Source organism: Marinobacterium sedimentorum (assembly GCF_024267675.1).
GTDB classification, from domain to species: Bacteria; Pseudomonadota; Gammaproteobacteria; order Pseudomonadales; family Balneatricaceae; genus Marinobacterium_A; species Marinobacterium_A sedimentorum.
This window is the reverse complement of the sequence record NZ_JALDYX010000002.1, coordinates 1-57,671: the sequence shown is the minus strand read 5'-3', so window position 1 is coordinate 57,671 and position 57,671 is coordinate 1. Positions and strand designations below refer to the sequence as shown.

Genomic DNA, 57,671 nt, shown 5'->3' with positions numbered 1-57,671 from the left:
CTCGCCAATACCTGACCCAGCTCAAAGGCCGCATCCTTGTACCGGCTGCCGGTACGCCCGTCCGCCGAGCCACAAAATACCGCTATTCGCATCCTTCACCTCGGTGATCAATTTCCCGCTGTCTGCTCACAATCCTGGCAGCACGCTGTTAAATTTTTGCCAGCGCCAATCGCACGCCCAGCGCCACCATCACCAGACCCGTCACGCCATGACAGAGCCTGCGCAATACTGGCAAGCGCACCCAGCCCCGTACTCGGCAGGTAAGCACGGCCAGCAGCGACTGCCAGCTCATGGCGATAACAAAGTGTATCGCCGCCAGCAGCAGCGCCTGCGGCAGCACAGCGCCGGCGGGATCAATGAACTGGGGCAGAAACGCCATATAAAAGATGATGGTTTTGGGGTTAAGCAGATTCGACAACAGGCCCTCGCGCCCGCAGCGCCAGAAAGAGACCTTCTGTTGCATTACCGCCTGCACCGAGTCCGCTGCGGCCTGCTGCCCGCGGCCACGCACTGCCTGGCGCAGACTGCCCCACCCCAGCCAGACCAGGTATGCGGCACCCGCCATCTTGAGCGCGCCAAACAGCACGGACGACTGCATCAGCAATACCGATATGCCCAAGGCTGACAGCACCGCATGCACAAAAAGTCCACTGCAGATACCAAAGCTGGTCACCACGCCATCGGCCACCCCGCCGCGCGCCGCATTGCGCACCGTAAGCAGCGTGTCCAGCCCAGGGGATACCGACAGCAGAGTCAATGCCACAATGGCAGGTAACAGCTCGACCAGATCAGACACGCGCAGGACTCCCATTCAAGGATAATGACACAAGGCACAATGGATTCTTCAGCCTGCCGAACGCAATCATAACCCGGGCCCAGGCAGCGCCATAGTACACCAGCGCAGCAGGCATCGGCACCGTGGTACGGCTCCTAATCAGTGCAGAGATTATGCTATAGTGCGGCAGATTTTCAGTCACGGGTAGTTACGATAATGGCGCGCACACTGCAGGATCAGCTGCTGAACATGGGCATGGCGAACAAGGGCCAGGCGAAGAAAGCCAAGGACACCAAGCGCAAGCAAACCAAGCTGCGCAAGTCCGGCATCAAGACAGAGGACCCGGACGCCAATATCCAGTCCGATATAGAACGCCAGCGCCAGGAAAAGCAGGAACGCGACCGCCTGCTGAACCAGCAGCGCGAGGAAGACAAGGCCCGCAAGGCAGGCCTGGCCGAAGCCCTGCAACTGATACAGCAGCACAGCAGCAAGGCACCTAGAGATGGCAGCATGGCATACAACTTTGTGCATGACCGGGTCATCAAGACACTGCATCTGGATCCTGCGCTGCACAACCAGCTCAGCCGCGGCCAGCTCGCCATCGTCATCCTGCAGCCGGGCTACGGCCTAATGCCGGATGATATCGCCGCCCGGGTGGAAGAAAAGGCGCCGCAGCGCGTGATTCGCATCAAGCCTGAAGCCAAGCCTGATGAAGATGATCCCTACGCCGACTACCAGATACCCGACGATCTGATGTGGTAAACACCCGGCCGGGCTAGTGCAGCTCGGCCTGTCTGCGCACCTCAACAACCGCCCCGGCATCCGCTATTTCCACTTCAGGCCTGGCACTCGCGTCAAGATTAGCGCCAGCTGCAACCTCAGCCGCATAGCTGTGTTCAACGACAAGGTTGTCGACGGCGCGCAGGCCGCGCGCCATATCCCTGGACAGATTCATCAGCAGGGTCGCGAATTCCTGGGTATTGGATTCATAGAGGTCGTTAAACAGGCGGGTGGATATTTTCACCACTATAACGTCTTCCACCGCCCGTGCACGGCCGATACGCCGGTGCAGCGCAATCATGCCGACAAAGCCGATATTCTCGCCAAAATGGTAGTTGCGGATAAAGCCGTAATGGCCCTGGTGATATTTGTGAAAGGCCATCTGGCCTTTGAGAATGACATAGAAGCCATCGGAGGCTTCGCCGGCTTCGAACAGTACCTCGCCGGGATCCAGCGCCAGCACTTCGCCGCTGCGGATCAGATGCACCACTGTAGTATCCGTGAGTGCACCAAAGGTCGAAATCGTCCTGAAATAGGGCAATCCGAGGTCCTCCATTAACCCCTGCCCAGACAACTTACGCATGCTCCAGCCCATTCCGGGGCGACAAGACCAAACCCTCTGGCCCAAACCGCTCAAGTGTAACAGCAGCCTTACAGCTGAACCTGCCCAAAGTATAGGCGCTGAAATCGAGACCCTGCGTCTGTAACGAAAAAAATACTTCGGACGTTCCAGACCGCGCACTTTAGTAGCGTACGACAAAAGTGCGATGTACCTGGAAACCACGCATGCGCGCTTTTATGCGGGGACGCCGTTTGGCCGCGTGTTTGTCCGTTTAGTCCCGCGGCGGTTCCCGGTTGATCAGGTTGCAGACTCGCACAAAGCCGAAGATCATCACCGACGCTATTGCCAGAACGCCCACGACGCTTGGCACCAGTACCTCTACGCTGTACACATCAAGACCGAACATTTGCGCCACCTCTGTGCTGCATTGGAATTAACACAGAGGTTATCGGTATCTGCAGGCGCAGGTATTGACGTAGCTCAAAGTTCCCGGGGGCCGGCAGGCCTGGAACCCGGCCAACGCAGCAGGACTTGATCTGCGTCAAAGATTTCCGCCTCCCTACAAAAACGAACGCTTACAGCAGTGCCAGCAGTGTGTCGGCATCGCTGACTTCAAACTCTTTCGGCGCTTCAACGTTAAGTGCCGTTACCACGCCATCCTCGATGATCATGGCATAACGACGCGAACGCAGCCCGCCAAAGTCCCCCGTATCAGCCCCCAGACCCAGCGCCTGCGTGAGCGCGCCTCCGCCGTCGGCCAGCAACGTCAGGGCTTCGGCATTCTGGCTTTGACCCCAGGCCCGCATCACAAAGGAGTCGTTGACCGACAGGCAGGCGATCATGTCCACGCCCTTGGCAAGAAACTCATCGGCCTTGACCACATAGCCCGGCAAATGAGAGTTTGAGCAGGTAGGCGTGAAAGCCCCCGGCACCGCAAAGAGCACAACTTTCTTGCCGGCAAACAACTCGCTGGCCGGCAGCGTTTCCTGCTCGCCCGCCGTCAGCGCTGTAATGTTCACGGCCGGAATACTGTCACCTGTGCTGATCATCTGCATTCTCCTGTTGCTTAAACCTGGATAGACGCGCGAATACGCCGGGATCAAACCCAAGCTGCAGTGTAGCCATTCATCGCCTTAAGGCATATTGCACAGCGTCCATTCCGGCGCCGGGAGAGCCAAGCGACCTGCTTGCCAGACCCCATGCAGACATGGTCTAGTCTTAAGGAGTTACAGGTTGCCAGCAGGGCAACATCTGTCGGAGGTGAAGTGTGTTTAAACTCTTCTCGTCGACGGGGCCTGTATTCGAAGGGAACTCGGACCAGCTCAGGCAACACCTGGGCGCGCCCCGTTCCAAAACACAACCCAGCATGTCTGCACAAACCGTGCGGACCACTGCCCGGCTTGACCCAACCCGCTTCTACCGCAACCCGGCACTCGGCGCTCAGCCGCAGCACGATACGGAGGATCAGGCGTCCAGCACTGTCGCCAGCCTGATGTCGCGCCCGCCTGTCAGCATTACCACCCTGCAGAATTTGGGTGATGCCTGGCAGCTGATGCAGCAGCATGATATCGCTCAACTAGTCGTCATAGCCCCGCCCCTGCAACTGGTGGGCATGCTCACACGCACCGAAGTACTCAAGTGCCTGATGGTGCGCAACGGCCAGGTCAGCTTTGTCAGTGGCAGCGCCATCAGCGCGCTGATGCAGCAGCCCATGGTCGCTGTCAGTGAATCCGAGGACATTCGCCAGACGGCACTGCTGATGCTGGAGCGGGATATCAATGCGCTGGCCGTATTCGACAGCCGGGACCAGCTCAGCGGCGTGATAAGTCGACGTGATATTCTGGGATTTCTCGCCCGCGCACGCCCCCTGACTTTGCGCGCCTGACACCTGGCCGCAGCGGCTGTGGGCAGACTCCCCGCCAGCCAAGATCGTATTATTGCAGCTGAGCAACAATGTTATGTAGGAAGAAGGCTTAACCTTGGCCGTAGCAGTCGATAAACTGGGCTCATCGCAATGCTGTTACCGCTGTCCGGGGCACACCCGGCGCCACCTGCTACTCAGGTGCTACATAACTTTGGCAAAGTCTCACGCCCAGGTTCAGGTACAGAACCCCAGACCCTCTAATCAAACATCAAGGATACTCCCATGAAGTCCCGCGCAGCTGTTGCCTGGGAGGCAGGCAAGCCTCTCCAAATCGAAGAAGTTGATGTCGCAGGCCCGAAGCAGGGTGAAGTCCTGTTGCGCATGGTTGCCACCGGCGTATGCCACACCGATGCATTCACCCTGTCCGGCGACGACCCTGAAGGCATCTTCCCGTCCATCCTGGGCCACGAAGGCGGCGCCGTGGTGGAAGAAATCGGCCCGGGCGTCACCACGCTCAAGCCGGGTGATCACGTCATTCCCCTCTACACGCCGGAATGCGGCCAGTGCAAGTTCTGCAAATCCGGCAAAACTAACCTGTGCCAGGCCATTCGCGCCACCCAGGGCAAAGGCCTGATGCCGGACGGCACCAGTCGCTTCTCGCTCAATGGCAAGACCATTTTCCATTACATGGGCACCTCCACCTTCTCCGAATACACAGTGGTGCCGGAAATTGCCGTGGCCAAGATCAACAAGGCCGCGCCCCTGGACAAGGTGTGCCTGCTAGGGTGCGGCGTGACCACGGGTATCGGTGCGGTCCTGAACACCGCCAAGGTTGAGCCGGGCGCGACCGTCGCCATCTTTGGCCTGGGCGGTATTGGTCTGAGCGCGATTCAGGGTGCGGTCATGGCCAAGGCCGGCCGCATCATTGCCATCGATATCAACGAAGACAAGTTCGAGATGGCCCGCCTGCTGGGCGCCACCGACTTTATCAACCCGAAGAAATACGACGCACCCATTCAGGACGTGATCGTGGATCTGACCGACGGCGGCGTTGACTACTCCTTCGAATGCATCGGCAACGTCAACCTCATGCGCGCAGCACTGGAATGCTGCCACAAGGGCTGGGGCGAATCGGTCATCGTCGGCGTGGCGGGCGCCGGCCAGGAAATATCCACCCGGCCATTCCAGCTGGTCACCGGTCGCGTCTGGCGCGGTACCGCCTTTGGGGGCGTCAAGGGCCGCAGCCAGTTGCCAGGCTACGTCGATCAGTACATGAGCGGTGATATCAAGCTGGATGACTTCGTGACCCACACCATGGGACTGGAAGACATCAACAAGGCCTTCGACCTGATGCATGAAGGCAAAAGCATCCGTTCTGTTGTGCTGTTCTGATTCGGTCTGAACAGACCCTGCACGCGCAAAGGGCCTGATGGCCCTTTGCTGTATCTGCGCGCTCAATGCGTGCATCAGATAGGTGCAAGCACTCTGCCACTCCACCCACCACCTACGGATATGTCACCATGAGTCTGGAACGCCTTTCCCGCAACCGTGCTTTCGACGGCTGGCTCGAACGCTATAGCCACAGGTCCGCCAGCCTTGATTGCGACATGATTTTCGCCATCTACCTGCCCGATCAGACCCTGAGCGCGCCCTGCCACAGCCTGTACTGGCTGTCGGGACTGACCTGCACCGATGAAAACTTCACCCAGAAAGCCGGCGCCCTGCGCGTCGCCTCTGAACTGGGCCTGGTACTGGTATGTCCCGACACCAGCCCGCGCGGCTTCGACATGCCGGGCGAGCACGACAGCTATGATTTTGGCAGCGGCGCCGGCTTCTACATCAACGCCACCGAGCAGCCCTGGGCAAGCCATTACCGCATGTACGACTACGTCAATGTCGAGCTGCCAGCACTGATCGAAGAGCAGTTCCCGGTCACCGGCAAGCGCAGCATCAGCGGTCACTCCATGGGCGGCCACGGCGCCCTTATCAGCGCCCTGAAAAACCCGGGACGCTACTGTTCGGTATCGGCCTTTGCACCGATCAGCAACCCAAGCCAGTGCCCCTGGGGCGAGAAAGCCTTCAGCGGCTACCTGGGCAATGATCGCAGCACCTGGGCGGCCTATGATACCTGCGCCCTGATCCGTAGCGAGCTGAGCGAACGTCTGCCCCTGCTGGTCGACCAGGGCGATGCCGACAACTTCCTCGCCGAGCAACTCAACCCCCAAGCACTGCAAGCCGCCTGCGATGCCAGCGGGCATGCACTGGAACTGCGCATGCAGCCCGGTTATGACCACAGCTATTTCTTTATCTCGAGCTTTATCGAAGACCACCTGCGCTTTCATGCCAAGGCACTGAACAACGCCTGAGCAGGCCCGAAAAGCCGGGCGCCCATAATGGGGCGCCCGGCTCTTTATCAAGAAAGCATATAAAGCGCTTTTTAAAACGCCTGAAAGACCCTTCAAAACGCCCTTCAAGAGCTCACACCAAGGCTTATTCTTCGTCCTTGTCATAACCCTTGAGCAACCGCCGCACATACCAGTACAGGCCCAGGGCGATCAAGGGCACCGATGCGCTCAACAGAAAGCTGGCTCGAGTCTCCAGCGCCTCGTCCACCACCACATTGCGCAGTGTGCGGTCGATAAGATCAAAGGCATAGTAGGTCACCACTATCACCGTAAAGCTTTCCAGCTTGGCCTGCAGGCGCAGCTGACTACGGGCACGGTGATTGATCCCGCGCAGCAGATCGCGGCTCTGATTTTCGATAGACAGGTCAACCTGAGAGCGGATGAGATCGGTGGAACGCCCGATGCGCTGTGACAGCCGCTCAATACGCTCGCCCGTTGAGCGACAGGTACGGTGGGCCGGATCCAGCCGCCGTTCCATAAACTGCTCTACCGTCTGCAGACCTTCGATACGCGACTCACGCAATTCGGCGATACGCCGGTCAACCAGGGCAAAATACGCCTCTGTGGCCGAAAACCGATTGGCAGTGTGGGCCGACAACCCCTCTACCTGGGCCGCCAGCGCCATCAGCTCCTGCAACAGCTGCGCCGCATCGCTATCGGGCTCAGCAATGCGCTCAACAACATCCGCCAGTTGCTGATCCAGCCTCGACACCATGGGCATGGTCTCCAGTGCCAGGGGCAACGCCAGCAGTGCCATGTGGCGATAGGTCTCGATTTCGCAGATACGCTGCAACAATCGCCCGGCCTGGAACAGCGTCATGCCGCCCTTTTCCTGCACCAGCACGCGATTGTAGCCATTGTCACTGCGCACGCGAAAATTGGTGCGCAGTGCTGCAGCCTGCCCCATTACATCGGAGCCATTGACCTGTGAAGCACCGGGAAGGCCCGCATTGAAATGCACCTCCGCCCAGCTATCAAAATCAGCCGCCTCGCTGCGAAAGAGTACTTCCACGCCGCACAGAAAGGCACCAAGTAACTGCTCGCTCCAGCTGCCTGGCAGTTCCGGTGCCTCGGTTTCGCCAAAGCGGTAGAGCGTCAGGCTGTAAAACTCGCTGTGCGGCTCGTAGCGCAGGGCACGCTGACCCTGACGGCAAAAGAAAAATCCGTTACCACCGGCTTCAAGTTCGAAACCTTCACTGGTTGCAAGCTCGCGTACCCTGCGCTCGACGGCTTCCTGCGGCTCGCCATCGTGCAGGATAGCAACCTGCAACAGCGCCAGGGGCGCACTTATCTGCTGAAACGGCCGGGCATGTACCTCGGCAATAATCTGGTCACGCAAGGGGTGTGTATACATAGAGTCGCTCTCAAACGACAGACTCCTGCCTGCCGTGTTACCACAGAATGCGACAGAAGATCCCTGCCACGCTGCATAGCATATTCTGCTGCAATGACCGTACCACGACAACTGCCCCCTAGGAGGTAGATAGCGCGCTATACTGTGGATCAGCCCCTACCGCAGATAGCTGCGTTCCTTGCAGCACATCAGAGCTGCACTGCGATAAGAGGCTTTCCAACGGCACGCACAACACCGCCCAGCAGGCATCCAAGCCTGCCGTCATGGTGATTTGCGCTCGCACTGCGACACCGCAACAGCCCCGGACAAATCATCTTTGCAGCATCCGAAAATATACTCACCAGGCCCGCAAATGCAGTTGACTTCCCCCTAGAATTCGCTATCCTCCTATCAAGCTTGAAATACAGCTCCAGTTTGATGTCAACGCACGATGCTCCTCTTAGTAGTACCTCGTTCTGATCTTCATAACGGAATTCCTGCATTTCTCAGCTAGACCCGCCTTGGTGTCTGTCGTTTTTCGATAGTCTCAGGCTTTACGTAAAACAAAATCCTTATGGAGTTCAACAATGTCTACTACCGGCACTGTTAAGTGGTTCAACGAAGAAAAAGGTTACGGTTTCATTGCTCAGGATAGCGGTCCGGACGTATTCGTTCACTTCCGCGCTATCACTGGCGACGGCTTCCGCACCCTGACCGAAGGCCAGAAAGTACAGTTCGACGTGACTCAGGGCCAGAAAGGTCCTCAGGCTGAGAACGTCAGCGTCATCTAAGACGTTTCTGACACGCAAAAAACCGGCGTACCTTCACAGGCGCCGGTTTTTTTGTGCCTGATATTCGGGCGAGTCAGCACCTGTACGATACAGAAACGGGCACCGCCCCGCCTGCACGGCAGTGGTACGGCACCCGTTATTGTCTGCAGCCAGAGTGATGCCTTAGCGGCGATTCAACTCCATCCGGCGCAGAAACTCGGCCATGATTTCGTGGTAGAGCGCAGCACCCAGGAAAAGATCTTCCACGCCTTCATCAACATTGGGGTTGTCATTGACCTCGATCACCACCACCCGATCTCCACTCTGCTTCAAATCCACGCCATAGAGACCATCGCCGATCAGACGCGTCGCCTTCAGCGCCGCTGCCAGCACCGCTGGCGGTACCTCGTAGGTAGGCAACGTATCGAAGCCGCCGGAATCCACATCACCGCTGCTGCCATGACGGTAGATCTGCCAGTGATTCTTCACCATGTAATAGCGACAGGCAAACAGCGGCTTGTTGTTCAGCACACCTATACGCCAGTCGTAATCGGTGTACAGAAACTCCTGTGCCAGCACCAGGGACGAGCTCTGCAGCAGCTCCTTCAGCCCTGCTGCCAGCTCCTGGCGTGTTTGTGCCTTGCACATGCCACGGGAAAAGGCGCCATCGGGAATCTTCAGCACGATCGGGAAGCCCAGCGCCTCTATCATCTCATCCAGCGTTGCCTTGTCGGTGTTGCTGACAATGCGCGTACCGGGGGTGGCGATCTTGTTGATACGCAGCAATTCCGCCAGATAGACCTTGTTGGTACAGCGCAGTATCGAGGTCGGGTCATCCAGCACCACCAGGCCTTCGGCCTCGGCTTTCTTGGCAAAACGGTAGGTATGATGATCAATGGCTGTGGTTTCGCGAATAAAGAGGCCGTCGTATTCGGGCAGACGCATCAGATCCCGCTTGCCGATCAGCTCCACGTTGATGCCCAGCTGACGACCGCTGTCGATGAAATGCTTGATGGCATCCTTGTCGCTTGGCGGCAGCGCCTCGTCCGGATCCACCAGCATGGCCAGATCAAAGCGGTAGCGTTTGCGCGCACGGGGCTTGCGCCACATGCGGTTACTGAAGCGCTCCAGCGCCGCGGCAAACAACTCCTGCTCGCTCTCCAGCTTGATATCACGCACCGAGATCTGACGAATATTGTCTACCTGCCAGACCTTGCCCCGCTTCAGACGCACCTCCAGCACAGGGCACGGGAAGCGCTCGAACAGCTGTTTGGCAATGGGCGACAACTCGCTCATCAGCACTTCGCCAAAGAAGATACGCAGCTCGATATTGGACTGATCTCCGGAAATGCGCCCCGCCAGGCTGTCCAGCGTGCCCTCCAGGCCATCCAGCTGCAGCGTATAGAGCGACTTGCGGCGCAGATCATTGATCACCCGCACGGACGGAATCACATGGTGATCCCGCGCCTCCGCCAGCAATGAGCAGTAGTACCCCCGACCCAGCGCCCGGCTGTTGCGACAGCAGTTGAGGATACGCACCCGCCCGGTCCGCTGAGTGTCCGCCAGCGCCAGGTACTGATCAAAGGATATGACATCTTTACTGGGGTAATAGGGTGCCCAGTCACCCAGGTCATCGACCACAACGTAAAAAGAGGAAGGCATCGATCTGGCAGTTCCGGCAGGGTGAATTTTCGCGATTATGCGCGCCCTGTGCCCGCCGGTACAAGGGTTTGGCGCACACCTGGATAAATTTAGTGCAGCACTGATACCTGTACCGGATCCCGGTGTTAATATCGCCCTATACCCCTGGTCTGTACGGACACAAACAGCTTGAACACCCTGAGCACGCGCCCGGCGACCAGCGCCGACATCGACACCCTGCTCGACATCGAACGCCAGTGCTTCAGTGCCGACAAGCTGTCGCGCCGCAGCTTCCAGCGCCTGATCAAGTACGGCCATGCCAGCCTGCTGATGGCATTCAGTGACAACGAAATAGCCGGCTATACGCTGGTGCTGTACCGCAAGGGCACCCATCTGGCGCGCCTCTACTCGCTGGCGGTGCTGCCGCAGATGCGTGGCCGCGGCATCGCCCGGCAATTACTGCAGGACGCCGAAAAAACCGCCCGCGAGCAGCTGTGCATTTTCATGCGCCTTGAAGTCAATGTCAGTAACCAGAACGCCATTGCCCTGTACCGGCAAAGCGGCTATCACTCCATAGGCACCATCGAGGATTATTACGAAGACGGTGCCAGCGCCCTTAAAATGGAGAAGCCGATTCGCCGCCGCGCACCGGCCGGCGGCCAGATCCGCACCGCCTTCTACGAGCAGACCACGCCCTTTACCTGCGGCCCCGCCAGCCTGATGATGGGCATGCACGCCCTGATTCCCGAATACGCCATGAACCGTCGGGAAGAACTGCAGATCTGGCGCGAATCCACCACCATCTTCATGACCGCAGGCCATGGCGGCTGCTCACCCCAGGGGCTGGCACTGAGCGCCTGGCGCCGCGGCTTCGACGTGCGGCTGTATTGCAACACGACTCAGGTGCCCTTTATCGACAGCGTGCGCAATCCCGAGAAAAAGCAGGTCATTGCCCTGGCCCACGAAGACTTTACCGAACAACTGACAGAAACCGGGGTCCAGATCCACGAGCGGGAAATGACCCTGGCGCAGCTGCAGCAGCATATTCAAAACGGCGACGTACTTATCAGCCTGATCAGCACCTGGCGACTGAACCGCAACAAGGCGCCCCACTGGATTATCATTACCGCCGCCGACGAGCGCTTCGTTTATCTGACAGACCCGGATCACGACCGCGATGAATGGCAAAGCCAGACTGACTATATCGACGTGCCGGTGGAGGTAAATGAATTTCTGGCCATGGCGGCCTTTGGCCGTTCACGCCTGAAAAGCACCCTGGCCCTGAGCCGACGCAAACCTGATCAGTGAAGCACGACAAACTAGAGCGAAAGGAATGGAAAAGGAGCCTGAGGTTCGGCGCCCCTTCCCCGTTATAATCAGCCTTTGCCGCGGGTGCGGGTCTTGTGGCTGCTGGCGTTCTTTTCGATAAACTGGATGATGCGATCAGCCACATCGAGACCCGTGGCGGCTTCGATGCCTTCCAGGCCCGGCGACGAGTTGACTTCCATCACCAGCGGGCCGTGGTTGGAGCGCAGGATATCCACCCCCGCCACGTTCAGACCCATGGTACGGGCGGCACGCACCGCCGTGCTACGCTCTTCCGGTGTCAGACGTACGAGGCTCGCGGCACCGCCGCGGTGCAGGTTGGAGCGGAATTCTCCCGCTTTGGCCTGGCGCTTCATGGCCGCAATGACCTTGTCCCCAATCACGAAGCAGCGAATATCCGCACCGCCGGCTTCCTTGATGTATTCCTGCACCATGACCGAGGCCTTGAGCCCCATGAAAGCTTCGAGCACGCTTTCGGCTGCCTGGCGGGTTTCAGCCAGTACCACACCTATACCCTGGGTGCCTTCGAGCAGCTTGATCACCAGGGGTGCACCACCGACCATCTCCACCAGGTCCGGGATGTCGGACGGCTTGTTGGCAAAGCCGGTAATCGGCAGGCCTATACCCTTGCGTGACAACAGCTGCATGGAGCGCAGCTTGTCACGGGAACGGGAAATGGCCACCGATTCGTTCAGCGGATAGGTGCCCATCATTTCAAACTGACGCAACACCGCCGTGCCGTAAAAGGTAACTGAGGCGCCGATACGGGGAATAACCGCATCAAAATCACTCAGAACCTCGCCTTTTACGTGAATCTCGGGGTGCTGCATATTGATGTTCATGTAGCACTTGAGCACATCAACAACCTGTACATCATGGCCACGCGCCTTGGCAGCCTCAACCATGCGGCGAGTCGAGTACAGCTGCGCATTGCGGGAAAGAATTGCCAATTTCATGGCTGTGCTCCTAACAAAAATGAGGCCGCCGGATCGACGGCGAAACGGTTCAGCATGGCAGTGCGCCCGAGTAGCATGCGAAAGCGCATGCTGTCACGGTTAGTCAGCGTCATCTCGATGGGCCATTCATGCTCGCCCAGGCGGGCCAGCGTCTGAATGACAATACGTTTTTCGCGATGGCCGCCGGAATCGGAGACCTGTCGCTCGTCCAGTACCGGCGCCACAAAATGCAGCACCGTCTCCTGGTTGTTTTGTACGGGGTGCATATCGGCTGCGACCCAGAGTGCACCGCGCTCATAAAAAGGCTCGAGCTTGAATGCATGCAAGCAGGATGTGCGGGCACCGGTATCGACCTTGGCCTTGATGCGGTCGATCCCCAGTTCCGGCAACGACAGCCACTCGCGCCAACCTATTGTTTCCAGCATGAGATTAATCCCTGCAGTTGAGAGCTGTCAGAGCCAGCGCTTGCGGCGGAAGATCCATATCTGCACCGCGACCAGCACGATCAGAAACAGCGAAAATTCCGAAAAGGCCGAGGGATTTTCCACCCCCGGCACACCACCGACATTGACGCCCAGCAGCCCGGTCAGAAAGCCCAGCGGCAGAAAGATCGCCGCCACCAGCGACAGAACATAGAGCCTGCTGTTGAGCTGATCGGACATGCGACTCATCAGCTCTTCCTGGGTCACGGCCGCGCGCTCGCGCACCGCATCCAGGTCTTCGATATGCCGCACCAGCCGGTCGGAAACCTCGCGCATGCGCATGCGTGCGTGATCATCCATCCAGCCCAGCGGCTCATTCACCACCCGCGCCAGTGCCTCGCGCTGTGGTGCCAGATAGCGACGCAGGCCAATGGTCTGTCGCCGCAGCTGGGCCAGCGGCTGGCGCAGTTCGCCATTGCCGCTGTACAGCACCTGCTCCTCCAGATCCGCGACCCTGTCTTCAAACTCGTCCACCGTGTCGCTCATGCGCATGACCAGCCGATCGGCCAGACCCACCAGGAAGTCACCGCTGTCGCTTGGGCCGACGCCGCTGCGCATTTCCGCCACCATGTCCGATATGGACAGCAGTTTGCGCTTGCGCGTGCTGACGATCAGGTCTTCGCTGACATAGAGCCGGATCGACACCATATCCTCGGGATCGGCTTCCGGATTGAGGTTCACCCCCCGCAGCGCCAGCAACAAACCCGAGCCCAGCAAGGCGGCGCGGGGTCTTGTTTCCTCGGTCAGCAGGGAGTCCACCGCAAGCGCAGGCAATCCGCTCTGATCCGACAGCCAGCGACGGCTGTTGCCATGGCTATAGTCAAAATGTAGCCACAGCAATCCCTGGGAGGCGTCCCACTGGCCGGCTTCCTCCCAGCTCAGCTCGCGGGCACCGCCCTTGCGGTCCATCAAAAATGCGTAAATCAAACCATCAGGTCCATGCAGTGGAATCATGCCTGCATCCTTTATTCATAACAGTATAGGTTCCGACCCTGACCCAACCCGCTCAGAGCAGACGCAGAGCGGGTTCCTGCAGGGCGGAAAACTGCTCGCGCAACTCGAGGATATGCTCGCTCCAGTAACGCTCGGTGTTGAACCAGGGGAAGGCCCGTGGGAAGGCAGGATCAGCCCAGCGCCGCGCCAGCCAGGCGGAATAGTGCATGATACGCAGGGTACGCAGCGCCTCTATCTGGCGTAGTTCCCGCGGCTGAAAGTCATAAAACTCGTTATAACCGTCCACAACTTCACACAGCTGACGCTGCTGGCTGTTGCGATCACCCGACAGCAGCATCCAGATATCCTGTACCGCAGGCGCCATACGGGCATCGTCGAAATCGACAAAGTTGGGCGTATTGTCGCGCCACAGTACATTGCCGGCGTGACAGTCGCCGTGAACCCGGATCAGGGTTGCGGGTTCTGCCATGGCCTCATCCACCAGCTTGAGCACATCGCGGCTCAGGGTTTCATAGGCCGGACGCAGGTCCCGCGGGATAAAGTCTTCGCGCAACAGCGCCACGCTGGCATGGCCGTAAGTCTGGCTGTTGAGCACCGGGCGATGTGCGAACGGTTTTTTCGCTCCTATGGCGTGCATGCGCCCCAGAAACCGACCCAGAATCAGCAGGTTATCCAAGTCATCGAATTCAGGGGCACGGCCGCCACGACGCGGATAGAGTGCAAACCAGAAGCCCTCGCGCTGGAACAGGCTGCGCCCGCTGTCATCGCGCCAGGGCGCCACGACCGGCAGCTCATGCTCCTCCATCTCGTAGCAAAGCTCATGTTCTTCCAGAATCTGGGCCTGGCTCCAGCGATGGGGCCGGTAAAACTTGGCGATCAGCGGTGTCTGTTCCTCGATCCCGACCTGATAGACACGGTTTTCATAGCTGTTGAGGGGGAAAATGGCGCCATCGCACAGATAGCCAAGTTCCTCCACCGCATCCATGATGAATTCCGGCGTCAGGGTTTCGAAGGGGTGCGGCGCAAGATCCGCGGCCGAGCCTGAGTTGTGGTCAGTCACCACCGGCTCCCAGCAGCGCTTCGATCGACCCGGTCAGCTCGCCGGCCGACAGCAGCACGCCTTCTTCGTCCACGCACGGGAACACTGCCACCAGAATACCGTCTTCATCAAGCCCGGGAGACCAGCGCTCGAACCAGGCCTGCAGGTCGATTTTCAGTGCTTCGCACCCTTCCCAGCCATCGGTGGCCCAGTCCAGCGCGTAGTCGGGGTGGGGCCATACCGGCAGACAGCTCTCGCCATCATCAGTAGTCAGCATGACGCAGCCTTCAGCGTCGCTCAGGCTCCATATCTCTTCCCAGTCTGCCACTTTTTGCAGAAAGTGATCGAATCGCTCCTGCGCTTCGCGGGCAATAACCTTGCCCCGCTGCTGCTCTGTCAGTTTGTACGTCATGGTTCGGCCCTGCCTTTGAATATGGGCTCGCCGGTGCATCGGCGAATGCCGTGCAGCATGGACGAATGAGGCCGGCGGATCAAGTCGGGCCGGGGCCGGAAACGCCGGTTTTCACCACCTTTTGGCCGCTTTTTCGCTGCTACACTACCTTCACACCGACGTCACCAGTGCAGCGGTGACCTAACCGCTGCACTGGTGTCAACGCTGGGCATAACAGAGCGGTCAAAAGGTGATCAGCACATGGACAGAGCATTCTTTCTAACAGCAGTAAAATCCGTTGCAGTAACAGGCAACTACAAGCCCCCCCAGCCTCTGCCACGCTGCTGATGCACAGCATCCGCTGCACCTCCCAATCCGTATTCATTTTTGCATTTTCATTGCTGCTCGCTGCCTGCGCCGGCCCAGGCGACCTGCCGGCTCCGCCCACGGATGAGGCGATTGCGGCAGAGGCCGAACACCAGCGTACCGAGGCACTGATACTAAGCCACGCGCGCGAGTACCGCCTCGCCCGGGTGGCGCGCCCCCTGCTGATCGCAGCGCTCGAACTGTGTCCGGCAACACAGCGCAGCGATTACGGCCTGCGGCTGCACAGCATCGACAGCTATACACCCTTGCTGCGCCCCGCCGCCCGCACAGTCTATGGGCTTGATCAACAACCGACACTGCGCCCGCCTCTGCCCGATAGCCCCGCGGCCCTTGCCGGGCTTCGCGCCGGTGATCGCCTGCTGCGCCTGCAGGGCCGCGCTGTCACGCCCGGCACCCGAAAGAGCATCGATGCACAGCTGCGCGAGGTGTCGGGGCCTCTCAGCCTGCAGATAGAGCGCGGCAACAGCCTGATGAGCTTCAGCCTGATCCCCGATACACTGTGCGACTGGCCGGTTCGGCTCCATCGCAGCAGCGCCATCAACGCCCATGCCGATGGCCGCGAAATTCGCGTTAATCAGGCGATGCTCAGCTATGCGCGGCAGGACGACGAACTCGCCCTGGTAGTTGCCCACGAACTGGCCCACAACGGCCTGCAGCATATCGACAAGCAGCTGCGCAACCTGCTGCTCGGTGCACTGTTCGACCTGCTGGCCCTGACTCAGGGCTACCCAAGCCCCGGCCTGGCCGCGACTCTGGGCGTCCATCATCAGGCGCTGAACTGGGAACTGGAAGCTGACCTGCAGGCACTGGTGCTGCTGCACCGCGCCGGCTATGCGCTGGAACCAGGCGTCGCGTTCTGGCGTCGTCTGGGCACCGACTTCCCCGCCGCCATTAACCACAGTCGCGGCCTCACCCATCCCGGCAGCGCCGAGCGCTACCTGCGCATGGAAGCGGCGGCAAAAGCCCTGCAGATGACTGCTGAATTTTAGACCCGGTACATACATGAACAGGAATGTTACAAAGGTGCGCCACGCAGGCACGGGGCCTGAGCTTCCAGATACAGCCGCCAACGAGCACCAGGCTCAGCCCGCGACTCGCCCCCGGCACCTTCAGCCCGGCGCGTTTAGCTCGGTGCGAATAAAGTCCCGAAACACGCTTACTCGCGCCGGCGCCTGGTCGCCACTGAGGCTGATGGCATATAGCTTGCCCTCGCTCAAAGACCAGTCGGGCAACACCGGCACAATCAGGCCTGCGGCAAGGCTGGCGCCTGCAATAAGATCCGGCAAAACGCCAATGCCGCCGCCGGCCTGGATAATGCGGTGTACGCTGGCGTAGTCCGTGGTGCGGGCCACGGGCCTGGCCGTGACCTCCACCCGACGTCCCCTGGCGTTCACCAGGGACAGACTGGCGGCCCCCGCCAGTTCCCGAAAGGTAACCAGGTCCTGGGTCTGCAGATCCTGCGGCACCTCGGGTATCCCCCGCGCCGCCAGATAGATGGGAGCCCCGTAAAGGCCCATGCGAAACGCCGTCAGCGCCGAGGCACGGTACCCCATGTCCGGCAAATTGCCGGAGGTGGCCCGCAGTGCCAGATCGATCCGATTGGCCGCCAGATCCAGCGGTGCATCCGTCAGCAGCAGCTCCACTGTAATCTGTGGATGCAGGGCGCGAAACCGCACCAGCAGCGGCGGCAGCACATCAAGGCCTATATCCATCGGTGCCGTCACTCGCAGGTTGCCGTGGGGCACGGTGCGGGACTGGCGCGCGCCCTGGGTGGCATCGGCCAGCAATGAGAGCGCATCGCGGGCCTTGGCGTAAAAGGCGATTCCCTCCTCAGTGGCGCTCACGGCTCTGGGCGTGCGTGCCAGCAGCGCAGCGCCGAGCCGGGCCTCCAGCCGTGATACCCGCCGGCTGATACTGCCCTTGGTTTCACCCATTTCTAGGGCCGCCCGAGACACGGAACCAAACTCGATCACGGCACAGAAGGCCTTGATGTCTTCCAAGGACCCGCCAAGCATGCCGCCAAAACTGAAGGATCCGCCGCTAATATGTGAGGTCATGCCAATTGTCCTGTGCGAGGGCTCTGTTTGAGTGCAGGCAATTCAGGTGGCTGGCATCGGCTGTACCGCAACATCGACTGTCGCCAGAGTGCTGATGCGTCTGGAACTGTTAAACTTGGTTTCCAAAATAGAAACCGTATGTTCCTTTTTTGCATTCTATTAAAAATATAGAAACCAACATACCATGATCTCCAGTTTCAGCGCACCAGCTGTCACCCCACTCATAGGCTTCTGGAGATACGCCATGACCACTCAGACCCTTACCAGCACCCTGTTCGATCGTCTGTCACCGCTGGGCTATCCTTTGGTACGCATCACCGCGGGCCTGCTGCTGATGCCCCACGGCGCCCAGAAACTCTTCGGCTGGTTTGGCGGCTATGGCCTGGATGCCACCGGCCAGTTCTTCGCCACCAGCCTTGGCATGGAGCCCGGTTTCCTGTTCGCCCTGCTGGCGGGCCTGGTGGAGTTCGTCGGCGGTCTGGCGCTGGTCCTGGGGCTGCTGACCCGCCCGGCGGCACTGGCCATCGCGACCCTGATGGGCGTAGCCCTGACGGTACACGCCGCCAACGGTTTCTTCTGGACCAGCGGCGGAGTCGAGTATCCGCTGATGTGGGGCCTGATCGCCATCGCGGTTTTCCTGCGCGGCGGCGAGCGTTTCTCACTGGATAGCCGGCTAGGATTGAAGTTCTAAACTGTACTTTGCCTGTTTACCCAGCCGCCAGGTGATGCCTGGCGGCAGCAGTTCACCGCCGTCATTCGAGGACAATTCCATGACCCAAGCGCGCTTGCCCAGCATATTTATCCCCCACGGCGCCGGTCCGTGCTTTTTTATGGACTGGCCGCCCGCCGGTACCTGGGATCACATGGAAACCTGGCTGCGCAATCTCATCGGTCAGGCGGGCACCCGCCCCAAGGCCCTACTGGTCATTTCTGCCCACTGGGAAACGCCTGAATTCAGCGTCAATTCCCAGGCCGCACCGAATCTGCTGTACGACTATTACGGCTTTCCTGCCCACACCTACCAGCTCAAATGGCCCGCTCCCGGCAGTCCTGAACTGGCGGGCCGCATTCAGACACTGCTCGCTCGCGCCGCCATTCCCTGCACCCAGGAGCACAAACGCGGACTGGATCACGGTGTATTCATTCCGCTCAAACTTGCCATCCCCGACGCCGATATCCCGGTGGTGCAGCTGTCTCTGCGGGCAGGGCTCGATCCCGCCGAGCATCTTGCGCTGGGCAAGGCGCTGGCTCCGCTGCGCGATGAGGGCGTACTGATTATTGGCAGCGGCATGAGCTTTCACAACATGCAGCGCCTGCGCCAGGGTGGCGACCGAACAGACCCAGACTCGATACGCTTTGACCACTGGCTGGCCGAAACGGTCGCGCTCTCCCAGGCCGAGCGCGAGCAGCGCCTTGTCAACTGGGCCCAGGCGCCGGGTGGGCGTGCGTCCCACCCGGCGGAGGAACACCTGCTGCCGCTGCACGTTATCGCCGGTGCCGCAGGCGAAGATCCGGGCCAGAAGGTGTTTGAGGACAGGGTGATGGGCAGCGTGCAATCGGCCTTCATCTTTGGCACAACGGCCGCCACACACTGACGTTTAGGTCTGCGGGGACATTAAATTCTGAAAAAACCGTCGGTTTCGGCATCCGGCGGTCGAAGCTTGCTGCACTGCGGTGTTAAACTCAGACTCCCAGCCCCGGCCCCGTCCCGCAGCTGGGTCCCCATTTTGTCAAGGAGTCTACTGGATGCCGCTGTTCCACCCATACCCGCTGGCCTGTACAGGCGGCGTTGTTCCATCCAGCCCCTGGTTCAGGTAACAGGGCACCATGAAAACTCCCAAACGCATACTGCCCCTGGTCGAAGATGGCCTGGTGGATGAAGTGATCAGCCGGCTGATGAGCGGCAAGGAAGCCGACGTCTACGTGGTGCGCTGCGGCACCGAGATACGCTGTGCCAAGGTCTACAAGGATGCCACCAAACGCAGCTTCAAGCAGGCGGTCAACTATCAGGAAGGCCGCAAGGTCAAGAACAGCCGCCGCGCCCGGGCCATGGAAAAAGGCTCTAAATTCGGTCGCAAGCAGCAGGAAGAAACCTGGCAGAACGCCGAGGTCGATGCCCTCTATCGGCTGGCAGCGGCCGGCGTGCGCGTGCCGCAGCCCTATGGCTGCATGGATGGCGTGCTGCTGATGGAACTGATAACAGACGAAGCCGGCGATGTCGCGCCGCGTCTGAGTGATGTCTCCATGTCCGCCGAGCAGGCGCTGGAAGATCACGCCCTGCTGATGAACTACGTGATGCGCATGCTCTGCGCCGGCGTCGTGCACGGTGACCTGTCGGAATTCAACGTTCTGGTGGACGAATACGGCCCGGTGATTATCGACCTGCCCCAGGCGGTGGATGCGGCGGCCAACAACCACGCCCAATCGATGCTGGCGCGGGATGTCGACAACATGACCCACTATTACGGCCAGTTCGCCCCGGAACTTCTGGGCAGCCGCTATGCCAAGGAAATCTGGGCACTGTACGAAGAAGGCAAGCTGCATGAAGACATTGAGCTGACCGGCGAGTTCGCCGAAAGCACTGAAAGTGCCGATGTGGATGCGGTACTGGACGAGATCAAATCGGTGTTTGCCGAGGAACAGGCCCGCCAGGAACGGCTGCGCGAAGCCGAACAGGAAAGCTAGGACTGCATCCAAGGTCGGTGCCCTCCCCGTTACGGGGGCGGGCGCCGCCCCCTACTTTTCTGTACCCTCAGGCCTGCTGCAGTACCGTCCAGGACACTTCGCACTCCCCCCCCGCCGCGGCAACATAGGCCGAATCCCCGGTGATGGTGACGGACAGATCCATGGTGCGTTCCACCAGCGCAGCCAGGGCTTCAATCTCTGCCCATTCAAAGCGGAAAACAGACGCCTTCAGCGCCGAAAACTTGCTGCGACCCTGCTCCCACCAAACATCCGACTTGGTATTGAAGCTGTACACTCGCACTTCCCGCGCCTGGTGCGTGGCCTTCTTGACCCTATCCAGCGCAGGCTCACCCACATCAATCCAGAGCGCAATCTGATCATCCAGCGTGCGCGCCCAGAGATCGGGCTCTTCGGCCGCACTGATACCCTTGGTGAAGACCAGATGTTCACGGGCATTCAGACAGTACGCCAGCACCCGCACCATCATCCGCTCTAGGGTCTCGGACGGATGCTGAGCAATGGTGAGGTTGAGGGTGTCGTAATAGTCGCGGTTCAGATCAGACAGTGAAATCCGCGCTTTGTAGATGGTAGGTTTAACTGCCACAGATAAGGACCTTAAGGATTCGTAAATGGCGCATCCTGCTTCACGCCACAAAATACAGGGCAAAGATAGTGCCTTATCTGCCAGTTGCTTGCCAGCGGCTTTTGGCGGCGGCAGGGGCGAAAGTGCTGTGCCAAAGGCCACCGGGGGGAATGTGCGTGAGTAGCCTGGCGACAATTGGATTAAAAGAAGTCACCTTGGCCATTTTTCAGCATGGCGGCCAGATCCTGCGCCGATGCCGGGCGCTGCAGATAATAGCCCTGTACCAGTGCACAACCCTCAGAGCGCAGGAAATCGAGCTGTTCAAGGGTTTCGACACCCTCCGCGATCACCCGAATATTGAGTTTTGCCGCCATCGCAATAATCGCACTGTTAATGGCGACATCATCCGCATCCTGCGGAATATCACACACGAAGGAACGGTCAATCTTGAGTGCATCGACCGGAAACCGCTTGAGATAACTCAGGCTGGAATAACCGGTACCAAAGTCGTCAAGCGAGATTGAGATACCACAGGCCCGCAGCTCCTGCAGTGTCCTCAGGGACGCTGCCGTATCCTGCATCAGGGTACTCTCGGTGATCTCCACTTCCAGGAACTCGGGTGGCAGTTCATTTTCATCAAGCACCGTTTTGACAAGATCCAACAGGTTTTTCTGTCGGAACTGGCAGGCAGAAAAATTCACCGCGACCCGCAGTGGCGGATAACCCGTATCACGCCAGATCCGAGCCTGAGCACAGGCCTTGCGCAGCACCCATTCCCCCAAGGGCACCACCAGGCCGGATTCTTCTGCCAGCGGGATAAACTGCTCCGGGCTGACCAGCCCCCGCTCAGGACACCGCCAGCGCAGCAATGCCTCGACACCCACTATATGGCCCGTTGCCAGCTCGACCTGCGGCTGATAGTGCAGCACGAACTCCCTTTGCTCCAGTGCGCGCCGCAGCGCTTTCAACAGCTCCAGTCGCTCGGCTTTTTTCTCACCTATTTCCGAGCGATAGAACTCGTATTGACTACCACCGGTCTGCTTCGCGAGGTACATCGACATATCGGCGTTGCGCAGCAACTCTTCACTGTCGGTACCATCGGCTGGAAATACGCTGATGCCTACACTCGCCCGGATCTGCAGTGTCTGCTCCAAGACGTCCAGCGGATGCGATAACTGATCGATAATCTTCCTGGCCGCCACTGCCGCATCTTCACGATGATCCAGATTAGTCAAAATCAGGGCAAACTCATCGCCAGAAAGACGCGCAACCGTATCACTGGTGCGCACGGCCTGGGTCAGGCGGTCCGCGACCGTCTTGAGCAGAGCATCGCCAGCATTGTGGCCGAGGCTGTCGTTAACATCCTTGAAGTTGTCCAAGTCCAGATAGAGGACCCCAACCAGACCTGACGACCGCTGCGCCACACGCAGACTGTGACTGAGGCGGTCGATGAACAGTACCCGGTTTGGCAACCCTGTGAGCGCATCATAATTAGCCAGAAAATGGAGCCGCTTCTGTGCTTCTCGATTTTCACGACGCGTAACAGCTTCACGCAATTCACGTTCGACCGCCGAGGCCAGGCGCTTAAGATGCCCTTTTATCAAGTAGTCCTGGGCCCCCTGCTTGATTGCCGCAACGGCCCTTTCTTCACCTATAGTGCCGGAAACAAAGATGAACGGTATATCCAGATTATGCCGTCGCACGATATCAAGAGCATCGTGGCCGTTAAAGGTGGGCATGGAAAAATCGGAGAAAACGATGTCCCAGGGCTCCTGCTGCAACGCACTTTCCAGTGCCTCGCGGGTGTCGACACAGATAAAACTCGGGTTGTACCCACCCCGCTTGAGCTCATTCACCAGCAGGAGAGTGTCATTCAACTCATCCTCGACTATCAGCGCCCGTAAAGTTTCAATGCTCATCGTCTTGTCATCCATGTTGTACGACGCCGGCCAGGAGTGTAGTCGCCTCTTTCTCACCTAATACCATACTATAGTAGTTCATGCAGCAGCGGCCTACAGTTGCCGAGATGGCCAACAACCTGGGCAGCTACAGATCCAGCAGAACAACTGCGGGTAATGATGCCGCGAGGCACCCTTGCGGCTGATCGCAGGGGAAAAGGTCGTCAAGCGCCTCGACACAATCGCGCACCACAGCGACCGCAATGCGAATATCACTTTTTTAATCGCTCGCAGCGCCAGCACCTCACCGTCAGGATTATCCTCAACCAACAGTATCGGATTCTGCTTCATGCCCCGCGTCCCTCCCATTCGGCAGGGTAAAGTAAAACGTTGCGCCCTCGCCAATGGCAGCTTCGGCCCAGATGCGGCCCCCGTGACGATGCACAATGCGTTGCACTGTTGCCAGCCCAATGCCGGTTCCCGGATACTCCTGCTCCTTGTGCAGTCTCTGGAAAGCACCAAAGAGTTTCTCCGCATACGCCATATCGAATCCGGCACCCCTGTCCCGTATAAAATAACAGGCCTCGCTGTTGAGCACGCAGACGCCGAACTCGATCATTGCGACCTGGCACTTGCCGGAGTACTTCCAGGCATTGTTCAGCAGGTTTTCCAACGCAATACGTATTAGATGCGGGTCTGCCTGCACCCTGGCACTGGAGGCGATCTCGATGTCGATCTCCCGGCGGGGATCGCTGTCACGCATATCCGCCAGCACTGACTCTGCCAGAGCACTGATATCGAACTCACTGCGGTTAAGACCGGCTCGACTGATTCGCGATAGCTTGAGCAGCGCATCGATAAGGGTGTCCATTCGCTGGGCGGCAGCACGCACTCTGGCCAGGTAATCGCAGCCGACTTCACCCAACTGGTCATTATAGCCCTCCATCAGAGCCTGGCTGAAACCGTCGATAGCTCGCAGCGGAGCGCGAAGATCATGTGACACCGAATAGCTGAAGGCTTCGAGTTCCTTGTTGACCGCCTCCAGCTCCTCGGTACGACGATGCAGTTCCTGTTCATGCTCGTACATGTCGATGAAAAGCTTTACCTTGTTGAGCAGTACTTCCGGCTTGAATGGCTTGACGATATAGCTGAAGGCTCCCTTCTCATAACCGTGGAAGATATTGATGTGCTCGGTATAAATAGCCGATACAAATATAAAGGGCATTTTGGCGGTTTTTTCTTTCTGGCGCAGCAGCTCGGCCAGTTCGTACCCGTCCATCTCAGGCATCTGTATGTCCAGCAGCGCCAGCGCAAAATCGTGATGCAGCGTAAGCATTAAAGCTTCGTTGCCACTGGCCGCGCGATACAGCTCGACCGGCAAGTGCCTCAGCAGACGCTCCAGCACCAAAAGGTTCTCAGGTTTGTCATCCACCATCAGAATCTTCGGTTTTGGCAGCAGTACCCTACTATCATGCATCACTTTCTCACCCATATTCTCATGAGAGACATCAGACGTTCGACATCTACCGGTTTAGATATGTAGTCATTCGCTCCAGCCTCGATACACTTCTGACGATCCTCCTTCATCGCCTTGGCGGTCAGGGCAAGAATCGGCAGATCCCGAAACTCACTACGCTGCCGAATGCGCTGCATACACTCGTAACCATCCATCTCCGGCATCATGATGTCCATCAGCACAAAATCCATCTCCGGATTCGCATCCAGAATTTTCAGCGCTGTACAGCCATTCTCCGCCTTGTGTATTTCCATGCCCTTTTCCTTCAGAACCTTCCCCAGCGCAAAAATATTACGCATATCATCGTCGACAAGCAGAATCTGCTTACCCTGCAGAAGCGCCTCCTTGTCATACAAACGGGTAATCATGTCTTTTTTGGACGCTGGCAGATCTTTTACTGTTCTGTGAAGGAAAAGTGCCGTTTCATCAAGCAGCCGCTCCTCGCTTTTCACACCTTTCACAATAATGGTCTCGGTGTATTGTTGCAGCTCGTCATTTTCCTGCTGTGTCAATTCCTTACCGGTATAGACAATGATGGAGGGCATTTTATCGCCGCTTTTCTTTTTCAGCGCCTGAATAAACTCGAAACCGCTTATGTCCGGCAGGCCGACATCGAGCACGATGCAATCGATGGTGCGCTCGTCATACACCCTCAACGCTTCCTGGGCAGTACCGGCGCCAATACACTGCACGTCGCCATTGCCAATGAGTTTCACTATAGCCCTGCGCATGGCCTCGTTATCTTCAACGATCAGCAAACTCTTCATTTTTCGATTAATAAAACCTTCGATGCGTTCGAAAACCGCGTCGAGTTGGGCCTTGGTAACAGGCTTGGTCAGGTAATCGACCGCGCCGAACCTGATCGGGGCCAGCGTCTTTTCATTGGCTGACACAATGTGAACGGGGATATGCCGTACCACTGGATCGCTCTTCAACTCCTTGAGCACCATGTGTCCGTCGATACCGGGCAGCTCCAGATCCAGAATAATTGCCTGCGGCAGATATTCAGCCGCAAGCTGAAGTCCATCTTCACCGGTCGCCGCATTGATGTGCTTGAATCCCTTTTGGGTGGCCTGAACGGCCAGTATACGCGCGAAATCAGCATCATCTTCGATGATCAATACAACCGGATCTTTATCCCGAATGTCATCACGCTGATCAGCAATACTGGGATAATTCAGAAACCGATTCTGATCCGGGTCAGAGACTACCTTCTGCCGAGTGCGCTCGAGATGCAGCGGCTTTTCAGTGGCCGGCGAGTCGGCAATTTCCATCGGCAATACCAGGGTAAAGGTTGACCCTGCACCCAGCACGCTTTTCATCGTTACGCTGCCACCCAGCAACTTGGCCAATTCACGGCAAATGGACAGCCCCAGCCCAGTCCCCCCATATCTCCTCGCGGTGCCCCCCTCGGCCTGGACAAAAGCTTCGAAAATTGCGTCCTGCTTGCCTTCGGCAACACCAATACCGGTATCAGTCACGGCAATGCAAAGCTTGTCGTTCGAATGACGCTGAAAGCTGATATCAACTCCGCCATCATCGGAGAATTTCAGGGCGTTTGAGATAAGGTTATTGAGAATCTGTTCCAGCCGGTGCCTATCCGTGCGAATGGACTGCGGCAGCAATGGATCAACAGAAACATCCAGTTTTAGCTTCTTATCCTGCGCCAGACGGCGGAAATTGCGTTTCAGATCAGCGGCAAAATCAGCAAGACCAAGACTGGTGACATTTAGCTCAAGCCGTCCCGCCTCGACCTTGGAGAGGTCGAGAATATCGTTAATAAGACGTAACAGATCGTCCCCGCTCTTGCTGATTACCTGTGCACTTTCTACCTGTTCAGCATCCAGGTTGCCCTGGGTGTTGCAGGCCAGATCATTCGCCAAAATCAACAGGCTGTTCAGCGGCGTTCGCAGTTCATGACTCATGTTCGCCAGGAACTCGCTCTTGTATTTGCTGCTGATCTCCAGCTGCCTGGCCTTGAGCTGTATGTTTTCGGTGACCGTTTCCAGGTCCCTGTTCTTTTGCATGATGAGCTGAGTTTGTTCTTCAAGCTCTTCGTTGGCCGTCTGCAGCTCTTCCCGCTGCTCGCCAAGCTGCTGGGTTTGCTCTTCCAGCTCTTCGTTGGTTTGCTCAAGTTCTTCCTGCTGTTGCTGCAGTTCCTCACTTTGCTGCTGGGTTTCTTCGAGCAACAGCCTGATCTTCCGATGCGCCGCGGCTGAGTGGAGCGATATGCCAATCGTTTTCATACTGGATTGAATGAATTCCTGCTCCACTTCGCTGAAAGCCCCGAACTTGCCCAGCTCCAGAACCCCCAGGGTGCTGTCCTCAAACGAAAACGGGCACAGAAACAGATCAGGCGGCGGGACATCGATCACCGACGACCTTACTCGAATGCTGTCTTCACTCATGTCAGAGAGCGACATTGGCGCTTTCCCCGCGGCAACCTGCCCGATAAGGCCTTCGCCCATTCTGAATCGAGTTTCCATATCGCGACCACCAAAGGCATAACTGCCAAACAGCGATAACTGAGTCTGCGCTTCATCCGCCAAATACAGGGCGCCAATGCTGGCGCCGGTATAGGTCGCCATGAATGCCACAATGCTTGAAGCCAGCTGCTCAAGGTTCTTGTCACCACGCATAGCGGTATTGAGCTCGTTTTGCCCACAGGTCAACCAGTTAAACCGTTCAGACTCCTGCGTCTTGGCTTTGAGTGAGTCACGCATATTGACCAGCGCAGCTCCGAGTATCTCCAGCTCCCTGGACCCACCGACGTTCACGTCAACATCCAGCTTGCCGTTGCCGATATGCTCTGCCACAGAAACGGCCTGAGCCACAGGACGGGTAATGGAACGAATAATAAAGATGGACAGTAGAACGCCTATAAATAACCCCATACCGAGCAGGGCCCGCTCAAAGTTACCCAGAAAGGTAATTTGACTGGACATAAGGTTGAAATCTGTCCGTAACAACTGCCGCTGACTATCGACCATTTCACTCAGGATATTACTGATCTGCGTCCCAATCGGTATGACTTTGGCACTCAAGATTTCAAGTGCCTGCTGCCTGTCGGTAAGTGCAAGTGCATCCACCTGACTCTCGTAAACTTCCAGCTCATCCAGCAGGGGATTAAGGCTTTCCAGCCGGGCGACATTGTCAGCATGGGTCCAGTCTTGCGACAGAGCTTCATATCGCTGCAGCGGACCACGGATTTTATTTTTCCACGCCTGTCGCCGTTCCTCCCTGAATTGATCCTCTCCGACAATAAGCCACCCCTGTAACGCCGAGAGCGATGCGCTGGTGCCCTGCGTGATTTCCAGACCGGCTTTGGTCGTCGGTTCGCGCAATTCGATGAGGCGGCCCGCGATCTGCCGCAGTTCGCCGATATGCCAAATGGTTAGCACAACAGCGACGGCCAGTAGCGCCGCCATCAACGTATAGCCCAGACCTATTTTCTGGGCCAGCGTTCTGATTTTCATTTTGACCCTCTGGTCCGTTGCACCCAATGCAAACTGATTAGCAGCTCACGAATCTCATCGATTGGCAGCACATAATCCGGCTCCGCGAGTCGAATTGCGGCCAGGGGCATGGTGCTTGATTCCGCCGTTTCCGGGTCCTGTACTATCGTCAAGCCACCGTTGTTTTTGATAGATTGCAGCCCTCTGGCGCCATCCGAGTTGGCGCCTGTCATGACGATACCGATCAGGCCTGCTCCGCAGCTTTGCGCCGCGGTCTCGAACAACACGTCGATCGAGGGTCTGGCATAGTTAACGCTCTCGTCCAGCGTCAGGGTACAGCTGCGATCCTCCTCAACCAGTAAATGATAATTGGCCGGTGCCAGATAGACCTTTCCAGGTACGATCGCTTCTTTTTCGTCGGCCTCTTTTATCTCGAGTGCGCACTGCGCATTCAAGATTGAAACCCAGTTTCCATCAGATCGCGGCGAAATATGCTGGACGATGAGTATAGGGAAGGATAAATCCCCTGGCAGTTCCGCCAACAGCCTCTTAAGAGCCTGGAGCCCGCCCGCGGAGGTACCTATAACCACCAATTCGAATTTCTGCGTGCTATCCATAGCGATAATTTTTCCGATAAATCTTCTGATCTTTATCCATATCTGAGTACCGGTCGCGATAGTTCGAAAAGCGTAATGATTCCTTTCTTCCGAGACACAGAACTCCGCCCTTGACCAAAGATCCATTAAAGAGCCCGTAGACCTTGTTTTGTAAGTCAGCATTAAAATAGATAAGAACGTTTCTGCAAACCACCATATGAGTCTCGGCAAAGTCACTGTCGGTCACCAGATTGTGGTTTGCCCAGACAATATTTTTCTTGAGCGAAAGATCCATAATGGCTGAATCGTACTGCGCATGATAATAATCGGCGAACGCGGCTTTTGCGCCCGAACGCTGATAGTTCCAGGCATAGCTTTTCATACGTTCCGCGGGATAAATTCCTGCCTTTGCCTGCTCAAGCACGACCTGATTAAAATCAGTGGCGTAAATCCGGACCCGATCATACAACCCCTCCTCTTGCAGCAATATGGCCATCGAGTAGACTTCTTCACCGGTACTGCAACCGGCATGCCAAATTTTGACATAAGACCAGGTTCGAAGTAGGGGTATGACTTTTTCGCGTACCGCCCTGTAAAAACCAGGATCCCTGAACATTTCGGTAACATTTATACTCAGATCCCGCAGCAGGCAGGCCGCAAAACGGGTATCAGACAATACCTTGCACTGGAGCAACGCTAGATTGTCGAGCTCGGAAAGCCGGAGTCTCTGAAGTACCCTTCGCTTTATGTGGGCTCTAGAGTAGCCGCGAAAGTCATAGCCATACCGGCTATAAATGGCACTCAACAGGGCATCAAGGTCCGGGTCAGTCAGTTCCATTATCGTTCGTAACATCCATTTAATTGAGTGAAAATAAAATCTGACTCAACGTCTGAAATAAATCTGAAGAACCTCGTGGCAATGCCAGGTAAAAAAGCCGCGCAGCCAAACGATTGTGGTAGCGACACCGATAAGGCAGACGCCGGCTTTTCACCTCAAAAAAGTGATGACTCAGAACAGCTTAGACCATCACAGCAAAAAAACTCAAGCCTGCAGGAGCGCCTTCCGGTTATGCCAGTTTTCCGTGGTGGCCCTGAACATCCAGTGTCCTAAAGATCGACGTTATCTCAGCTGTAATAGACTCGTATCCTGAGAAGGTCAGAGCTGGTAACCAAGGAAGAATCAGCAAAATACACACAAATAAAATGCGGGATTTCTGTATTTTTTGTTACTCCTTCGTTTCCACACCCCCCTTTGCGCTCTCTATAAATTCCCAATCCTCTTTCATGGATCCTGATTATTCACTGGAGGGCGACAGGCTGCTAGGTTCCCGCAACAGACGCTGACAAATTCGAACATGGCGAATCCAGCATCAGGCTACAAGATACGGCGCCGAAAGCGTGCCTCTTCGACGCCTGTGCGGTGACTTTTGGCGGTGGCCAGGACGTTAGTGGCGCGCCAAGGCCACGGGGGAATCTGCATTAGCTGCCAAAAGCCGCCTGGACCAGGGCGCGCTCGGTATCCGGATCCAGCTCGCCACTTTGAGTCAAACCCAGACGTTCCTGAAACTGCACCAGCCCGGAGCGGGTTCTGCGCCCACGCACCCCGTCGACAGGGCCAGGATCAAACCCCAGAAACAGCAGTGCCGCCTGGGCGGTACGCAGCCCCAGATTGGGCAGCGCCACGCGAAAGCGCGCATGGGCGGCGGCCAGACGGGTATCGTAATCGTTTTTTCGAAACGCAGGACCATTGTAGCCCCGGGCGAATAGCTCCCAGTTTTTCTGTTGCATCGCATTGGCCAGATTATTGCCCTTGATAAAGTGCGCCATGGCCAGAATCTGGCTGTCTTCATCCGCCACCATCCCACTGACCATCGCGTCGACACTGGCGTACCCCGCCACTGCGTAGTTAAAACCCATCACCTGGCCGATACCCCATGAGGCACTTTCAAGCGCAGCCTGGGCATCAAGCTTCATGGCTGCCTCCAGCCGGGCGTACTCGCCGGGGCCTCCGGCATAGGCGCCGGGCGCGCTGCTGCTGATATTGGGATTCACCTGATCGAAGGCGCCGTCGGTGCGGCGATGAAAGATGTGGCGTTCAAACAAAATGCGGGGTTTTCGATTCTCCAGGAAGCCAAAGCCCCGTGTTTCAACACTGAGCACGGCCCAGACCTCAGCACCGCCAACGCCCAGGGTATCGCAGATCTGCTCCAGGCCACTGTCGCTTAACGGCCGACCCTTGCTTTGAAAATTCATGCCAAACTCCCTTTTGATTTACCCCCTGTGACACAGAGCCTGTGCCGACAAGGGTACAAAAGAAAATCTAGGTCGTTTTAAAGCCGCCGGCCAACTATTAAACAACTGTTTGGCTATAAGGCATTTATCTTGTGGTATATCGAAGGGTTGAAACCGGTTGCTGAATCAAGGTGAAAGGGACAAGACTGCTGGAGCCCGCCAATGTAAACACCTGCGTAGAAAGCCTGCTAGCCTGCACCCCGGAATTCGCGGGCTCATACCAGGTGACCGACGGTAACCCTCAGGGTGGCAATGAGCGAAGCGAATTCCGACAGCCACAGCGAAGCTGTGAAGAGCGGATCAGGCGTTGAGGTCAGCACCGAGCTGGCGCGTCAGCTCGCCGGCGGGTATCACTCTGCAACCGCTGGCATTCTGGCCGCACCAGAGTGGCGTAAAATCGCTACTGCCCTGCTTTTCGGCTGCCGCACGCAGCGGCCCGATGGCCGTCGTCGCCAGTGGAAACGCAGGCACCGCAGCGTTCAGTGGGCCCAGCTCCCGTATCACACGATTGACAATGCCCCGCGCCGGCCGCCCGGTGAACAGATTAGTCAGGGCGGTGTAGCTAGCCGCCGGACTCTGCGATGCCGCGCGCAGCAGCGCAGCGCGGTGCAGGTCGCTGATCAGGCTTTCCGGACACAAAAGATAGGCCGTACCCAGCTGTACCCCCTGGGCGCCGAGGGCCATGGCCGCGCGGATCCCCTGCGCATCGGCGATGCCGCCGGCCGCCACCACCGGAATCGACACCGCTTGCACCATCTGTGGCAGTAACGCGAAGGTGCCGCTCTGGCGGCTCAGATCCATCGACAGGAAATGCCCCCGGTGACCACCGGCTTCAAGCCCCTGGGCAATCAGGATATCCACGCCACGGGCTTCGAGCCAGAGCGCTTCTTCCACAGTAGTGGCCGAGCACATTACCTTGGATCCCCAGCTCTTCACCCGCGCCACCAGCGCATCCGACGGCAGTCCAAAATGAAAGCTGACCACCGCCGGCCGGAAGGGCTCCAGCACATCCGCCATTGCATCGTTAAAGGGCGCACGCCCGGCCCCCGGCGGGATAGTCTGCGCATCCACGCCAAACTCGCGGTAAAACGGCGCCATTACCTGGCGCCAGCCCTCCTCACGCACGGCATCTGCCTGCGGTGGCCGATGACAGAAAAAATTGACGTTAAAGGGCCGCTGCGTGGCACTTGTTAGCGCCATGAGCTCGGCCTGCATGCCTGCCGCTGTCAGCATGGCGCAGGGCAAGGACCCCAGGCCACCGGCGTTACACACGGCGGCGGCAAGTGCATGGCCCTGGGCACCCGCCATGGGCGCCTGAATGATGGGCAATTCGATACCCAGTTGCTGTTGCAGTGTCATTGCATTACTCCCCTGTCTGCCAATCCCAGGCTCTGAGCCTGCCATTCTGCACTCTGAACGCTCGCCGGAACAGCCCCCACGCCTGCGCGCCAGGCGCTGAAGCCCGCAGGTCTGCCGTACAGCTGTCCTGATAATTTGCATATTTCCATTTGATCTAATAATAGCGAAACATATTCTTATTTGTTATTTAAGCGCCGCCTTATACTCCGCCCAGTCGTCATCAGGAGCACTTCAACCGCCCCTGAAAAAATGACAAGCGCACGACCAAAACCCTGCAAAACCCTCAATAAAACACACGACAACTTTGACCCATAAGGTCACCGGAAGCCGCAACGATGCAATGGCAAGGCTGGTTTTCCCTGGCGCTCACCGCCAGCGTATTGATAACCCTGATTAGCAGCCAGATTCGCCCCCATCTGGTCATGATGGCTGCACTCAGCCTGCTAAGTCTTGCCGGCATACTGAACCCTGCCGATGCCCTTGCAGGCTTTGGCAACAGCGGACTCATCACGGTGGCAGCGATGTTCATCGTAGCGGCGGGCATGCACGCCTCAGGGGCTGCCGACCTGCTGATTGACCGGGTGCTAGGCACACCCGCCACCGAACGCGGTGCGCTTGCGCGCCTGTTCACCCCCGTGGTGGTGCTCAGTGCCTTTCTGAACAACACGCCTGTGGTCGCCACCCTGATTCCGGCGGTGCACAGCTGGTCGCGGCGAATCGGCATAGCGCCGTCCAAACTGATGATTCCGCTGAGCTACTGCGCCATCCTGGGCGGTACTCTGACACTGATCGGCACCAGCACCAACCTGATCGTCAATGCCCAGTACCAGACGCTGACCGGGAGCCCCGGCTTCTCGCTGTTTGCCATCACCGCCGTAGGCCTGCCGGTGGCACTGGGGGGCCTTGCATTCATGTGGCTGTTTTTCCCCCACTGGCTGCCGAGCCGCGAGCCCGACAGTGCCTTTGCCAATCTGCGGGAATTCACCCTGGAGGTCGCCATAGACCCCCGCGGCCCCCTGGTGGGTCGCAGCGTGGAACAGGCCGGTCTGCGCCACCTCAAGCGCGTCTACCTGGTGGAGATCGAGCGTGATGGCGCCCTGGTCACCGCGGTCTCATCCGAGGAACCGTTGCAGGGCGGCGACCGGCTGGTTTTCGCCGGAGATATCGAGGCCATCACCGATCTGCTGCGCATCAAGGGCATTATTCCCTCGGCGGAAAACGCGGCCGCTCAAGTCTTGCAGCAACAGCGCCCCGAACGCTGCCTGGTGGAAGCTGTGGTCTCACCGCACTGCGCCGCCGTTGGTCTGGCGATTCGGGATGCGCGCTTTCGCGAGCGTTACGGCGCCGTTGTGCTGGCGGTAGCACGCCACGGCGAGCGCATTCGGGGTAATCTCAGCACCATTACCTTGCAGGCGGGCGATACCCTGCTGCTGGAAGCCAGGCCCGCCTTTGTCACCCGCCAGCGCTACAACAAGGATTTTTTGCTGATCAGCGATATGGGTACCGAAACGCCACGTCACGGCCAGGCGCTGCTGGCCTGGGCCATTCTAATCAGTGTGATCGGTGCTGCCAGCATTGGGCTTATCAGCATGCTCAATGCCGCGCTGCTGGGCGCCGGCCTGATGCTTGCCAGCGGCTGCTGCTCGGTGAGTCAGGCGGAAAAGAGCCTGGATCTGAATGTGATAATCACCATCGCCGCCTCTTTCGCCCTGGGCACGGCGCTGGAAAAAACCGGCGTGGCGACTTTCCTGGCCGAACATATTATTTATCTGAGCCAGGATAGCGACTGGCTGTTACTGGTACTGACCTATGTCACTGTATCGTTGCTCACCGAGGTGATCACCAACAATGCCGCCGCCATACTGATGCTGCCGATAGTGCTGCAAATAACCGAGATGGGCGGCTTGAATAGCGAGCCCTTTGTATTCGCCATCATGATGGCGGCCTCCGCCAGCTTTGCGACTCCGCTGGGCTACCAGACCAACCTGATGGTGTACGGGCCCGGCAACTATCACTTCGCCGACTTCCTGCGTGTTGGCGTACCGATGAACCTGGTCACCGGGACGGTGACGCTGGCGGTATTGCTGCTGGGCTGGCCGCTGCGATAGCGCAGGTCATGACTGACATTGCGGATTAAAGGACGGACCGCTATAGAAGACCGGCATCAAGACTCGGCATAAGGCGTGAAAATACAACAGGGGCGGGGCTGCGGCTCGTCGCATTAATACCGAAGCCCAGCTTGATCTGCCCCCTCATACCGATAGGAGTATCCAGGCGGCCAGCCAGACCCCGCCCAGCATATGGATCATCAGTGTCAGTTGAATGCTGCGTGTCAGGCGTGCAGTCCCGGCGCCGATGCCAAAGGCCGCATAGAGTGCCGCCAGCAGCAGCACAATGCCGGGGATCAGCCCCGCAGCGCCCTGCAGCATCCCCAGGGAAACGGCCACGGCGAGTACCGCAAACGCCAGTAACTGAACCAGCAGATACAGCAAGCGTGTTCGGCTCAGCCCCAGCCGTACCACCAGCGTATGCTTGCCGACCGCCTGGTCTGCCTTCAGATCCGGTACCTCATTCATCAGCAGAATGGCCATGACCCAGCAGGCAATGGGCAGCGACAGCACCAGTGCACCCACGATGGAGATACCACTTTGCAGCCAGGCGGCACCCGTCACCGGCAGTATGCCAAATCCCGCGCCCACGGCCAGCTCCCCCAGCCCGCGGGCATTAAGCTGCACCGGCGGAATCGAATACAGCAGGCCCAGCGCGACGCCCACCAGTCCCAGCAGCAGCACCACCATACCCTTGTGCGCCACCAGCGCGGCACCTAAAGCCATACCCAGTATCAACAGCACGCCGCCCCAGACGGCCATTTGCCGCACGCTCATGACGCCATTCTGGATAAAGCGGGACCCGCCGGTAAATGGAAAAATGCGTTCGTCGTTGTTCCGGTCGCTGCCACCCAGATCATCGAACACATCATTCAGCACATTGGCCGCAGCATGGATAAAGACGATGGATGCCAGTGCCAGCAGCAGCGCGGTCCAGTCCAGCTCGCCGGCAACCTTGTAACCCCAGCTGGTACCCACCAGCACCGGCAGTACCGAGGCGGTCAGGAACGCCGGACGGGTAGCCAGCAACAGGCGCCTGAGCAGACTGGACAGGTCAGAACCTCCCAGCTGTTCGACGGATGGTTCGGCGGGTGTAGTTTTCGGGTTAGCGGTCATTTGTTCTCGTGGTCCATACGCAGAATCGGCTTACCAACACTATAGAGGCGAACATCAACCCGCGTGTTGCGACCTCGATCAAGGGGCAGGCAAAGGCCGAGCAGGCTTCGGAACGATCGGCGGTGTTATCATGGTTGGGAAGCGCCATGGCAGAAAGGCGCAGGGGGGTCACTTTTATCAAAGTGCTAGACAAAAAAGCCGGCAATGATCAGGCCGCTAAGCACAACACTGGTGACAATGGTCAGTGCCAGCGCATTGCCACTGACGCGGGCACCCCACCCCAGCTGCGCGAAAACGATACCGAGCAGCAGAAAAAGCAGCAGATCCAAAACGCCATGGGTGACCCAGTGATGACCCGTTGCGACTTTCATCCAGGCCAGCACAGTCTCTTCGTTAAGCTCCTTGAGCACGACCAGCAGCGCGCTCAGCAGGCTGGTAACGGCCAGTGCCAGGCCAAAAGAGACGGTGTATTTGCCAGTAGTGGTGTCTTTCATCGTTACATTCCCGCTGCGACCTTGCCAAGCAAGGCCATCTTGGATCCCATGCTGATAAAGGCGCCCGCCCCTTCCATGGCCAGCCCGAGCACGATAATCAAACCGGCAACCGACAGTACCAGAGTGCGCACCGCTCGGTTGGATGTCAGGTTAAATGCCGCCACCGGAAGGTAGCTCGCCAGCAGCAGCAGCGTAAAAAACACATGTTCCTTGGTTTCCATGAAGAAGCTGTGTGCGAACGGCCAGGGCCCGGCATTGATCAGCGCCTTGTCGGCGCCGTAAAAAAGCACATACCAGTACCCGCCTACCAGATAGCTCAGCCACATCAGCACTGCGCACGCAAGACTCGCCACTCTGATCCGCCCGGCACTTACCCGCGACTCAGTGTTCAGCGCTTCGACGAACACCCAGAGCGACGCCAGAATCGCCAGCACCCCGAAGCTGGGGTGCAACATTAAAATGAGTTCGTTGGCCATCACTCCACCCCGATTACAGCCCTGTTCGTCAGCACCCGAGCTTACATAATTCAACTGCTTGCTCTGTATCAACCTTAGGCCATGCTGGAACTTATGACAGGTAATTCAGGGCATTGCCTGTCAAAGCTTGATCTGAATCAAAACTTACCCGGGCAGCCAAGGGTTTGAAAAAAGCAGATCAGCTTGCGGGAAAAAACAAAAAAAAGCGGCTGCCTCTATGGCAGCCGCTTATCCTAAGGCACCGCTATTTCGCTTTTTTCAGCAGCTTTTTAAGCTTTTTAAGTTTGCCTTCGTGCTTGGCAATCTTGGCTTTGCGCGCTGCGATATCTTTTTTTACAGCCTTTACCTTGGCCATGGTGACGCTCTCCTTAGTTAATTCAGCAGGATGCCGTTCCGCCAGCCGCCGAGAACAGCTAAGGTTCCGGATGCTCCGAGCCCTCTGCCGCCTTTTCATGCTCTGCCAGAAACAGGCGTATAAAGCGACGTACTTCACGTGCAGCGCTGGTATCGAGCTCCTCACAGATGGATACGAAGCGATCCCGCTGCATATCATTAATGCGAATCACCAGCTGACTGTTCTTTTTTGCCTTGATGCTTTTGTCCATATAACCCTTTCAGGCCACTGCAACACCTGTGGCTGTTGCTTCAAACAAGAAACTCCAGCAAAGCCGGGCAAAATACGCATATCCCTTGCACAGCGAACGTACATCAAATGTATACACAAAAAGCCTAATAGCCGGATTCCGATTACGCAACCCCGTCATAAAAACTTAATACTCTAGTCATTACTGCGCACTGTCTGTGAGGCCGAAAGGACCAATACCAGGCCATCAGGGCTGTCGGATACTGCGCGCAGCCACGCACACAGAGGCGCAGGCGCAGGCGCAGAAAGGTCAGGTCGCACCCGGTCAGGCACCGGGCAAGCAAGGACGCAGGAATACGCTAAATGGCCACCCCGAGAAGGGCCCCCACGCCGGCTGTCAGCGCCATTGCCAATGCCCCCCAGAAGGTGACACGCAAGATTGCCGGCCATACAGGAGCACCGCCTGAACGTGCGGACAGATACCCCAGCAGCGCAAGAAACAACAGTGCACTGCCCGAGACGGCCAACACCAGTATGGACGCCGGAAACAGGAAAACAACCAGAAGCGGAAGCACCGCACCCACCGCAAAGGTAGCAGCGGACGCCAAGGCTGCCTGAACGGGCCGTGCCGCCAGGGTAGCGGAGATACCCAGCTCGTCGCGCGCATGCGCTCCGAGCGCATCATGCTCCATCAGCTGGGTCGCCACGTTAAACGCGAGTTCCCTGTCCAGCCCGCGCTTTACATAAATGTTCGTCAGCTCTGCGCGCTCAAGTTCAGGGGTCTCCTCGAGTTCTTTGCGTTCCCTGGTGAGATCAGCCTGTTCGGTATCAGCCTGGGAACTTACCGAGACATATTCACCGGCCGCCATCGACATGGCCCCCGCAACCAGGCCGGCAACGCCCGCGACCAGGATGCTCTGAGATCCGCCCCCTGCGGCGGCTACGCCGAGAATCAGGCTCGCCGTAGACACAATGCCGTCATTTGCGCCAAGAACCGCCGCCCGCAGCCATCCCGTGCGGTGCGTTTTATGCTTTTCAACATGCCTCATGCCTGCTTCCCTTTTCATGAAGGTGTCCGATGGCACCTGCGTCTAATATCGCACATGTACAGCCAGCATAGCGTTAAAAACGCAGAATAACCGACGGGATAATCGAAGCAACATAGCCATTCGGTAACCTCCCCTTTTAAACCAGCATCAAAATGAACCAGCGAAGTGCAGTCACAGTTAAACGCCAGAACCTGCTGCTTACAGCGCCAGCCTGCCTGTTCGTGATGAACTGAAACGAGTTTCCCACAAACCTTACCAGATTAAAAAACAACTGATTGATCATCAACTCAGCGCACCAACGGCAAGCAGGCACGATGCAAATATATTATTCAACCCACCACTCAGAGCTCAGTAAAACTATTTTAAAGTGAAAATCCGGATAGCAAAGGTCGATTATCCGGATAGTCTACTGGCACCTGTTTATTATATTTTGGTATCAATTGATACATGAATAAATTTTTAGAGCCCTGAAAATACAGACCTCAAAGAAACCGGGGAATGCAACCGTGTAATAGCGTAAGTCTATTGCCCAGTATAAAATAATAAAGGAGATATTCATGCCTTCTACGCTTGAACAGCTGGCTCAGAATTTAGCGGACAACAGCATCCGCATTGTGGATTTAACGCAAACCCTTTCTTCCGAATTCCCCGCCCTTGAGTTGCCGCCACAGTTCGCTCAGGTATGGGCTTTCAAACAGGAGCCTATTTCGAGATACGATGAAAATGGCCCTGGCTGGTACTGGAACAATTTCTCCTGCGGTGAACACACCGGCACCCACTTTGACGCCCCCGTGCATTGGATCAGCGGCAAAGACCACCCCAACAACAGCGTTGATACCATTGATGCGCGCCAGTTTATTGGCCCTGCCTGTGTGATTGATGCCAGCCAGAAAGTCGCCCACAACGATGACTGGCTACTCGACGTCGACTATCTGCTCAGCTGGGAAGAACAGCACGGGCGTATCCCCGCCGGTGCCTGGCTGCTGCTGCGTACCGACTGGAGCAAACGAATCTGCGACCCCGCCGCCTTTGTAAACATGCAGCAAGACGGCGCTCATACGCCGGGTCCCACCCAGGCTGCCGTTGAGTGGCTGATCAAGGAGCGGGATGTACGCGGTTTCGGCGTAGAAACCATCAATACCGATGCCGGGCAATCCTATGCCTGGCCCCTGGCCTATCCCTGCCACACGCTCATGCACGGGGCAAACAAATACGGTTTGCAATGCCTGATGAACCTGGATCAGCTGCCCCCCCAGGGCGCCATCATAGTGGCAGCCCCCCTGAAAATAAAAGACGGTTCCGGAAGCCCGCTACGAGTGCTTGCGCTGGTGCAGGACGAACTCTGACGCGCCCCTATCCACTCCCAGCCCAGGCGGCTGGCGCTGAGCCTTATGGCAACCCGTGCCGGCCAGCTGTAACGCAGCAAGGGAACAGACCAGGCACGGGATTTTGTAATTCACATCACAGGTAAGACAAATGGAAAACACCGAGATTCTGCAAACAGTCATGGAAGACCATGCTCTGGAAAGTGTGCCGGAACATGCACGCGAGGGTTGGTTAAAACTCTCCTGGAATACCGCGGGTATCGTCACCACCCTGATCCAGCTTTTCTTTGGCGCTCTGGCCACCTTTGTCGCCGGTTTCAAGATAGCGCTGATCGCAGGTATCACCGTGACCATTATAGGCTCACTTCTGGGGTGGCTTTGCGGTCACGTTGCCTATAAATCCGGATTATCCAGCACCGTAATGGCGCGCCAATACGGCTTTGGCATAAAAGGCTCGATCCTGGGCTCCGCTATCTTTGCCTTTATGATTATTGGCTTTCTGGCTCTGGAGAATGCCCTGCTCTACCAGGGATTTCTGTTTTTCTTCAACATGCCTGACACGGTCATGAACCAGGTCACTATATATGGTGCTCTATCCGCCGCCTGGATATTCCTCACCCTCTATGGTTTTAAACTGGTCTCCAGGGTCTCGTCCATCAGCCTCGTTCTGTTCCTGGTCATTCTGATCTACATGACCTACTCGGTGCTGATCACCACCAACCAGAGCTTTGCCGCCGCCACGTCTTTTGGCGCCATTCTCCCGGCCGAGGTGCTCGCGGGCATGGGCGCCAGCACTGACATGGGCAAGTTCATCTTCTGCATCAATCTGTTTATCGGCTCGGCCGGCGCTCTGGCACTGGTGGATGCAGATATAGGGCGCTATGCCAAAAGCTCAAAGGACATCGGCATTGCCGCCTTCCTCGGCAACCTGTTCCTGGACATAGTCATGGTGGTGATTGGCGGCGTGGTCATGTTTGCCGGCAGTGGCAGGCTGATCGACTCCTACCTGGCCAAGGGCATTCCTGCCGATGTTGCACAAAGCATGGCGCTGTCCCCCGATGGCGTGGCGGCGGCCTTTATCGTGTTTGGCGGCATTATCGGCTTTATCCTGATGATCATGGCCCAGGGAAAGGCCCAGGTACTCAATACCTACAGCGGCTCGCTGTCGTTATCCAACCTGTTTGACGCAGCCAACCTGCGCATGCCCCGCTGGATGCTGGTTGTCGCCGCCAACCTGATTGCCCTGGCGATGATCGCCATGAATATTCTGGGCCTGGTGCAGTCCTGGGTAAATATCCTGGGCGTGCTGACCACGGCCTTCGCCAGTATCATGCTGGCTGACTACTTTATTATTCGCCAGAACGGCCGTGACAAACGGGTACACAGCGAAGCGGTAAACTGGGCCGGTATCATCAGTACCCTGGTGGCCGCGGTACTGGCGCACTATGTGCTCAATAGCCTGATTCCGGTCGAGTTTTTTACCAGCCTGGTGGTGAGCGTAACCCTGTACGTGATTCTGCGTAAGTCGGTCTTTAAACCCGCCTGAACAGGCATGAGGTGCTGACCTGTTGGGCCAGCACCTCATCAAGACTTATCGGGCAGGGTTCAACTACATGGGTAACAGTGCAGTTCAATGACATGGGTAACACTTTGCTGGGAGTTTGTATGTCTTGGAACTTGGAGCTGCAGTGCTGGCGGACGCTTCGAGGGTGATTGAGAGTCTGTATTTCGCCTATGGGCGACATACTTTCTTTGCTCGTGCAAAGAAAGTATGCAAAGAAAGCACGCCCCAATGAAGCCTTTTCACTGCGCGCTGAAGTCATTCTGCGGGCGGCGCTAACGGAACATCCTGTTCCTAATCGCCGGCTTGGCAGTCCCTGCCCCGCCCCTTCGGGCCTGATCGCACAATGACTTCAGTGCTCGTCGGCTTCATAAGGGGGGAACAAGAGCCGCTCTGGCAGATTGGTACTGATCGGATCGCAGGGAATGGACTTTCAGGATGCCTATGACTTTCCAGCGAATTGCGCCGAGCGGCGGAACGCCGCCCGGTACAAGGGTTACTTCGTGACTATCGGTTAGCGCGCTGACTTTGCAGCCCGCAGTGCGTGCAGCTTTTTGTAGCTTTCGATCAGGCGCAGGTGCTTGTCCAGACCTTCGAGTTGCATATTGGTGGATGTCAGCCCGTAGAAACGCACGCTGCCATCCACCGAACCGACCACGGCATCCATGACCTGCTCGCCAAACATGCGTTTGAGGTTGGTGAGGAAGTCATCGAGATCAAGCTCGTCATCCAGAGTGATTTCCAGCACGGCATTCACCGCGCGGTAGAAGAGCCCGCGCTCAACCGTGTTGTTGTTGTACTGCAGGAAGCTTTCGACCAGTTCCAGCGCTTCTTCATGCTGTTGCAGCGCCAGGTAGATCAGCAGCTTCAGCTCAAGAATCGTTAACTGTCCCCAGACGGTGTTTTCATCAAACACTATGCCAATCAGGGTGATGATATCCATGTAGTTGTCGAGCTGACTTTCTTCCAGGCGCTCCGCCAGTTCCGCCAGCTGCTCATCATTCAGGGAATGGAGGTTAAGGATATCTTCGCGGTAGTTCAGGGCCACGTTGGTGTTGTCCCAGATCAGATCCTCCACCGAGTAGACTTCCGAATAGCCCGGCACCAGGATACGGCAGGCAGGCGCCCCAAGGTCTTGATGCACGGCCATATAGACCTCTTTGCCCATGTCCTTGAGGATGCCGAACAGGCAGCGGGCCTCTTCTTCGTTCGTGCCGGAGAAATCCCATTCGCAGAATTCAAAATCCTGCCGGGCACTGAAAAAGTGCCAGGAAATAACGCCGGTAGAATCGATGAAGTGCTCAACAAAGTTGTTGGGTTCACAGACAGCCATGCCGTTAAAGGTGGGCGGCGGTACATCGTTCAGGCCTTCAAAGCTGCGGCCCTGCAGCAATTCGGTAAGACTGCGCTCCAGTGCAACTTCCAGGCTTGGGTGTGCGCCGAAAGAAGCAAAGACACCGCCTGTTCTGGGGTTCATCAGGGTGACGCAGGCCACCGGGAACTGGCCACCCAGGGAAGCATCCTTTACCAGTACCGGAAAGCCCTGCGCTTCCAGTGCCTTGATGCCTTCGAGGACATCGGGATACTTTGCCAGCACCTGAGGGGGCACATCGGGCAGCGCAATTTCACCTTCGATGATCTGCTTCTTCACCGCCCGTTCAAAGATCTCTGACAGGCACTGCACCTGGGCTTCGTACAGGGTATTACCGGCGCTCATGCCATTGCTGAGGAACAGGTTCTCGATCAGGTTCGAGGGGAAGTACACAATCTCGCCATCGGACTGGCGCACAAAAGGCAGCGAGCAGATGCCGCGCTCGCTGTTGCCGGAGTTGGTATCGATCAGGTTAGAGCCGCCGAGCTCCCCGTCCGGGTTGTAGATGGGCAGACAGTAGTCATCCAGAATGCCCTTGGGCAATTCGTCCTGCGGCCCCGGCTTGAACCATTTCTCGTTCGGGTAATGCACGAAGTCGCTATTGGCGATGTCTTCACCAAAGAACTGATCGTTGTAGAAGAAGTTGCAGCTCAGGCGCTCGATAAACTCACCCAGCGCCGAACAGAGCGCACTTTCCTTGGTCGCGCCCTTGCCATTGGTAAAGCACATGGGCGAGGCAGCGTCACGGATGTGCAGCGACCATACATGGGGCACGATATTGCGCCAGGAGCCGATCTCGATCTTCATCCCAAGATCCGCGAGGATGGCCGTCATATTGGCGATGGTCTGCTCCAGCGGCAGATCCTTGCCAAGGATAAAGGTGCTGGAACCGCTCTCGGGTGTGGCCATCAGCAGGGCTTGCGCGTCCTGATCCAGGCTATCGACCGTTTCAATCTCAAATGTGGGGCCTGTCTGCACCACCTTCTTGACCGTACAGCGCTCAATTGAACGCAGGATACCGGCACGGTCCTTCTCGGACAGGTCTTCCGGCAGCTCAACCTGAATCTTGAAAATCTGGTTATAACGGTCTTCAGGGTCAACGATATTGTTCTGCGACAGACGGATATTGCTGGTAGGAATGTCACGCGCCAAGCAGTACACCCGCACGAAGTAAGCCGCACAGAGCGCCGAGGACGCCAGGAAGTAGTCGAACGGGCTCGGCGCCGAGCCATCGCCCTTGTAGCGTATGGGCTGATCGGTGATGACGGTGAAATCGTCAAACTTGGCTTCAAGTCTGAGATTGTCGAGAAAATTGACTTTGATTTCCATTCCGGGGGTACCAGGGTTGCAGAATTTGGCGGCCGATGAGCCTAGATGGTGGCCATTATCCAGCTTTTACCCCCCTTCGTCTCGAGTGTCCGGAACAAAGTGGCGGCGCCTTTGCAGCCAGGCATGCCGTGAGCGCGTGCGAACCGCAAGCTGTCGCCAGTCATCGGAAGCGCCGGCATGGGAGCAGAGCGCTTCGTAGCGAAGTCGTCGGTAATCTAGCCTGTCGGACTTACTAACCTGGCGGGCAAATAGGTTCCCTCCCTGCCGGTTGCAAGGATCGAACACTCCCGGGCGTGAAGCGCCACAGCGGACTATTTGCTTGTATTTATTGCGATGCACAAACTTCCGACTAAGCTCTAGTGTGCTTAACAATCCATTCAATGGAGGCATCAGCGTGGAAATCAAAAATAAAGTCGCCATCATCACCGGAGCCGGGAGCGGTATCGGTAACGCAGTTGCAATAGAACTCGCCAACCGGGGCATCAAGGCGGTTCTGATGGTCGACCTGACGCCCCAGGTCGAGGTCAACGCGGCGCAGGTGAACACCGAGGCTGGGCGCGAGGTTGCCTTCCCCTACCAGGGCGATGTAACCGACGCCATCTTCCGCGCCAAGGTATTCGACGATGCCCAGGCGAAGTTCGGCACCATCAGCATCTGTATCCCCGCCGCCGGCATCACCCGAGACTCACTGGCCGTGCGCCTGGACAAGGATACCGGCAAGGCCCGAATCTACGAACAGGAAAAATTTCAGCTGGTGATCGAGGTCAACCTGATTGCGCCGGTGTACTGGGCGCTGGAGATGGTGGCCCGTATTGCCGAGGTACGCTTCGCCGAAGGTCTGTCAAAATGGAAGGCCGATGAGGGCGTGCAGGGCGCAATCATCTTTATCGGCTCGGTATCATCCCAGGGCAACAAGGGACAGATTTCCTACGCTGCGACCAAGGCCGGGCTCGAAGGCGCCGCCGCCACCCTGATGAAGGAAGCGATCTTCTATGGCGTGCGCTGCGGGGTGATCCATCCCGGCTTCACCGATACGCCGATGGTGCGCGCCCTCGGGGAAGAGTACATCAAAAAGCACGTGTTGCCGGATACTCAGCTGGGCCGCCTGATCCGCCCCGCCGAAATCGCCGACGCCATCTGCTTCATGGTTTCCAACTCCGCCATCAGCGGCGAACTCTGGGCCGACGCCGGCTGGCATCCAAACCCCTGAAATACCCGCAAGATCCCGCCGCGGTCCTGCAGTATCGGACCGTGGGCGACAGCCTCCCACCCTGGCTGGACAGAAAAACCAAATTCAGCGCAGTAACGCCTGGGCCGCAAACGGCACCCTGTCGATGCTGCCGTGCCAGGCTTCCTCGGCCCTTTGTTCGTCCTGCCCACCCGCATCGGCGTAGAGCGAGAAGCACTGGTACTGCGCCTCCCAGTTGATGCCGATACCGAAGGTGATGCCGAGTTTTTCTTCAAGCCAGTCATAATCAGATTCCGGGTGTGCCATATTAACCTCCTGCCCCTTCCCTGTTCGCAGCCGGGCCGCAATGGCTCCGACAACCGCCAACAAGGATAGTCGAGACTGCAAAAAAACACCGCCTGAATACTGGTTTACCGCGCCCTGCCCGCTCCTTACATGACCTGAATCACACCTTCGCGGGATTGAGCGCATTAAACAGCGCAACGTTGAGCCCGGAACTTGACTCATACGAAGAGACTGAACGGCCAGGCTGAGAAACAGGGGCAAAAGACAAGGCCTGCCCCCTTTCTTTCTAAAGGATTATCAGTCGATCGCTGACAGCAGGTCCGGATTGATCACCAGATTTCGTACGCCATGGGCATAGGATTCGTCAAAGATATTGTCTTCGCACCACTGGCCAACGGTTTCAATATTAACCTTGGCCACCCTGGGGCGAACACGCCATGAAACCTGCAACGGCGAGCCCTTCTCGTTGTAGTCAGGGCCCGTTGTCGAACCGGAATATTGAACAGCATCACCGGCATTGGCCGGAATATTCAATGCCTGGTGCAGACCATCCTTGACACCCAGCTTCGCCAGTTCGCGGAAATCGCCTGCTCCTCCATCATTGACCAGAACGAATACCTGGGCTTCGACACGCAATTGCGGGTTATTGATCGACTCCTGCAGACAGGCCCGCAGGGTCGGGCCCGGGCTGACTTGCGCGCTGGAGAAAACGTAGTGAACCTCAACGGTATCGCCCGGAACCAGGCTGCCATACTTGCCTGGGCAGATAGCCTTGCTTATCGGTGCAAGCTCCTGGTCGCCAAGGGTACCTGAATACCGGTATCCCGTCTGGTGGCCGTGCCCATCACCGTTACCCGCGTAGCGGCTAAACTCACCACCCTTGTGCTCGGCGTTATTATGGAAATGGATATTGCACAGGTTCATCTGGTCATAAGCCGGTGCCGCACCAAAGGCGCGACTGTTATTACCCTCAAGCGCCTGGATATCACGCGGGGACTGAGGGCCGAATCCCCTACCCTGCGTATTGTCCTTAAGTAACTGGCGCTGCTGGGCTATAACCTCGTCCGGCACCTCGCCATGTGCGTCTGCAGGTGCCTCCCTGGCCTGCAAACCAAAGGATGCCAGGGATGGCAATATAAGCGCAGCAAACAGGTACTTCTTCATGGTATCCCTTCCTTATAATTGGTAACGAAAGCCGTCGTCCAATGACATGAGCCTGAACCCAGCGGTACGGCTCACAAAATCTAGTGGATTATACGCATCTACGCTCAAGCTCTGCAGCACCGACATAGCCTGGCAGAGACGGATACATCCATAAGCGCAAACGGCCCATTAACGCATTCACGCACCGCTTGACCACCGGCTAATGGGTACCCCCTGCCCCCATAGCAGAGCAACTGGAAAGCGGGTGCCGGATAACCGATCAGCCAGAAATGCACTACGTGAAAAAGTTTGCAAAATCTCTGAGGCGGCATTGCGTGGGTATCTGAAACTATACAAAACACGAGCTCGGCAGTGTCAGAATCGAGGCCGCAATGGCAGCGTCGGCATGATCCGTAAGCGTGCAAGAGCCATCAGGGATACCGAGTACTTCAAGCTCAAGATCAGGCAATCATCGCTTCCGGACAAGGCGTCGATGTTCTATGTCCCCGTTTGATCACCACTCACGACACCGGAGAAGAGCCGACAGCCAGGATAAAAACCATAAATATCAATAAATTAGATTCAAACCGGTGAAGTGCTATATTTAGAGGCCACAGTCGGGCGTACTTTGATCGAATGCATCTGGGTATCTCTAAAAACCTACTGCGCGACTCATATGCTGCGTTGCGCGGTGCTCGGAATCCTCATGTATACCCCATACACTGCGGTTCCTGCGCGCCGTGCGCCTCGCCTCTGAACCGCTCGTTACGGTTTTTCGAGGCGCCCATCTGTTTGTCGTCATCAGCTTGATCAGCCAGGGGCACCAGCCTCAAAAGGTGAACAACATGTCGAACATCGATAAAGATAAGGTGATTGGAGTCCTGAATCAGATACTCGAAGCGGAGCTGGCCGGGGTGGTGCGCTATACCCACTACTCCCTGCTGGTTTTCGGCTACGGCCGTATTCCCATCGTGTCCTGGTTACGCGAACAGGCCGACGAGTCCCTGCTGCATGCACAACAGGTCGGGGAATGGATCACCACCCTGGGTGCCTATCCGTCCCTGGGCATCGGTCGGCTGCTGGACTCGCACCAGCATGATATCGGCGCCATTATGCGCGAATCCCTGAAAGCCGAAGGCGAGGCCCTGCAGCTGTACCGGGACCTGCTGGCCCTGGTGGACGGCAAGTCCGTCGCGCTGGAGGAGTTCGCCCGTCAGATGATTTATACCGAAGAGCTGCACGCCGCCGAGGTCGACAAGATGCTGCGCAAGCCCGGTGATCTGTCCGCCTTCGCACCGCGCCCGGTATAGCGGCCGGTCATCACCAGCCGCCCTCGCGCTCTCAGGAGGTCATCAGGGGACTGAATGTCGCACAGAAACTGATCCAATCTCACCTGGCCAGCGGCACCATGGTGCCGGGCGAGCCGATCGAACTTGTCATCGATCAGACCCTGACCCAGGATGCCACCGGCACCCTGGTGATGCTCGAGTTCGAATCGCCGCAACCTGATCAATTTCGGTGTTATCCCGCTGCTATTCGCCGATGATCACAGCTATGAGGGCATCGAGGCCGATCATCGACTGGTGATTCAGGGTCCCGTGGCCCAGCGCGAAGCCGGCGCGCAGATTCAGCTGCACAACCAGACCAGTGGGGAACCCTGCAGCTGCGTCACGATCCCTGGGCCAATGAAATCGCGACGCTCAAAGCCGGTGACCTGATCAACAAATTCAAAGCAGACAAGGCCTCACAACCGGCTGATTAGCGATCAGCTCGGTAATCGCCCCCGCAGACTGTCCGGGCGCAACGGACCGGGTTCGGCAATCAGCGCTCGGGCGGCGTCCACTTGCCCCCAGACGTCCCACAGCAATACCCCGCGCACCCGGCCGTCCTCGAGGTAGTACACCACCCCTTTACCGCCCGGCTGTTGCCAATCTGCCACTGTCTCGAGCCGCGCATCCAGTTCCCCGACCCCCTCAAAGCCAAGCTCGAAGAGATCGGAATAGAAAAACGGCAGGTGGTGATAGGGATCGGCGGCACCGGCCATATTGCGCCCGGCAAGTTGCCCCATGGTGTTGGCATTGTCCTCGTGTTCCACGCGGATGCGCTTGCCCAAGGCCGGATTATGGAAGGCTGCGACATCGCCTGCCGCGTAGATGTCCGGATCACCGGTGCGCAGGTACTCGTCGACGACGATACCGTTATTCACCTCCAGCCCCGCCGCTTGCGCCAGTTCGATATTGGGCTGGATGCCGATGCCCGCCACCACGCCATCGACCTGGATCGACTGCCGACTCGCTGTTTTCAACAGGCACTGAGTGTCACTCAGCTCTAGCGCAGTGACCGTTTCCCCCGCCAGGACCTGTACCCCCTTGGCACGATAGTAATCGTTTAAAAACAGCCCCAACGCCCGCGGAAAGACGCGGCCACCGATCGTTTCCTCCGGAAACAGCATCACCACCTCCTTGCCGTTCATGGCCAGGGCGGCGGCGATCTCGGACCCGATAAAACCGCCGCCAATCACCGCAAAACGCTGGCCCTGCTCAGTCAGCGTACGCAAGCGACGGTAATCCGCCAGGGTACGAAAATAGATGATCCGCTCACCCTCGAACGGTAGCTGCCGGGGTGTCCCGCCGGTGGCCAGCAGTAGCTTGTCGAAGCTATAGCGGTCCTGCTGGCTATCGATGACCTCCTTATTCTGCCGATCAAGCGTCAGCGCCCGTCGCCCCAGGTGCAGCTCCAGCCCCTTTTCCGGCGTATTGCGCCAGACTTTGTCCAGCGGCCCCCCCTGCCAGAGCCCTTTGGACAGGGGCGGACGGTCATAAGGCGGCTCGGGCTCAGCACCGATGAGACCCACCGAGCCCGTTGGGTCGATTTGACGAATGCCGCGCACGGCGGCATCAGCGGTCATACCCGCGCCGATGATCAGGTACCTGTAATGCTGTGACATGTCTCCCCCCTTTGCAGGATGTCCTGGCTCTCAGTGAACTATAGCTACTTTCACTTCAACCAGATCGCACCTATCCTGATCGCCAGGATCCGGATTAAAGAAGCTGCTGTCATGCCCGATCTCTGCGTACCCAGGGCTGGCTTAGCCACTTAACCCAGCCGGCACTGCAGTGGTCAACTAATACCGGACGGAACGTTGAGTTTTTCATCGGCTCTCGCCGGCGGAACGCAATCGTTATACTGTTGAGGGCGCAGCCAGCTGTAGCGGTGCATCAAATAGTAGCTGAGGTCACGTTGAGCCTTGAGGAGGCTGACTTAACCTGCCCCCTCTGTCAGTGATGTCGTGCCCATGAACCGCGAAAGCGGCTCATACAACGGCAAGCGCCGTAGTCGCGGTGGCCGTCATCGATCCAATGCAACCCCGTTTTCAAACGCTTCTATGAGCACCTGAAAGCCCGGGGAAAGCTGCCTAAAGTCGCCATCATTGCCTGCATGCGATAGTTGATGTGGTCAGACAGCTTACGCCTGGCATCATCGGCGTCTAAGGCGTCCGGTGCATGCTCTCGTTAGAGCAACATCCAAAGTAAATTGAGCGCTGAAATGGCCACAAAACTGAAGTTCACAATTGTAGTCACTACCATGGCCACAGACGTATTGCCCCGCCTATAGATGCCGTGCAATCCAATAGCGCCACCAATTGAGTTAAATACTGCGCTAATCACTATAACTGGAAATGCTACATAAGCAGATAATGGCGGGTGTCCGCCTTTAAATGCCACGGCAACAGCAATCAGTAGAGTCCATCCAATTACTCCGATTGCAACGCAACTTAAACTTAGCCAAAATAATTTTCCAGTCATCATTTACCAATCGCGTCGTGGTAGGACGGCCAGTTACCTGAGCCGCCCCCACACAGATCCGGACGTGCGGAACTACCGCATCCGGCTCCTCAGTTATATATTCGCCCGCGTAAAGCACGCGCCCTAGTACCAATCCACCAGGCCCGCGTGACCCGACAGGCCACCGAGGTCGCGGTCAATCGTCTGACCGATTGCCTGGCGCTGCAGTGGGAGGTGGACGCATGAATCTGGCCGAACTGCTCGAGCGTCACTTGCCCGCCTTCTACCGGACCTACGGCGACCGCTGCACCCCGAGCATGCAGCAGGCGATCCATGCCATCCAGCGCTGCCACACCGACAGCTGCGGTCACAGCCGCTGGCAATGCACGCATTGCGACCTTCAGGAGGAACACCCGCTCTCCTGCGGCCACCGCAGCTGCCCTCGATGCCAGCACCAGACCACCCGGCAATGGCTGGCGCGGCAGCAGACCAAGCTGTTGCCGGTCGATTACTTCATGGTCACCCTGACCCTGCCGTGCCAGCTCAGGTCCCTGGCCTGGTGCCATCAAGCCCAAGTCTACCGCGCCATGTTCCGTGTCGCCAACGGACTGCTGAAGGACTTTGCCGCCCGCTCGCCCCGGATGGGGGACGACATCGGCTTCACGGCGGTGTTGCACACCCACAGTCGCACGCTGGATTACCATCCTCACCTGCACCTGGTGGTACCCGGCGGCAGTTACGATCCACGCCGGCGCCACTGGCGCAAGATCCGCCAGCGCTACCTGTTCAACGCCCGCGCCCTGGCCAGGGTCTGGCGGGCACGCCTGCTGGCCGCGCTACGCGACGAGGCCGGCCTGGTGTTGCCCTCGGCACTGCCCGAGCAGTGGGTCGTCGACTGCCGCCGCGTCGGCCGGGGACTGCCGGCACTGCAGTACCTGTCACGCTACCTGTACCGGGGCGTGCTGCCGGAACGCAACATCCTCGGCGAAAACGCGGGCCTGGTAACCTTCCGCTACCGCGACAGCCAAAGCGGTCAGCTCAGCACCCGCACCTTGCCCGCCGTCCAGTTCCTGTGGCTGGTGTTGCAACACGTGCTGCCCAAGGGCTTCCACCGCTTGCGCGATTACGGCTTCCTGCGCGGCAATGCGCAGTTACGGCTGCAACGGATTCAACTGCTGCTGCAGGTCACACCGACGCCACCGGACGACACGCCGCCGCCACGACCGCTTTGCCCCTGCTGCCATCTGCCCATGCTATGGGCCGGGGTGCGTGCCGCCCGACCACCGACCCTGGGCTGACCCCTTATAAGGAAAATCACCTCAACCGACGTGGAGGGCACTGATACCCAGGATGCGAACAACGACAACGCTTTGATTGGTTCAGCAGGCCAAGGGTGACGCGCGTCTGCGAAAAAGTCACCGCTCGTGCCGCCGTCCAAAACCGCCACGCACCGCACGCCGTAATTTACCTTATAAAGGCATCTGGCCGGGCTTGTTCAACACCCGGATCAGGTGGCGGCTTCGCGCCACCTATCCTTATTTGTTATACGTTCCCTGCACCATCTTCGCGATGTCAAAATCCGGCTATAAGGGACATTAAAATCAAGAATCACGACCTGTTGATTCGGATTGAATTCATAATGATAAATTGTTATCTGCTTTCCAGAAAATCTCTCTTCTTCTCACTTTCGATGTGGCCAATCTTATAGTCGATTTGCTTTTCCACGTAGGCTTTGTGATTAATAAGTTTGACAGACGTGAAGATCGACGCAAGTTTTATCAGGAACTCTTTTTCCTTTTCAAAAATTGGCACACGGCTTCCAGACCATGATCGCGTTGTAAACTCATAATCTAACTTTATGAAGTGATCTAAATCATCATCTAATGCAATAAACTCTCGAACCATATCTATTCTAAAGTCTTTCCTCATGCCGTTCGCTACGCAAAACAGAAATTGGATATATTCAAAATTTTCACAGTGTTTTTTCATGCTGTGAATAAGAAACGCTTCCTGCCGATCTGTATGATCATCTTCTCTAGCATCTTTTGATTTTTCAAATAGTTTTACGAATATATTGTCATGCCCAACATACGATTCCTTTTCTTTCTCAAAAACGCATAAAGCATATGCTTCTACGTCCGATAAATAAGTTTCCATTCTCCATAGAAATTTCATATCCGGCATGTTTGTGTAACTTGAAGGCCACCGCTCACGGCCATAAATTTTATCTACGACAAGCTCTAGCATTTTGCTGTTTTCAGTATAAAGAATCTCTAGTGTTTTTCCCGCGTAGTCAAAGTGATTATCGAAGTCGATCATAACCAGATACGCCTCAACAACAATTTCCTTATCTGTCCCGTATAGCTCCATCAGTCTTTTATTGGTTGAAGAATACGGATTGAAGATGTGATCCAGAGGGCGGACAAAACCAATCTCTTTGGTAGATTCATATTTATCCAGCATAATACGAGTAACCTTACAGAAAACTGATTCGTCTACTGTTATATATTTTTCCAAGAAATCAATTCTGAACAAATACTCCCAGCTATCAAGGCTTGTGATAAGGGTAAGTAAATATTTTAAGCTTTCTTCGTTTATATCTTCGTCTGGTAACGCAGAATAACAGGCTAGAAGCCAGTGTCTTTTCCACCTAAACTCCTTAGAGTTGATAAGCGAGAACACATCCTTTGAAGGATTATTTTTCATTAATTCAGGAATAAAGATATAGGTATTTAGCTCAAAAATATCATCATATTCTAGGTAAATGGAAGTGAACGCAAAAAACTTATCTTTGTGTTTTTCAGCAACAACATTAAATACAATGCGCATCCCTTCGCCAATTGAGTAGCTTCTATCCCTGCCAGTTAACGAATCATGCAGGATGGCGGCTTGATCTAAAAACGCACGGAATTTATCTTCATTCGTATCTTCAAAATACGCTGCTATTTCATCAAATCTATACTTCTTGTACTCTTCATCACCCATTTCGAGCATTTTTCTCTCTGCTCGATCTTCGAGTAGCAGATCAGAAAGCCGAAGAATTTCATTATTGAAATCAGTTTTCCACGATTCAGGATAATCGACTGAGATGGAGTCTAACCGCTCACAAAGATCTTTAACTAAAAAGCAGTGGGATATTTTGTTCTTATCGAATTTCGCTATGAGATACTCTTCTATAGCAGGCAAGTCGGCCTTTGCCATGTCTTCACTTTCATAGCCAAGCCTGCATATATATTCTTTAATGACCTCAAATGCATAGCTGGATACCGACTCATCAAACATCAATAAAGAAAGATGCAATATCAATTTCTTCCGTATCGGGTCTAGATACTCATCAGGGGATAATCTAAAGGTGATAATGTTTATTACATCACCCCGCCAAATGTGCTCTCTGTGTTCGACAGGCAAGAAAGATTTGGCCACTAGAACAAAGAGCCTTGAATATAGATAACCATCCTTTGTTCTCATCCTTTCTATAAGTAAATCTACCAATGTACTCTGTATGGAGTAAGCATATTTCCAATCGTCAGGCTTAAACGCATAATCACCAGCGAATAGCTTAATAACTTGCCCCAATAAGTCTGGAGATTTTTCAAGATAATCACAAATAAGATTCGTTGATATATTCAATTCGCTTTCGCCAATATATCGAAGCTTGCAGAGAATGCTTAGAATTAAATCCTCAGTGCTACTTTTTGACTCTTCAAATGTGACCTTTTCCCATCCGTCAGAATGCTTGGGTGTATTTTCTATAATCTCGTTTGTGAACGTTAACGCATTGGTTGGCAACGCAAACCAGAACGCATCCAAAAAAACTAAAATTTCATCTCTATTGCTAGACGACAACAATTCTTCGTATATTGTCGTCACTTCCTGCCTAATATCGGCAATGATTGCCCTTTGATCGAATGCCCTTATTACTGGGTTAAGCGCATCCGCAATTGCGCCCTTAAATCTTGGGAAGATATATTTTACTATTGTGGAGAAGGATATTGTTTTTTTATGGAATACAGCCGAATAGAATAAATAGGTAGAAAGCACCTGGTCAGACATTCGTACCACTTCATCTTCATACAAATCTACGATCTCTAGCTTATGAAGATGTTTAACATAATCCCAAAAATCTGATCCCTGAATGTCAAATAGATCACGCACAATACTCATTTGATCTTCGTTCAGCTTGTCAATTTTTCTGAATAGTGAAATTGCGCATGCCGTTAGCAGAAGATTAGGATTGCCTATGATCTCTTTGACACCATCGTTATTTCCAAAATAGTCATCATACAAGGTGGCTACATTTTGGATCGATTGTATGCTTTGTTTTTCAACAGCAACTCTTGCTGCCATTATTGCCAATCTAGCATTACCGTCAGCTATATCCTGAATCCTTTGCTGATACTCGAAATTCTTTATGTCGAATAATTCTTCTAGTAGGTTTTTTATCTGATCGTTTGATAGCTTATTTACCACCAACTCATTTATAGGTGTGACTTTATTTGCTTTTTCAACTACGGAATCAACTGCGTAGTCCCTAACTGTCGCCACCATTCGGTAATTTCTAGATGCGTCATATTCATTTAAATAATGTAGCAAGTAGTCTATTCTGCTATCCAATCTGTTGGCATCGTCAATTAATATTAGGTAGTTTCCTGGCTCGCTAAAGCGACTCTGCAAATCTCTTACTAAATCTGCGCCTTTATCAAACACACAATATGCTTTAAGGCTAGGATCTTTTTTGCACATCTCATTAAGGAGATTTACGGAAAAAAGTGTTTTTCCAACACCTGCGCTACCAGTCACCAATAGAAATTTAGACTTTTCAAGTAGCGCACACCCATGATCTAGCAATTCTTCTTGAAAAAGTAATTTGTTATCGATTGGTGTGGTGAGATGATTGTTGCCGTAACGAGCAACAAAATCATCCGTAGATAGAATCTGACCTGTATCTAATGACAAACCAAGATATTCTTCTGATAGAATCGGATAACAATTTTTAATTCCGAACGCGATTGAATCAAGACCACACAACGTTGGAACTATATTAAGCTTTATACATTTTTGACTAAGCTGATTAATTTCGCTTGTGGCTAGCTTCCCAAGATAGCAGATAATGATCTCACTAATCTGATCTATTTTTATACCCGTTTTCCCTTCATCCAGACACTTATCAATATCATCCGAAATCTTGTCAAAGAGCCTGTCCTGCTGCACTGTATATTCAGAAAAAATGTACTTCCCGTCTTTTTGAATAAGAAGCGTGTCGGGAGTTCCCTTTACCACTCTATCCGTGGTTTGCATCATTCCAATTGGGTTTATATTTTCATAGCCTTTCCTGTGTAACCAGTCATCGCATAGCCGCTGAAAAACTCCGCCTTCGAGTTCAAGTAATTTGCTTTTTATTTGATTTAATGTGGCCATATCAAATTTAACCTACAAACAATTAAACGATTTTCATAAGGGAGAAAATTGGTGTCAGAGCTATAATTCAACGTCTGATTTAGGTCGAAATCAGACTTACTGCTACCACCGTATAACGCTTGGCTTTGCGGCGTACCGGAGCGCAGCGTAGGGGTGTCCGACAACAGCCACTGGTTATACCGCATCCGCAAGTGCAGTAACCGCCTCAATAATTTTCTCTCTTCTCAGCTCATATTCACTACTCACTGGCTCTTGGCTACGAGTAGCCATAAAAAATAGCTCCGATGAGACATTTTTCAGTAGGCTCACCACTCTAGAAGATGGCCCAAGTCGGTTGTTCACCGCCCAACGATCAATCGCACTGGAGGACAGCCCGAAGAGCTTTTCATTAAGATAGAGCCTTGAGTTGACCATATCCAGAACACGTCTTTGGGTCGCCATTCGGCTAACAAACTCATCCATTTAAATTCACCTCATGGCATATTTCATTGATCCAAGATCGGCAGCGCTTCAACTCTGGCGATAAAATCGCCAGATCGATATCACCAATACTGTCCCCGGCCCCTCTCGTGGAAAGCAGGCGAGCCTGCATTAGTAAAGAGTAAACATCCTCATCAATATCCAGGCTTCTTGGGCCAAGCCGTCTTGCCGAATCCCTTCCGAAGGTTGGACTGTCCATCCTCGAGAGCGAATAACAGGTTGCGATATTCCGCAGAGCTAGGAAAATCGTTGAAAGTTCAAACACGAGACTCGGCGTGCCTTTCTGAACAGACTGGAATGAGGATTCAAATATATCTCGAAATTTCAAGCAATCGGCGACTGCTCCCGAGTATTTAGACGGCGCCCCCAAGTTTTGAAGAAAATCACCCCCATCGGCAGCGTAAATCAGGCGGCTCTCAAGAGACAGATGCCAGGCGAATGCATTACCAGCTTCCCAGAGTTCAAGTATTCTCGCATACGAATAAATCGAAAACTTCTCAGGATCGAGGCGAGAATCCCGACCTTCCACAAGCGCCAGCAGGTCGACATCAGAATCAACAGAAATATCACCGCGACAGATTGAGCCAAAAGCGTAGATATGCATTATCGACGACTAAACCGTTTAACTAGAATCGACACCAAGCAGGCAAGTATTACATACCTTAAAGCTGCGATACCCGCTAATAGCAGGCCTGAAAAACCATCTGGCCGAGAGACGCCCAGGAATACTTGCGGAGCATTTTTGACTGCCTCAACGTAACTGTTCAGTGAGGCTGGATCCTTTAAGAAATAAACCTCGCCCAATGCAATAGCTAATATTACCAAAAGTAATGTTCTAAGGTAACTATTCAGCTCATTTTTATAAAAAATATCTTGACAGGGTTTTTGCTAAAATCCTGAGAAGTCCTGCTGCGTGCGACCTATTGCCGTAAAGCCCAGCTCAAAGTCCCTGTTATCTCGTCAGGATCGCGCTGCGCCGTTACAGGTTATCGGACGAGGCAGCCACTGAAAAGCCGCTCAGATCTGCGCTCAGGGGGAAAATTTGGGCCTGAAAAAGTCGTGCGATAATAGGCCATCAATCGACGGATCCCAGGTTCATGAAGATCAGCAACATCGATGTCGACGCCACCCTGACGAATGTCAGGCAACAACTCAAGGACGACTCAGCGGTCTCGCCCTCGCTGCGCGCGGCCATCGAGTTGATGATAGTACTGATCCAGATCTTGGCCGGTCGGGCCAACACCAACAGTGCTAACAGCAGCAAGCCGCCTTCCCAGGATCCGAACCGGCCCAAGAAGAGCCGCAGCAAAGGCGAGCGCAAACCGGGCGGGCAGCCTGGCCGTATTGGCAAGACTCTACAACGGGTCGAGGAGCCGGATGCGATCACGACCGTGAAAGTGGACCGGCGCACCCTGCCCAAGGGCAGCGAATTCCGAGTGGTCGGCTATGAGAAGCGTCAGGTCTTTGATCTGGACATCAGCCGCTTCGTCACCGAGTACCAGGCCGAGATCCTGGAGAACGAACAGGGGCAACGCGTCACGGCGCCGTTCCCGGCCGGCGTCGATCGTCCGGTGCAGTATGGCCCTCGCTTGAAGGCGCATGCGGTTTATCTGTCGCAGTATCAGCTTCTGCCCTACGAACGCGTCCGCGAATACTTCGAGGATCAGGTCGGCATCCCGCTCAGCGCAGGGTCACTGTTCAACTTCAACCAGGAAGCTTTCGACAAAGCGGAGGGCTTCGAGCACTGGGTCAAGGAGCGTCTGGCCGCGTCGGAACTGATCCACGCCGATGAAACCAGCATCAACATCGGCGGCCAACGCCACTGGCTGCATTGCGCCTCGAATGACGGCCT

Annotated in this window: 51 protein-coding genes and 1 other RNA gene (1 of these 52 running past the window's edge); 18 read left to right on the top strand and 34 right to left on the bottom strand. The window is 56.2% G+C overall.

What is annotated here, in order from left to right; genetic code table 11:
• Positions 1-92 carry the 5' end (the start) of an LOG family protein gene (locus tag MRS74_RS02700; RefSeq protein WP_254578729.1) on the bottom strand. It extends 472 nt beyond the left edge of the window, so only the first 92 of its 564 coding nucleotides appear in the window; its start codon is at positions 90-92; its stop codon lies beyond the left edge, outside the window.
• 56 nt (positions 93-148) lie between these two features.
• On the bottom strand, positions 149-796 hold the full coding sequence (locus tag MRS74_RS02695) for a LysE family translocator (RefSeq protein WP_254578728.1): 648 nt from the start codon (positions 794-796) through the stop codon (positions 149-151).
• A gap of 195 nt (positions 797-991) precedes the next feature.
• On the opposite strand from MRS74_RS02695, the gene MRS74_RS02690 reads away from it, so the two are divergent.
• Positions 992-1,537: a DUF2058 domain-containing protein gene (locus tag MRS74_RS02690; protein WP_254578727.1), complete on the top strand. Its 546-nt coding sequence runs from the start codon at positions 992-994 to the stop codon at positions 1,535-1,537.
• 13 nt (positions 1,538-1,550) lie between these two features.
• Here MRS74_RS02690 and MRS74_RS02685 read toward each other — a convergent pair whose 3' ends face one another.
• From MRS74_RS02685 to MRS74_RS02680, 3 genes are all read right to left on the bottom strand, one after another.
• The gene (locus tag MRS74_RS02685) at positions 1,551-2,138 is read right to left on the bottom strand and encodes a cyclic nucleotide-binding domain-containing protein (RefSeq protein ID WP_254578726.1); all 588 of its coding nucleotides are present in this window, start codon (positions 2,136-2,138) and stop codon (positions 1,551-1,553) included.
• Between the two features lie 250 nt (positions 2,139-2,388).
• Entirely contained in the window at positions 2,389-2,523 is a 135-nt protein-coding gene (locus tag MRS74_RS23955; RefSeq protein ID WP_256557758.1) for a hypothetical protein, read from the bottom strand.
• Positions 2,524-2,692: 169 nt separating this feature from the next.
• A complete protein-coding gene (locus MRS74_RS02680) occupies positions 2,693-3,166 on the bottom strand; it encodes a peroxiredoxin (protein WP_254578725.1) in 474 nt (157 codons plus the stop codon).
• A 317-nt stretch (positions 3,167-3,483) separates the two neighbouring features.
• On the opposite strand from MRS74_RS02680, the gene MRS74_RS02675 reads away from it, so the two are divergent.
• The 3 genes from MRS74_RS02675 to fghA all read left to right on the top strand — a co-directional run bounded on the left by MRS74_RS02675 (position 3,484) and on the right by fghA (position 6,347).
• A complete protein-coding gene (locus MRS74_RS02675) occupies positions 3,484-4,002 on the top strand; it encodes a CBS domain-containing protein (protein ID WP_254578724.1) in 519 nt (172 codons plus the stop codon).
• A 261-nt stretch (positions 4,003-4,263) separates the two neighbouring features.
• The gene (locus tag MRS74_RS02670; RefSeq protein ID WP_254578723.1) at positions 4,264-5,373 is read left to right on the top strand and encodes an S-(hydroxymethyl)glutathione dehydrogenase/class III alcohol dehydrogenase; all 1,110 of its coding nucleotides are present in this window, start codon (positions 4,264-4,266) and stop codon (positions 5,371-5,373) included.
• A 128-nt stretch (positions 5,374-5,501) separates the two neighbouring features.
• Positions 5,502-6,347 (top strand): S-formylglutathione hydrolase, encoded by an 846-nt coding sequence (gene fghA / locus MRS74_RS02665; RefSeq protein WP_306421946.1) that lies wholly within the window; start codon positions 5,502-5,504, stop codon positions 6,345-6,347.
• A gap of 124 nt (positions 6,348-6,471) precedes the next feature.
• On the opposite strand, the gene MRS74_RS02660 is transcribed toward fghA, so the two are convergent.
• Positions 6,472-7,740, bottom strand: coding sequence for a DUF3422 domain-containing protein (locus MRS74_RS02660; protein ID WP_254578722.1), 1,269 nt, complete (start codon positions 7,738-7,740; stop codon positions 6,472-6,474).
• A 566-nt stretch (positions 7,741-8,306) separates the two neighbouring features.
• On the opposite strand from MRS74_RS02660, the gene MRS74_RS02655 reads away from it, so the two are divergent.
• Entirely contained in the window at positions 8,307-8,510 is a 204-nt protein-coding gene (locus MRS74_RS02655) for a cold-shock protein (protein WP_067383525.1), read from the top strand.
• Between the two features lie 162 nt (positions 8,511-8,672).
• Here the strand turns inward: MRS74_RS02655 and MRS74_RS02650 are convergent, their stop codons facing one another.
• Positions 8,673-10,151, bottom strand: a complete 1,479-nt coding sequence (locus MRS74_RS02650; protein ID WP_254578721.1) for a RimK family ATP-grasp domain-containing protein — start codon at positions 10,149-10,151, stop codon at positions 8,673-8,675.
• Positions 10,152-10,319: 168 nt separating this feature from the next.
• Here MRS74_RS02650 and MRS74_RS02645 point away from each other — a divergent pair, with 168 nt between their 5' ends.
• Positions 10,320-11,438, top strand: coding sequence for a GNAT family N-acetyltransferase/peptidase C39 family protein (locus MRS74_RS02645; protein WP_254578720.1), 1,119 nt, complete (start codon positions 10,320-10,322; stop codon positions 11,436-11,438).
• 68 nt (positions 11,439-11,506) lie between these two features.
• Here the strand turns inward: MRS74_RS02645 and rimK are convergent, their stop codons facing one another.
• The 5 genes from rimK to MRS74_RS02620 are packed head-to-tail and all read right to left on the bottom strand — an operon-like array spanning position 11,507 to position 15,299.
• Complete coding sequence (gene rimK / locus MRS74_RS02640; protein ID WP_254578719.1) at positions 11,507-12,412, bottom strand: 30S ribosomal protein S6--L-glutamate ligase; 906 nt, start codon at positions 12,410-12,412, stop codon at positions 11,507-11,509.
• Positions 12,409-12,837, bottom strand: a complete 429-nt coding sequence (locus MRS74_RS02635) for an ATP-dependent zinc protease family protein (RefSeq protein ID WP_254578718.1) — start codon at positions 12,835-12,837, stop codon at positions 12,409-12,411. The genes rimK and MRS74_RS02635 overlap by 4 nt, the downstream gene beginning before the upstream one ends.
• A gap of 27 nt (positions 12,838-12,864) precedes the next feature.
• A complete protein-coding gene (gene zntB / locus MRS74_RS02630; RefSeq protein WP_254578717.1) occupies positions 12,865-13,848 on the bottom strand; it encodes a zinc transporter ZntB in 984 nt (327 codons plus the stop codon).
• A 52-nt stretch (positions 13,849-13,900) separates the two neighbouring features.
• Complete coding sequence (locus MRS74_RS02625; protein ID WP_368671246.1) at positions 13,901-14,908, bottom strand: serine/threonine protein kinase; 1,008 nt, start codon at positions 14,906-14,908, stop codon at positions 13,901-13,903.
• On the bottom strand, positions 14,901-15,299 hold the full coding sequence (locus tag MRS74_RS02620; RefSeq protein WP_254578716.1) for a DUF2750 domain-containing protein: 399 nt from the start codon (positions 15,297-15,299) through the stop codon (positions 14,901-14,903). Before MRS74_RS02620 ends, MRS74_RS02625 begins: the two co-directional genes overlap by 8 nt.
• Positions 15,300-15,625: 326 nt before the next feature.
• On the opposite strand from MRS74_RS02620, the gene MRS74_RS02615 reads away from it, so the two are divergent.
• Complete coding sequence (locus MRS74_RS02615; protein ID WP_254578715.1) at positions 15,626-16,654, top strand: M48 family metalloprotease; 1,029 nt, start codon at positions 15,626-15,628, stop codon at positions 16,652-16,654.
• A 120-nt stretch (positions 16,655-16,774) separates the two neighbouring features.
• On the opposite strand, the gene MRS74_RS02610 is transcribed toward MRS74_RS02615, so the two are convergent.
• Positions 16,775-17,722, bottom strand: a complete 948-nt coding sequence (locus MRS74_RS02610; protein WP_254578714.1) for a LysR family transcriptional regulator — start codon at positions 17,720-17,722, stop codon at positions 16,775-16,777.
• A 244-nt stretch (positions 17,723-17,966) separates the two neighbouring features.
• Here MRS74_RS02610 and MRS74_RS02605 point away from each other — a divergent pair, with 244 nt between their 5' ends.
• From MRS74_RS02605 to MRS74_RS02595, 3 genes are all read left to right on the top strand, one after another.
• Entirely contained in the window at positions 17,967-18,413 is a 447-nt protein-coding gene (locus MRS74_RS02605) for a DoxX family protein (RefSeq protein ID WP_254578713.1), read from the top strand.
• 79 nt (positions 18,414-18,492) lie between these two features.
• A complete protein-coding gene (locus MRS74_RS02600; protein WP_254578712.1) occupies positions 18,493-19,317 on the top strand; it encodes a DODA-type extradiol aromatic ring-opening family dioxygenase in 825 nt (274 codons plus the stop codon).
• Positions 19,318-19,549: 232 nt separating this feature from the next.
• Positions 19,550-20,407, top strand: a complete 858-nt coding sequence (locus tag MRS74_RS02595; protein WP_254578711.1) for a PA4780 family RIO1-like protein kinase — start codon at positions 19,550-19,552, stop codon at positions 20,405-20,407.
• Between the two features lie 67 nt (positions 20,408-20,474).
• Here MRS74_RS02595 and MRS74_RS02590 read toward each other — a convergent pair whose 3' ends face one another.
• From MRS74_RS02590 to MRS74_RS02555, 8 genes are all read right to left on the bottom strand, one after another.
• Entirely contained in the window at positions 20,475-21,011 is a 537-nt protein-coding gene (locus tag MRS74_RS02590; RefSeq protein WP_254578710.1) for a YaeQ family protein, read from the bottom strand.
• Positions 21,012-21,190: 179 nt separating this feature from the next.
• Positions 21,191-22,909: a putative bifunctional diguanylate cyclase/phosphodiesterase gene (locus tag MRS74_RS02585; RefSeq protein ID WP_254578709.1), complete on the bottom strand. Its 1,719-nt coding sequence runs from the start codon at positions 22,907-22,909 to the stop codon at positions 21,191-21,193.
• Positions 22,910-23,210: 301 nt separating this feature from the next.
• Entirely contained in the window at positions 23,211-24,365 is a 1,155-nt protein-coding gene (locus tag MRS74_RS02580; protein ID WP_254578708.1) for a sensor histidine kinase, read from the bottom strand.
• Positions 24,365-27,880, bottom strand: a complete 3,516-nt coding sequence (locus tag MRS74_RS02575; protein WP_254578707.1) for a response regulator — start codon at positions 27,878-27,880, stop codon at positions 24,365-24,367. Before MRS74_RS02575 ends, MRS74_RS02580 begins: the two co-directional genes overlap by 1 nt.
• Positions 27,877-28,476 carry a chemotaxis protein CheB gene (locus tag MRS74_RS02570; RefSeq protein ID WP_254578706.1) on the bottom strand — a complete coding sequence of 200 codons (600 nt, stop codon included), beginning with the start codon at positions 28,474-28,476 and terminating at the stop codon, positions 27,877-27,879. Before MRS74_RS02570 ends, MRS74_RS02575 begins: the two co-directional genes overlap by 4 nt.
• A complete protein-coding gene (locus MRS74_RS02565) occupies positions 28,469-29,293 on the bottom strand; it encodes a CheR family methyltransferase (RefSeq protein WP_254578705.1) in 825 nt (274 codons plus the stop codon). The genes MRS74_RS02570 and MRS74_RS02565 overlap by 8 nt, the downstream gene beginning before the upstream one ends.
• Positions 29,294-29,934: 641 nt before the next feature.
• Complete coding sequence (locus MRS74_RS02560; RefSeq protein ID WP_254578704.1) at positions 29,935-30,708, bottom strand: N-acetylmuramidase domain-containing protein; 774 nt, start codon at positions 30,706-30,708, stop codon at positions 29,935-29,937.
• Positions 30,709-31,047: 339 nt separating this feature from the next.
• A complete protein-coding gene (locus MRS74_RS02555; protein ID WP_254578703.1) occupies positions 31,048-32,106 on the bottom strand; it encodes an NAD(P)H-dependent flavin oxidoreductase in 1,059 nt (352 codons plus the stop codon).
• A gap of 335 nt (positions 32,107-32,441) precedes the next feature.
• Between MRS74_RS02555 and MRS74_RS02550 the strand changes: the two genes are divergently transcribed.
• Positions 32,442-34,214, top strand: a complete 1,773-nt coding sequence (locus MRS74_RS02550; RefSeq protein WP_254578702.1) for an SLC13 family permease — start codon at positions 32,442-32,444, stop codon at positions 34,212-34,214.
• Positions 34,215-34,358: 144 nt separating this feature from the next.
• Here MRS74_RS02550 and MRS74_RS02545 read toward each other — a convergent pair whose 3' ends face one another.
• The 5 genes from MRS74_RS02545 to MRS74_RS02525 all read right to left on the bottom strand — a co-directional run bounded on the left by MRS74_RS02545 (position 34,359) and on the right by MRS74_RS02525 (position 37,950).
• The gene (locus MRS74_RS02545) at positions 34,359-35,330 is read right to left on the bottom strand and encodes a prenyltransferase (protein ID WP_254578701.1); all 972 of its coding nucleotides are present in this window, start codon (positions 35,328-35,330) and stop codon (positions 34,359-34,361) included.
• Positions 35,331-35,515: 185 nt separating this feature from the next.
• Positions 35,516-35,824, bottom strand: coding sequence for a hypothetical protein (locus tag MRS74_RS02540; protein ID WP_254578700.1), 309 nt, complete (start codon positions 35,822-35,824; stop codon positions 35,516-35,518).
• A 2-nt stretch (positions 35,825-35,826) separates the two neighbouring features.
• Positions 35,827-36,300 (bottom strand): hypothetical protein, encoded by a 474-nt coding sequence (locus tag MRS74_RS02535; protein ID WP_254578699.1) that lies wholly within the window; start codon positions 36,298-36,300, stop codon positions 35,827-35,829.
• A 413-nt stretch (positions 36,301-36,713) separates the two neighbouring features.
• Positions 36,714-36,905: a hypothetical protein gene (locus tag MRS74_RS02530; RefSeq protein ID WP_254578698.1), complete on the bottom strand. Its 192-nt coding sequence runs from the start codon at positions 36,903-36,905 to the stop codon at positions 36,714-36,716.
• Positions 36,906-37,242: 337 nt separating this feature from the next.
• Entirely contained in the window at positions 37,243-37,950 is a 708-nt protein-coding gene (locus MRS74_RS02525) for a VIT1/CCC1 transporter family protein (protein ID WP_438362313.1), read from the bottom strand.
• 539 nt (positions 37,951-38,489) lie between these two features.
• On the opposite strand from MRS74_RS02525, the gene MRS74_RS02520 reads away from it, so the two are divergent.
• Together MRS74_RS02520 and MRS74_RS02515 are read left to right on the top strand one after the other, a co-directional pair.
• Positions 38,490-39,278: a cyclase family protein gene (locus MRS74_RS02520; protein ID WP_254578697.1), complete on the top strand. Its 789-nt coding sequence runs from the start codon at positions 38,490-38,492 to the stop codon at positions 39,276-39,278.
• 130 nt (positions 39,279-39,408) lie between these two features.
• Entirely contained in the window at positions 39,409-40,803 is a 1,395-nt protein-coding gene (locus MRS74_RS02515) for a purine-cytosine permease family protein (protein WP_254578696.1), read from the top strand.
• A 529-nt stretch (positions 40,804-41,332) separates the two neighbouring features.
• On the opposite strand, the gene MRS74_RS02510 is transcribed toward MRS74_RS02515, so the two are convergent.
• Entirely contained in the window at positions 41,333-43,519 is a 2,187-nt protein-coding gene (locus tag MRS74_RS02510) for an OsmC domain/YcaO domain-containing protein (RefSeq protein ID WP_254578695.1), read from the bottom strand.
• A 394-nt stretch (positions 43,520-43,913) separates the two neighbouring features.
• Here MRS74_RS02510 and MRS74_RS02505 point away from each other — a divergent pair, with 394 nt between their 5' ends.
• Entirely contained in the window at positions 43,914-44,729 is an 816-nt protein-coding gene (locus MRS74_RS02505; RefSeq protein ID WP_254578694.1) for an SDR family NAD(P)-dependent oxidoreductase, read from the top strand.
• Positions 44,730-44,813: 84 nt separating this feature from the next.
• Here the strand turns inward: MRS74_RS02505 and MRS74_RS02500 are convergent, their stop codons facing one another.
• Together MRS74_RS02500 and MRS74_RS02495 are read right to left on the bottom strand one after the other, a co-directional pair.
• Positions 44,814-45,014 carry a hypothetical protein gene (locus tag MRS74_RS02500; protein WP_254578693.1) on the bottom strand — a complete coding sequence of 67 codons (201 nt, stop codon included), beginning with the start codon at positions 45,012-45,014 and terminating at the stop codon, positions 44,814-44,816.
• Between the two features lie 276 nt (positions 45,015-45,290).
• Positions 45,291-46,157 carry a delta-class carbonic anhydrase gene (locus MRS74_RS02495; RefSeq protein ID WP_254578692.1) on the bottom strand — a complete coding sequence of 289 codons (867 nt, stop codon included), beginning with the start codon at positions 46,155-46,157 and terminating at the stop codon, positions 45,291-45,293.
• Positions 46,158-46,842: 685 nt separating this feature from the next.
• Between MRS74_RS02495 and MRS74_RS02485 the strand changes: the two genes are divergently transcribed.
• Together MRS74_RS02485 and MRS74_RS02480 are read left to right on the top strand one after the other, a co-directional pair.
• A non-coding RNA gene (locus MRS74_RS02485) (sX9 sRNA) lies at positions 46,843-46,918 on the top strand.
• 63 nt (positions 46,919-46,981) lie between these two features.
• Complete coding sequence (locus MRS74_RS02480) at positions 46,982-47,446, top strand: ferritin-like domain-containing protein (RefSeq protein WP_254578691.1); 465 nt, start codon at positions 46,982-46,984, stop codon at positions 47,444-47,446.
• Between the two features lie 455 nt (positions 47,447-47,901).
• Here the strand turns inward: MRS74_RS02480 and MRS74_RS02475 are convergent, their stop codons facing one another.
• A complete protein-coding gene (locus tag MRS74_RS02475) occupies positions 47,902-49,083 on the bottom strand; it encodes an NAD(P)/FAD-dependent oxidoreductase (RefSeq protein WP_254578690.1) in 1,182 nt (393 codons plus the stop codon).
• A gap of 565 nt (positions 49,084-49,648) precedes the next feature.
• A complete protein-coding gene (locus MRS74_RS02465; protein ID WP_254578689.1) occupies positions 49,649-49,945 on the bottom strand; it encodes a hypothetical protein in 297 nt (98 codons plus the stop codon).
• 218 nt (positions 49,946-50,163) lie between these two features.
• On the opposite strand from MRS74_RS02465, the gene MRS74_RS02460 reads away from it, so the two are divergent.
• Entirely contained in the window at positions 50,164-51,219 is a 1,056-nt protein-coding gene (locus MRS74_RS02460) for an IS91 family transposase (RefSeq protein WP_254578688.1), read from the top strand.
• Between the two features lie 352 nt (positions 51,220-51,571).
• Here the strand turns inward: MRS74_RS02460 and MRS74_RS02455 are convergent, their stop codons facing one another.
• From MRS74_RS02455 to MRS74_RS02445, 3 genes are all read right to left on the bottom strand, one after another.
• Positions 51,572-55,339 carry an NACHT domain-containing protein gene (locus tag MRS74_RS02455; protein WP_254578687.1) on the bottom strand — a complete coding sequence of 1,256 codons (3,768 nt, stop codon included), beginning with the start codon at positions 55,337-55,339 and terminating at the stop codon, positions 51,572-51,574.
• A gap of 174 nt (positions 55,340-55,513) precedes the next feature.
• The gene (locus MRS74_RS02450) at positions 55,514-55,801 is read right to left on the bottom strand and encodes a hypothetical protein (RefSeq protein WP_254578686.1); all 288 of its coding nucleotides are present in this window, start codon (positions 55,799-55,801) and stop codon (positions 55,514-55,516) included.
• Positions 55,794-56,423, bottom strand: coding sequence for a nucleotidyltransferase domain-containing protein (locus MRS74_RS02445; protein ID WP_254578685.1), 630 nt, complete (start codon positions 56,421-56,423; stop codon positions 55,794-55,796). The genes MRS74_RS02450 and MRS74_RS02445 overlap by 8 nt, the downstream gene beginning before the upstream one ends.
• Before the next feature lie 493 nt (positions 56,424-56,916).
• Here MRS74_RS02445 and MRS74_RS02440 point away from each other — a divergent pair.
• Positions 56,917-57,671 (top strand): IS66 family transposase (locus MRS74_RS02440; protein ID WP_254578684.1); only part of this gene is annotated, 755 nt, incomplete at its 3' end.

What these genes read in the sequence shown, in the direction of transcription:
- MRS74_RS02530 (WP_254578698.1), bottom strand. Translation starts at nt 36,905, where the DNA reads ATGGACAAAAGCATCAAGGCAAAAAAGAACAGTCAGCTGGTGATTCGC.
- MRS74_RS02610 (WP_254578714.1), bottom strand. Translation starts at nt 17,722, where the DNA reads ATGACCTCACATATTAGCGGCGGATCCTTCAGTTTTGGCGGCATGCTT.
- MRS74_RS02690 (WP_254578727.1), top strand. Translation starts at nt 992, where the DNA reads ATGGCGCGCACACTGCAGGATCAGCTGCTGAACATGGGCATGGCGAAC.
- fghA (WP_306421946.1), top strand. Translation starts at nt 5,502, where the DNA reads ATGAGTCTGGAACGCCTTTCCCGCAACCGTGCTTTCGACGGCTGGCTC.
- MRS74_RS02500 (WP_254578693.1), bottom strand. Translation starts at nt 45,014, where the DNA reads ATGGCACACCCGGAATCTGATTATGACTGGCTTGAAGAAAAACTCGGC.
- MRS74_RS02585 (WP_254578709.1), bottom strand. Translation starts at nt 22,909, where the DNA reads ATGAGCATTGAAACTTTACGGGCGCTGATAGTCGAGGATGAGTTGAAT.
- MRS74_RS02595 (WP_254578711.1), top strand. Translation starts at nt 19,550, where the DNA reads ATGAAAACTCCCAAACGCATACTGCCCCTGGTCGAAGATGGCCTGGTG.
- MRS74_RS02550 (WP_254578702.1), top strand. Translation starts at nt 32,442, where the DNA reads ATGCAATGGCAAGGCTGGTTTTCCCTGGCGCTCACCGCCAGCGTATTG.
- MRS74_RS02620 (WP_254578716.1), bottom strand. Translation starts at nt 15,299, where the DNA reads ATGACGTACAAACTGACAGAGCAGCAGCGGGGCAAGGTTATTGCCCGC.
- MRS74_RS02615 (WP_254578715.1), top strand. Translation starts at nt 15,626, where the DNA reads ATGCACAGCATCCGCTGCACCTCCCAATCCGTATTCATTTTTGCATTT.
- MRS74_RS02520 (WP_254578697.1), top strand. Translation starts at nt 38,490, where the DNA reads ATGCCTTCTACGCTTGAACAGCTGGCTCAGAATTTAGCGGACAACAGC.
- MRS74_RS02685 (WP_254578726.1), bottom strand. Translation starts at nt 2,138, where the DNA reads ATGCGTAAGTTGTCTGGGCAGGGGTTAATGGAGGACCTCGGATTGCCC.
- MRS74_RS02600 (WP_254578712.1), top strand. Translation starts at nt 18,493, where the DNA reads ATGACCCAAGCGCGCTTGCCCAGCATATTTATCCCCCACGGCGCCGGT.
- MRS74_RS02670 (WP_254578723.1), top strand. Translation starts at nt 4,264, where the DNA reads ATGAAGTCCCGCGCAGCTGTTGCCTGGGAGGCAGGCAAGCCTCTCCAA.
- MRS74_RS02675 (WP_254578724.1), top strand. Translation starts at nt 3,484, where the DNA reads ATGTCTGCACAAACCGTGCGGACCACTGCCCGGCTTGACCCAACCCGC.
- MRS74_RS02555 (WP_254578703.1), bottom strand. Translation starts at nt 32,106, where the DNA reads ATGACACTGCAACAGCAACTGGGTATCGAATTGCCCATCATTCAGGCG.
- MRS74_RS02565 (WP_254578705.1), bottom strand. Translation starts at nt 29,293, where the DNA reads ATGGAACTGACTGACCCGGACCTTGATGCCCTGTTGAGTGCCATTTAT.
- MRS74_RS02525 (WP_438362313.1), bottom strand. Translation starts at nt 37,950, where the DNA reads ATGAAAAGGGAAGCAGGCATGAGGCATGTTGAAAAGCATAAAACGCAC.
- MRS74_RS02465 (WP_254578689.1), bottom strand. Translation starts at nt 49,945, where the DNA reads ATGATGACTGGAAAATTATTTTGGCTAAGTTTAAGTTGCGTTGCAATC.
- MRS74_RS02480 (WP_254578691.1), top strand. Translation starts at nt 46,982, where the DNA reads ATGTCGAACATCGATAAAGATAAGGTGATTGGAGTCCTGAATCAGATA.
- MRS74_RS02575 (WP_254578707.1), bottom strand. Translation starts at nt 27,880, where the DNA reads ATGAAAATCAGAACGCTGGCCCAGAAAATAGGTCTGGGCTATACGTTG.
- MRS74_RS02450 (WP_254578686.1), bottom strand. Translation starts at nt 55,801, where the DNA reads ATGGATGAGTTTGTTAGCCGAATGGCGACCCAAAGACGTGTTCTGGAT.
- MRS74_RS02495 (WP_254578692.1), bottom strand. Translation starts at nt 46,157, where the DNA reads ATGAAGAAGTACCTGTTTGCTGCGCTTATATTGCCATCCCTGGCATCC.
- MRS74_RS02460 (WP_254578688.1), top strand. Translation starts at nt 50,164, where the DNA reads ATGAATCTGGCCGAACTGCTCGAGCGTCACTTGCCCGCCTTCTACCGG.
- MRS74_RS02650 (WP_254578721.1), bottom strand. Translation starts at nt 10,151, where the DNA reads ATGCCTTCCTCTTTTTACGTTGTGGTCGATGACCTGGGTGACTGGGCA.
- MRS74_RS02605 (WP_254578713.1), top strand. Translation starts at nt 17,967, where the DNA reads ATGACCACTCAGACCCTTACCAGCACCCTGTTCGATCGTCTGTCACCG.
- MRS74_RS02580 (WP_254578708.1), bottom strand. Translation starts at nt 24,365, where the DNA reads ATGCATGATAGTAGGGTACTGCTGCCAAAACCGAAGATTCTGATGGTG.
- MRS74_RS02545 (WP_254578701.1), bottom strand. Translation starts at nt 35,330, where the DNA reads ATGACCGCTAACCCGAAAACTACACCCGCCGAACCATCCGTCGAACAG.
- MRS74_RS02455 (WP_254578687.1), bottom strand. Translation starts at nt 55,339, where the DNA reads ATGGCCACATTAAATCAAATAAAAAGCAAATTACTTGAACTCGAAGGC.
- MRS74_RS02445 (WP_254578685.1), bottom strand. Translation starts at nt 56,423, where the DNA reads ATGCATATCTACGCTTTTGGCTCAATCTGTCGCGGTGATATTTCTGTT.
- MRS74_RS02515 (WP_254578696.1), top strand. Translation starts at nt 39,409, where the DNA reads ATGGAAAACACCGAGATTCTGCAAACAGTCATGGAAGACCATGCTCTG.
- MRS74_RS02570 (WP_254578706.1), bottom strand. Translation starts at nt 28,476, where the DNA reads ATGGATAGCACGCAGAAATTCGAATTGGTGGTTATAGGTACCTCCGCG.
- MRS74_RS02655 (WP_067383525.1), top strand. Translation starts at nt 8,307, where the DNA reads ATGTCTACTACCGGCACTGTTAAGTGGTTCAACGAAGAAAAAGGTTAC.
- MRS74_RS02510 (WP_254578695.1), bottom strand. Translation starts at nt 43,519, where the DNA reads ATGGAAATCAAAGTCAATTTTCTCGACAATCTCAGACTTGAAGCCAAG.
- MRS74_RS02680 (WP_254578725.1), bottom strand. Translation starts at nt 3,166, where the DNA reads ATGATCAGCACAGGTGACAGTATTCCGGCCGTGAACATTACAGCGCTG.
- rimK (WP_254578719.1), bottom strand. Translation starts at nt 12,412, where the DNA reads ATGAAATTGGCAATTCTTTCCCGCAATGCGCAGCTGTACTCGACTCGC.
- MRS74_RS02635 (WP_254578718.1), bottom strand. Translation starts at nt 12,837, where the DNA reads ATGCTGGAAACAATAGGTTGGCGCGAGTGGCTGTCGTTGCCGGAACTG.
- MRS74_RS02535 (WP_254578699.1), bottom strand. Translation starts at nt 36,300, where the DNA reads ATGGCCAACGAACTCATTTTAATGTTGCACCCCAGCTTCGGGGTGCTG.
- MRS74_RS23955 (WP_256557758.1), bottom strand. Translation starts at nt 2,523, where the DNA reads ATGTTCGGTCTTGATGTGTACAGCGTAGAGGTACTGGTGCCAAGCGTC.
- MRS74_RS02540 (WP_254578700.1), bottom strand. Translation starts at nt 35,824, where the DNA reads ATGAAAGACACCACTACTGGCAAATACACCGTCTCTTTTGGCCTGGCA.
- MRS74_RS02560 (WP_254578704.1), bottom strand. Translation starts at nt 30,708, where the DNA reads ATGAATTTTCAAAGCAAGGGTCGGCCGTTAAGCGACAGTGGCCTGGAG.
- zntB (WP_254578717.1), bottom strand. Translation starts at nt 13,848, where the DNA reads ATGATTCCACTGCATGGACCTGATGGTTTGATTTACGCATTTTTGATG.
- MRS74_RS02475 (WP_254578690.1), bottom strand. Translation starts at nt 49,083, where the DNA reads ATGTCACAGCATTACAGGTACCTGATCATCGGCGCGGGTATGACCGCT.
- MRS74_RS02660 (WP_254578722.1), bottom strand. Translation starts at nt 7,740, where the DNA reads ATGTATACACACCCCTTGCGTGACCAGATTATTGCCGAGGTACATGCC.